At 56.3% G+C, this 57671-nt stretch carries 50 protein-coding genes, 1 tRNA gene and 1 pseudogene (2 of these 52 cut by a window edge); 25 read left to right on the plus strand and 27 right to left on the minus strand.

Annotated elements, in window-relative coordinates; genetic code table 11:
* From FNT36_RS22365 to FNT36_RS22375, 3 genes and pseudogenes are all read right to left on the minus strand, one after another.
* Window positions 1-216: pseudogene (locus FNT36_RS22365) on the minus strand (NADH-quinone oxidoreductase subunit A); its annotated part reaches 162 nt to the left of the window's first position; the annotation flags it as partial.
* 96 nt (window positions 217-312) lie between these two features.
* On the minus strand, window positions 313-963 hold the full coding sequence (locus FNT36_RS22370) for a DUF4136 domain-containing protein (protein WP_144852395.1): 651 nt from the start codon (window positions 961-963) through the stop codon (window positions 313-315).
* Window positions 964-1429: 466 nt separating this feature from the next.
* The gene (locus tag FNT36_RS22375; protein ID WP_144852397.1) at window positions 1430-3319 is read right to left on the minus strand and encodes an ABC transporter ATP-binding protein; all 1890 of its coding nucleotides are present in this window, start codon (window positions 3317-3319) and stop codon (window positions 1430-1432) included.
* Window positions 3320-3498: 179 nt separating this feature from the next.
* On the opposite strand from FNT36_RS22375, the gene FNT36_RS22380 reads away from it, so the two are divergent.
* From FNT36_RS22380 to FNT36_RS22395, 4 genes are all read left to right on the plus strand, one after another.
* Window positions 3499-4734, plus strand: coding sequence for an MFS transporter (locus FNT36_RS22380; RefSeq protein WP_144852399.1), 1236 nt, complete (start codon window positions 3499-3501; stop codon window positions 4732-4734).
* 101 nt (window positions 4735-4835) lie between these two features.
* Window positions 4836-6899 (plus strand): DUF3857 domain-containing protein, encoded by a 2064-nt coding sequence (locus FNT36_RS22385; protein WP_144852401.1) that lies wholly within the window; start codon window positions 4836-4838, stop codon window positions 6897-6899.
* A 59-nt stretch (window positions 6900-6958) separates the two neighbouring features.
* A complete protein-coding gene (locus tag FNT36_RS22390) occupies window positions 6959-9037 on the plus strand; it encodes a DUF3857 domain-containing protein (protein ID WP_144852403.1) in 2079 nt (692 codons plus the stop codon).
* Between the two features lie 35 nt (window positions 9038-9072).
* Window positions 9073-11019 (plus strand): DUF3857 domain-containing transglutaminase family protein, encoded by a 1947-nt coding sequence (locus tag FNT36_RS22395; RefSeq protein WP_144852405.1) that lies wholly within the window; start codon window positions 9073-9075, stop codon window positions 11017-11019.
* A 66-nt stretch (window positions 11020-11085) separates the two neighbouring features.
* On the opposite strand, the gene FNT36_RS22400 is transcribed toward FNT36_RS22395, so the two are convergent.
* Together FNT36_RS22400 and FNT36_RS22405 are read right to left on the minus strand one after the other, a co-directional pair.
* Window positions 11086-13245: a helix-hairpin-helix domain-containing protein gene (locus FNT36_RS22400; protein ID WP_233636157.1), complete on the minus strand. Its 2160-nt coding sequence runs from the start codon at window positions 13243-13245 to the stop codon at window positions 11086-11088.
* Window positions 13242-14087, minus strand: coding sequence for a PorV/PorQ family protein (locus FNT36_RS22405; protein ID WP_144852409.1), 846 nt, complete (start codon window positions 14085-14087; stop codon window positions 13242-13244). The genes FNT36_RS22400 and FNT36_RS22405 overlap by 4 nt, the downstream gene beginning before the upstream one ends.
* Before the next feature lie 227 nt (window positions 14088-14314).
* On the opposite strand from FNT36_RS22405, the gene yidD reads away from it, so the two are divergent.
* Both yidD and FNT36_RS22415 read left to right on the plus strand, forming a co-directional pair.
* Complete coding sequence (yidD, locus tag FNT36_RS22410) at window positions 14315-14539, plus strand: membrane protein insertion efficiency factor YidD (protein WP_144852411.1); 225 nt, start codon at window positions 14315-14317, stop codon at window positions 14537-14539.
* Window positions 14540-14585: 46 nt separating this feature from the next.
* Complete coding sequence (locus tag FNT36_RS22415) at window positions 14586-15509, plus strand: hypothetical protein (protein ID WP_144852413.1); 924 nt, start codon at window positions 14586-14588, stop codon at window positions 15507-15509.
* Between the two features lie 73 nt (window positions 15510-15582).
* On the opposite strand, the gene lgt is transcribed toward FNT36_RS22415, so the two are convergent.
* The 8 genes from lgt to FNT36_RS22455 form a co-directional block, all read right to left on the minus strand.
* A complete protein-coding gene (gene lgt, locus FNT36_RS22420; RefSeq protein ID WP_144852415.1) occupies window positions 15583-16596 on the minus strand; it encodes a prolipoprotein diacylglyceryl transferase in 1014 nt (337 codons plus the stop codon).
* Between the two features lie 140 nt (window positions 16597-16736).
* The gene (locus FNT36_RS22425) at window positions 16737-17021 is read right to left on the minus strand and encodes a hypothetical protein (protein ID WP_144852417.1); all 285 of its coding nucleotides are present in this window, start codon (window positions 17019-17021) and stop codon (window positions 16737-16739) included.
* On the minus strand, window positions 17014-17649 hold the full coding sequence (locus tag FNT36_RS22430) for an RNA polymerase sigma factor (RefSeq protein ID WP_144852419.1): 636 nt from the start codon (window positions 17647-17649) through the stop codon (window positions 17014-17016). Before FNT36_RS22430 ends, FNT36_RS22425 begins: the two co-directional genes overlap by 8 nt.
* A gap of 238 nt (window positions 17650-17887) precedes the next feature.
* Window positions 17888-19819: an NAD(+) synthase gene (gene nadE / locus FNT36_RS22435; RefSeq protein WP_144852421.1), complete on the minus strand. Its 1932-nt coding sequence runs from the start codon at window positions 19817-19819 to the stop codon at window positions 17888-17890.
* A gap of 22 nt (window positions 19820-19841) precedes the next feature.
* Window positions 19842-20459 (minus strand): hypothetical protein, encoded by a 618-nt coding sequence (locus FNT36_RS22440; protein ID WP_144852423.1) that lies wholly within the window; start codon window positions 20457-20459, stop codon window positions 19842-19844.
* Between the two features lie 25 nt (window positions 20460-20484).
* Complete coding sequence (gene rnc / locus FNT36_RS22445) at window positions 20485-21219, minus strand: ribonuclease III (RefSeq protein WP_144852425.1); 735 nt, start codon at window positions 21217-21219, stop codon at window positions 20485-20487.
* Between the two features lie 184 nt (window positions 21220-21403).
* Window positions 21404-22660 (minus strand): beta-ketoacyl-ACP synthase II, encoded by a 1257-nt coding sequence (fabF, locus tag FNT36_RS22450; protein WP_144852427.1) that lies wholly within the window; start codon window positions 22658-22660, stop codon window positions 21404-21406.
* Between the two features lie 195 nt (window positions 22661-22855).
* Window positions 22856-23092, minus strand: coding sequence for an acyl carrier protein (locus FNT36_RS22455; protein ID WP_068229068.1), 237 nt, complete (start codon window positions 23090-23092; stop codon window positions 22856-22858).
* 176 nt (window positions 23093-23268) lie between these two features.
* Here FNT36_RS22455 and FNT36_RS22460 point away from each other — a divergent pair, with 176 nt between their 5' ends.
* Both FNT36_RS22460 and pyk read left to right on the plus strand, forming a co-directional pair.
* On the plus strand, window positions 23269-23694 hold the full coding sequence (locus tag FNT36_RS22460) for an IPExxxVDY family protein (protein WP_144852429.1): 426 nt from the start codon (window positions 23269-23271) through the stop codon (window positions 23692-23694).
* Window positions 23695-23708: 14 nt separating this feature from the next.
* The gene (gene pyk, locus FNT36_RS22465; protein ID WP_144852431.1) at window positions 23709-25151 is read left to right on the plus strand and encodes a pyruvate kinase; all 1443 of its coding nucleotides are present in this window, start codon (window positions 23709-23711) and stop codon (window positions 25149-25151) included.
* Between the two features lie 189 nt (window positions 25152-25340).
* Here pyk and rpsT read toward each other — a convergent pair whose 3' ends face one another.
* On the minus strand, window positions 25341-25592 hold the full coding sequence (rpsT, locus tag FNT36_RS22470; protein WP_144852434.1) for a 30S ribosomal protein S20: 252 nt from the start codon (window positions 25590-25592) through the stop codon (window positions 25341-25343).
* Between the two features lie 203 nt (window positions 25593-25795).
* Between rpsT and FNT36_RS22475 the strand changes: the two genes are divergently transcribed.
* Window positions 25796-26779, plus strand: coding sequence for a YheT family hydrolase (locus tag FNT36_RS22475; protein WP_144852436.1), 984 nt, complete (start codon window positions 25796-25798; stop codon window positions 26777-26779).
* Between the two features lie 63 nt (window positions 26780-26842).
* Here the strand turns inward: FNT36_RS22475 and FNT36_RS22480 are convergent, their stop codons facing one another.
* A complete protein-coding gene (locus FNT36_RS22480) occupies window positions 26843-27154 on the minus strand; it encodes a cupin domain-containing protein (RefSeq protein WP_144852438.1) in 312 nt (103 codons plus the stop codon).
* Between the two features lie 219 nt (window positions 27155-27373).
* Here FNT36_RS22480 and FNT36_RS22485 point away from each other — a divergent pair, with 219 nt between their 5' ends.
* From FNT36_RS22485 to FNT36_RS22525, 9 genes are all read left to right on the plus strand, one after another.
* Window positions 27374-28216: a serine O-acetyltransferase gene (locus FNT36_RS22485; protein ID WP_144852440.1), complete on the plus strand. Its 843-nt coding sequence runs from the start codon at window positions 27374-27376 to the stop codon at window positions 28214-28216.
* Window positions 28217-28315: 99 nt separating this feature from the next.
* Window positions 28316-29242 carry a cysteine synthase A gene (cysK, locus tag FNT36_RS22490; protein ID WP_144852442.1) on the plus strand — a complete coding sequence of 309 codons (927 nt, stop codon included), beginning with the start codon at window positions 28316-28318 and terminating at the stop codon, window positions 29240-29242.
* Between the two features lie 93 nt (window positions 29243-29335).
* A complete protein-coding gene (locus tag FNT36_RS22495) occupies window positions 29336-30124 on the plus strand; it encodes a tryptophan-rich sensory protein (protein ID WP_144852444.1) in 789 nt (262 codons plus the stop codon).
* A 71-nt stretch (window positions 30125-30195) separates the two neighbouring features.
* Window positions 30196-30963 (plus strand): triose-phosphate isomerase, encoded by a 768-nt coding sequence (tpiA, locus tag FNT36_RS22500; protein ID WP_144852446.1) that lies wholly within the window; start codon window positions 30196-30198, stop codon window positions 30961-30963.
* A 113-nt stretch (window positions 30964-31076) separates the two neighbouring features.
* Window positions 31077-31430: a DUF6150 family protein gene (locus FNT36_RS22505; protein ID WP_144852448.1), complete on the plus strand. Its 354-nt coding sequence runs from the start codon at window positions 31077-31079 to the stop codon at window positions 31428-31430.
* Window positions 31431-31518: 88 nt separating this feature from the next.
* A complete protein-coding gene (gene prmA / locus FNT36_RS22510) occupies window positions 31519-32349 on the plus strand; it encodes a 50S ribosomal protein L11 methyltransferase (protein ID WP_144852451.1) in 831 nt (276 codons plus the stop codon).
* A 57-nt stretch (window positions 32350-32406) separates the two neighbouring features.
* A complete protein-coding gene (locus FNT36_RS22515; RefSeq protein WP_144852453.1) occupies window positions 32407-38088 on the plus strand; it encodes a hypothetical protein in 5682 nt (1893 codons plus the stop codon).
* A gap of 56 nt (window positions 38089-38144) precedes the next feature.
* Window positions 38145-38783 (plus strand): glycerol-3-phosphate 1-O-acyltransferase PlsY, encoded by a 639-nt coding sequence (plsY, locus tag FNT36_RS22520; protein WP_144852455.1) that lies wholly within the window; start codon window positions 38145-38147, stop codon window positions 38781-38783.
* A 299-nt stretch (window positions 38784-39082) separates the two neighbouring features.
* Window positions 39083-40456: a dipeptidase gene (locus FNT36_RS22525; RefSeq protein ID WP_394348956.1), complete on the plus strand. Its 1374-nt coding sequence runs from the start codon at window positions 39083-39085 to the stop codon at window positions 40454-40456.
* 78 nt (window positions 40457-40534) lie between these two features.
* On the opposite strand, the gene FNT36_RS22530 is transcribed toward FNT36_RS22525, so the two are convergent.
* The 3 genes from FNT36_RS22530 to FNT36_RS22540 form a co-directional block, all read right to left on the minus strand.
* Window positions 40535-41152, minus strand: coding sequence for a porin family protein (locus FNT36_RS22530; RefSeq protein ID WP_144852456.1), 618 nt, complete (start codon window positions 41150-41152; stop codon window positions 40535-40537).
* Window positions 41153-41272: 120 nt separating this feature from the next.
* Window positions 41273-41872 (minus strand): porin family protein, encoded by a 600-nt coding sequence (locus tag FNT36_RS22535; protein ID WP_144852458.1) that lies wholly within the window; start codon window positions 41870-41872, stop codon window positions 41273-41275.
* Window positions 41873-41995: 123 nt separating this feature from the next.
* Window positions 41996-42625: a porin family protein gene (locus tag FNT36_RS22540; RefSeq protein WP_144852460.1), complete on the minus strand. Its 630-nt coding sequence runs from the start codon at window positions 42623-42625 to the stop codon at window positions 41996-41998.
* A 302-nt stretch (window positions 42626-42927) separates the two neighbouring features.
* On the opposite strand from FNT36_RS22540, the gene FNT36_RS22545 reads away from it, so the two are divergent.
* Window positions 42928-44016, plus strand: a complete 1089-nt coding sequence (locus FNT36_RS22545) for an acyloxyacyl hydrolase (protein WP_233636158.1) — start codon at window positions 42928-42930, stop codon at window positions 44014-44016.
* 64 nt (window positions 44017-44080) lie between these two features.
* Here the strand turns inward: FNT36_RS22545 and FNT36_RS22550 are convergent, their stop codons facing one another.
* The 8 genes from FNT36_RS22550 to FNT36_RS22585 all read right to left on the minus strand — a co-directional run bounded on the left by FNT36_RS22550 (window position 44081) and on the right by FNT36_RS22585 (window position 52507).
* Window positions 44081-45118, minus strand: coding sequence for a quinone-dependent dihydroorotate dehydrogenase (locus tag FNT36_RS22550; RefSeq protein ID WP_144852464.1), 1038 nt, complete (start codon window positions 45116-45118; stop codon window positions 44081-44083).
* An 11-nt stretch (window positions 45119-45129) separates the two neighbouring features.
* Window positions 45130-46668 (minus strand): YifB family Mg chelatase-like AAA ATPase, encoded by a 1539-nt coding sequence (locus FNT36_RS22555; RefSeq protein WP_144852466.1) that lies wholly within the window; start codon window positions 46666-46668, stop codon window positions 45130-45132.
* A gap of 138 nt (window positions 46669-46806) precedes the next feature.
* Window positions 46807-47409 carry a D-sedoheptulose 7-phosphate isomerase gene (gene lpcA / locus FNT36_RS22560; protein WP_233636159.1) on the minus strand — a complete coding sequence of 201 codons (603 nt, stop codon included), beginning with the start codon at window positions 47407-47409 and terminating at the stop codon, window positions 46807-46809.
* Between the two features lie 9 nt (window positions 47410-47418).
* On the minus strand, window positions 47419-47829 hold the full coding sequence (locus FNT36_RS22565) for a hypothetical protein (protein ID WP_144852468.1): 411 nt from the start codon (window positions 47827-47829) through the stop codon (window positions 47419-47421).
* 78 nt (window positions 47830-47907) lie between these two features.
* Window positions 47908-48159: a hypothetical protein gene (locus FNT36_RS22570; RefSeq protein WP_144852470.1), complete on the minus strand. Its 252-nt coding sequence runs from the start codon at window positions 48157-48159 to the stop codon at window positions 47908-47910.
* Between the two features lie 45 nt (window positions 48160-48204).
* Complete coding sequence (locus FNT36_RS22575) at window positions 48205-50049, minus strand: ABC transporter ATP-binding protein (RefSeq protein ID WP_144852472.1); 1845 nt, start codon at window positions 50047-50049, stop codon at window positions 48205-48207.
* Between the two features lie 102 nt (window positions 50050-50151).
* Complete coding sequence (locus tag FNT36_RS22580; RefSeq protein WP_144852474.1) at window positions 50152-50505, minus strand: hypothetical protein; 354 nt, start codon at window positions 50503-50505, stop codon at window positions 50152-50154.
* Window positions 50506-50587: 82 nt separating this feature from the next.
* Window positions 50588-52507, minus strand: coding sequence for a capsule assembly Wzi family protein (locus tag FNT36_RS22585; protein ID WP_144852476.1), 1920 nt, complete (start codon window positions 52505-52507; stop codon window positions 50588-50590).
* A 118-nt stretch (window positions 52508-52625) separates the two neighbouring features.
* Between FNT36_RS22585 and FNT36_RS22590 the strand changes: the two genes are divergently transcribed.
* The 4 genes from FNT36_RS22590 to FNT36_RS22605 all read left to right on the plus strand — a co-directional run bounded on the left by FNT36_RS22590 (window position 52626) and on the right by FNT36_RS22605 (window position 55786).
* Window positions 52626-53570: a GNAT family N-acetyltransferase gene (locus tag FNT36_RS22590; protein WP_144852478.1), complete on the plus strand. Its 945-nt coding sequence runs from the start codon at window positions 52626-52628 to the stop codon at window positions 53568-53570.
* A complete protein-coding gene (gene upp, locus FNT36_RS22595) occupies window positions 53555-54244 on the plus strand; it encodes a uracil phosphoribosyltransferase (RefSeq protein ID WP_144852480.1) in 690 nt (229 codons plus the stop codon). Before FNT36_RS22590 ends, upp begins: the two co-directional genes overlap by 16 nt.
* A 130-nt stretch (window positions 54245-54374) precedes the next feature.
* On the plus strand, window positions 54375-54821 hold the full coding sequence (locus tag FNT36_RS22600) for a hypothetical protein (RefSeq protein WP_144852482.1): 447 nt from the start codon (window positions 54375-54377) through the stop codon (window positions 54819-54821).
* Window positions 54822-54907: 86 nt separating this feature from the next.
* Window positions 54908-55786 carry a carbohydrate kinase family protein gene (locus FNT36_RS22605; protein WP_144852484.1) on the plus strand — a complete coding sequence of 293 codons (879 nt, stop codon included), beginning with the start codon at window positions 54908-54910 and terminating at the stop codon, window positions 55784-55786.
* A gap of 24 nt (window positions 55787-55810) precedes the next feature.
* Here FNT36_RS22605 and FNT36_RS22610 read toward each other — a convergent pair whose 3' ends face one another.
* Entirely contained in the window at window positions 55811-57214 is a 1404-nt protein-coding gene (locus tag FNT36_RS22610) for a DEAD/DEAH box helicase (RefSeq protein WP_144852486.1), read from the minus strand.
* Between the two features lie 238 nt (window positions 57215-57452).
* On the opposite strand from FNT36_RS22610, the gene FNT36_RS22615 reads away from it, so the two are divergent.
* A tRNA-His gene (locus FNT36_RS22615) sits at window positions 57453-57526 on the plus strand.
* Window positions 57527-57622: 96 nt separating this feature from the next.
* Window positions 57623-57671 carry the 5' end (the start) of a PfkB family carbohydrate kinase gene (locus FNT36_RS22620; protein ID WP_144852488.1) on the plus strand. The gene runs 890 nt beyond the window's last position, so the window shows 49 of its 939 coding nt (coding positions 1-49); it begins with the start codon at window positions 57623-57625; its stop codon lies off the right edge, out of view.

Here is a 57671-nt window from a genome sequence, read left to right on the forward strand (position 1 = left end):
CGTGAGGAAGTATTTGACCGAGATGGGGGTGCGGGCGTTACCCACACTCTCGATGCCACACTCAAAAGAGGCATCTTTGACGCGGCTGTGGCGCTTGGGTCCCACTAGGTGCGACACGACCATGGCGAAGGCCACGAAGGCCACGGCCAACCCAAACTGAATGACTATCGGCAGGTAGTCGCTGGGCTGGTAAGAAGTATTAACGGCAAGAAGCATAGTAGTCAGCTGGTTAGCAAACGGGCGCACTGGCGCGGACAGGCAAAGGTACACCCGCGCCGGTTTGGGCAAAAACCCGGCCTAGGAAGCGCTGCCCTAATGGGTAGTTTCGGTGGGCTGCGGCACGCTGGGCTCGCCATTCATAGCCCCGTCAAGGTTGCCCCCGTTGAAGTAGTTTTCGGTGAAGATGCGGTAGCGGTCGAAGATGGAGCGCACCGACCGCACCAGTACGTATTCGCCCCGCACGCCTTCGGGCACCGTCACGCCAGAGGCGTAGCCGTTCCAGATAGCATTATCGGTGTGTGTGTCGATGAGCGTAACCATGAGGGTGCCGTCGAGCAGCAGCATTCGCTTAGCTAGGTAGCTATGGCGCTCCTCTTCGGGCGTTTCGTCGTTCTCAGCATCATTGTTTTTGACCCAGCGCGTGATATCCTCTTGCATGAAGCCAGGAAAGCGCATGTCACCTTCAAAAAGCTTGAAGCTTACCATAAGGTCGGGATTCTTGCGCGAGTACTTATAGCCTTGCAAGCGCATGCGCTGGCGTACAGCATCACGCAGGGTTTCATTGAGGTGCGTGCTATCGGCAGTGAGGCCAGCGCTGTTGAGAAAGCCATAAGTGCGGTAGTGCCGGAAGCGCCCGCGGTAGCTGTAGTTGGACTCGATGCGGGCCTCGCGGGAGGTTAGGCAACTGGATAGGAAACCTAGGCTTAATAGGCAGATAAGCTGGAGAGTAAGGGTAAGCTTCATGGGGAACAGGAGGGAGAGAGTAAATGACTCCCTAAGCTACGCCAGGAAATTCACTTATTGCTCATTGCCCAGCTTGTAAGCCGGTTAGCAGCAGCATGCTACCTGCCGCACGACTGTGGCTATCCTAATTCACGAGCAATTGCGAAAGCATTGAATTTTGAAGAAGCCGGGCCAGTTGTTGCCTTCCTTGTTAGCTACACGATACCTGTAAGGGGAGCTGTATTGCCTACACTTCGCCAAATAATTTAACCTAGAAGAGAAAAGCGAGGTGCCCCACAAGTTTTTTGAGGGCAATAGTTCGCGGCTTTCAAGGTTAGCATCATCCACACTAGCGGACTTCCATGCCTAAGACTAGTGCCTAAGCAAACAGTTATGCCAGTCGCTACGCATCAGCGCGGGACTTTCGTATGCTGCCGAAAACCGACTTTTATTGCCACTCAAGGCCAGTTTGAACGAGCCCGATGACTTACCGATAACCGGCTGCCTGAAGTCGAAATAGCTCTGCATAGCGTCCATTATTCGCCAGCAACTCTTCATGTGAGCCGATTTCTTGGACGCGGCCGTGCTCTACAACCAGGATGCGGTCGGCCATGCGCACAGTGCTGAAGCGGTGCGAGATAAGCACGGCTGTTTTGCCCTGCGTTAGTTCCTTGAAGCGCTCGAAGACTTCGTACTCGGCTCGGGCATCGAGGGCAGCAGTGGGCTCGTCGAGGATGAGCAGTTGCGCCTCGCGCATGTAGGCACGCCCTAGGGCGATTTTCTGCCACTCGCCGCCGCTTAAGTCTACGCCACCGTTGAAGCGGCGGCCTATCATTTGGTCGTAGCCTAGGGGCAGTTTGGCAATGACCGTATCGGCCAAGCTCTGGTGGGCGGCCTGCTCGATGCGAGGCTGGTTTTGACGCTCTGAGATGCGACCTACCGCTAGGTTTTGGCCGGCTGGCAGCTGAAAGCGCACAAAGTCTTGGAAAATGACGCCGATTTCTTGGCGCAGCTCGGCGGGGTCGTACTCGCGCAGGTCATGGCCATCAAGTAAGATGCGGCCCTCGGTGGGGTCGTAGAGGCGAGCCAGGAGCTTGACGAGTGTAGTTTTGCCAGCACCGTTTTCGCCCACTAGAGCCAGCTTTTCGCCGGCATGCAGTTCAAAGCTGAGGTGGCGCAAGGCCCATTTTTCAGCGTTCTTGTACCGAAAGCTCACATCCTCAAACGTGAAGCCTTGGCGGATGGGCCTAGGAAACGGACGCACGACTTGCTCGGTAGTAGGCCGCACAATACGCGGCGCTATTTGAAAAAAATCGAAGAAGTCCTGCAAGTACAATGCCCCATCGGCCACCTGGCTAAAGCGGCTCAAAATACCTTCGAGCAAGCCCCGCAGTCGTGCAAACGACCCCGCCAAGAACGTGAGCTGACCAATAGAAATAGTGCCGCCCACAGCCTGCTTGATGATATAGACGTAGGCCCCGTAATAGCCTGCCGCACCCACAGCTGCGAACACGGTACCCCAGCTGGCTCGGCGCAGCGCCAAAGCCTTATTCTGACGGTAAAACTGGTCGGACAGCGTTTCAAAGCGCGTAATCAAGAAATCAGACAAGCCGAAAATTTTGACTTCTTTAGCCGTTTCATCGCTGGCGCCGGTTTGGCGCAAGTAATCGAGCTCGCGGCGCTCGGGCGTCCAAGAGTGCGACAGCGAGTAGCTGCGCTCGTTAAAGTGGCTTTCGCCTAGGAAGGCGGGCACCACGGCCAACAGTAGCAGCCCTAGTAGCCAGGGCTGAAAAGCTACCAAGCCACCCGCCAGCAGCACCAAAGTCACGGCATCTTGGCCCTGGGCCAGCACCTGGCTCATGAGCACCGAGCGCGAGAGCGTTTGGCGCCGGGCCCGCTCTAGCTTGTCGTAAAAGGTGCTGTCCTCAAACTGGTCGAGGTCAAGTTCGGCCGCGTGCTGCATTAGGCGCACTGAGCTAGCATTAGCAAACAAGTCGCCGAGTAGCGAGTCGAGCAGGGCCACGGCACGACCTAGGGCATCGGCCAGTAGCACCAAGCCAAACTCTAGGGCGACTAGCCCGAGCACTGGGCTCAGCACCCGCGCCGCCGGGGCAAGCTTGCTTAGCTGCACCACATCGTCGAGGATGAGTCGAGCCACATAGAGTGTGGCCAGCGGCAGAGCGGCCCGCAGTAGCCGCAACGCAATATTGGCTAGTGTGAGCGCCGGTGAGGTATGCCAGATGAGCTTAAGGAAAGCCGGCAGGTGGCGCAGGGCCGATACACGCTCGCGCACGCTCACGGCAGGTTTTTCGGGGCCGCGTTTGTGGTTAGGATTTTTAGCGGAAATTTTCTCTAGTAGCGATGATAACCAATTCATAGGCTGCTGGTATGGCACATTTGGGGCCGGGGTAGGGGAGCGGCCGTTTTGGCAGGCGGAGGTAGCGCTTAGTAGCTAAGGTTTAATGAATGCTGTCCAATGCAAGCTTTAGCTGTGCTACTCATTTCACCTAGTAAACACTACCCGCTAAAGACTAATTACCGACCTTTGCACTACTTATGCTTGGTTCGTATTCGCGCGGCTTTTGGCTGATGTGCCTATCGTCGTTTCTGTTTTTTCTCTCCTTCAACCTGCTATTGCCTGAGCTTCCCGACCATCTAGCGCACCTAGGGGGCGGCGAGTACAAAGGCTTCATTATCGCGTTATTCACGCTCACAGCGGCTATTTCACGGCCGTTTTCGGGCAAGCTGACGGATACGGTGGGCCGCATTCCGGTCATGGTTTTTGGCTCGCTGGTGTGCTTTGTGTGCGGGTTTGTGTATCCGTGGGCGCTCACAGTCAGCAGCTTTTTGTTGCTGCGTTTGCTACATGGGTTTAGCACGGGCTTCAAGCCTACGGGCACGGCGGCATTTGTAGCCGACATCGTGCCGGCCGAAAAGCGTGGCGAGGCCATGGGCCTGCTCGGCGTGACGGGGAGCTTGGGCATGGCCGCCGGGCCAGCATTTGGCTCGTGGGTGGCCGAGCACTTTTCGTTAAATGCCATGTTCTACTGCTCTAGCGCGGCAGCTTTGCTGTCGGTGCTCGTGCAGGGTACCCTCACCGAAACGCTACCTAAGGCACAGCGGCGGCGGTTCAGCCCGGCCCTGCTCAAACTAAAGCTCGATGAGATACTCGAGCCCCGCGTGCTGGCGCCGGCCCTCACTACGTTGTTGTGCCTGTTTCCCTACGGCGCAGTGCTCACTGTAATACCCGACCAGAGCCGGCTGCTTGGGCTGACCGGGCCCACCAAAGGCTTGTTTTATATCTGCTACACGGTGGCCTCGCTAGGCGTGCGGCTAGTGGCCGGCAAGGCCAGCGATACCCACGGGCGGGTGCCAGTGCTGCGCTGGTCGGCGAGTATCCTAGCCCTAGGGCTAGCGGTGCTGGTGTGGTCGCCATCGGTGCCAGTGTTTTTGCTGGGTGCCGTCATTTTCGGCATTGGCACTGGGCTCAATTCGCCCACGCTGTATGCCTGGACCATCGACCTGAGCCACCCCGAGCGCCGTGGCCGTGGCGTGGCCACCATGTACATCGCGCTCGAAATCGGTATCGGCATTGGAGCACTATTAGCGGGCTGGATTTTCGATAACCAAGCCACCCGTTTACCCTGGGTGCACGCGCTAAGCTTGGCAAGCGTATTAGCGGCCTTAGCCTACCTACTGCTGGGCGTGCGCGCCATCCCTACTGGGGTACCTGCCGCCGAGGCTGATGTTGCTACGGCGCTTGCCGTGGGGGCGCCAGAAGAAATGGTGTAAGAATGATGAATAAAACTTGTTAAGCGCCTAGGTGACACGTATGTTTACGGGCCTTTTTAGCGCTTTATAGTTTTATTTAATTCTTACCTTTCTTTTCTGCAATGAAAACAACTCTACACATCATGGTGCGGAGTATACTGGGTGTTGCTGCCGTGTTAAGCACAGCTACTGGCCACGCACAGCAAGCCCCGGTGAAGCCGGTCGTTATCAAGTTTGGGCAGCCCGCCCCGGGAGACTTTGACGCCAAGAATTTTGTGCGTGACAGTGCCGCCGCTGCTGTGGTGCTGTACGACAATGGGGTGGCGCGCTTTCGGCTCAATGGCACCAGCTTTCAGATGGAAACGGAACGCACTACGCGCATCAAAATTCTTAAGAAAGCGGGCTATGACTACGCCACCGTGGAAGTACCGCTTTATCACCGCGATGGCGACGAGGAAAAAATAACGGCGCTAAAAGGGTTTACCTACAACCAGGCAGGTGGCAAAATCGAGAAGGTGAAGCTGGAAAGCGCCAACATGTTCAGCGAGGAACGCACCAAAAACGTGCGGGTGCGCAAGTTCACACTGCCCAATGTGCGCGAAGGAGCCGTTATCGAGTACACCTATTCGGTGACCTCTGACTTTCTTTTTAATTTCCAGCCCTGGGTTTTTCAGCGTGACATCCCAACCCGCTGGAGCGAGTTTCGGGCTACCATTCCCGAATACTTCGACTACAAAATGCTCATGCAGGGCTATCAGCCCCTAGCGTTGCAAACCCGGGAGGAAACAGGCGCCCAGTATACAGCTTCGGCGCGCGTGCAAAAGGCCGACCTAGGGGGGAGCCACTCGGCTACCGAGACCGAAACCATCCAGGCTCGTGCCACTGCCTACCACTGGGCTATGCAAGATGTGCCTGCCTTGCGCGACGAGCCCTACATGACCACGATGCGCGACTATGTAGCGCGTATTGACTTTCAACTGGCAGGCGAGCGCATGCCTGGCCAGGCTTACCAGAATGTGGCGGGTAGCTGGACAAAGATTAATAGCCTGCTGCGCACCAGCAGTGAATTTGGTGGGCTTGTAGACCGGGCGGGTTTCCTCGATGCATCGCTCAAGCCGCTAATAGCACAGTACCCCGACCCTGCTGCCCGTGCGGCGGCCGTACGCGACTTAGTAGTGAAGGCCGTGAAATATGACGGCACCAACAATTACTGGGCTACCGGCCCACTCAAGCGTAGCTACGAGCTGCATCGCGGCACTGCCGCCGATGTGAACCTGTTGTTTATTGCGGCCCTGCGCCAGGCTGGCCTGCCCGCCGAGCCCGTGCTGCTGAGCACCCGCAGCCATGGCCGCGTAAATGAGCAGTTTCCAATGCTAGACCAATTCAACTACGTAATTGGGGTGCTGCCGCTGGCCGATAACAAAGAGCTGCTACTCGACGCTACTGAGCCACTGCTGCCGTGCGGCATACTGCCCGAGCGCTGCCTCAATCAGATTGGCCGCCTCATTCCGACCAAAGAGGTGGAAGGCCGCTGGGTGAGCCTGGTGCCCAACCAGCGCCACAGCCACTTCCAAAATATCAGCCTAGCTGTGGATGCCCAGGGTAACCTCAGCGGCCAGGTACGCGAGGAACACGGCGGCTACGCCGGGGCCGCCGTGCGCGAAAAGATTCAGCAGGTAGGCGAAAAAAAGTACGTAACTGAGTTAGTAGGCCGGCACACCAACTGGGAGGTGCCAACCTATAAATTCAACGCCGTAGAACTGCTCAACCAGTCGGTAGCGCTGAGCTACGAGCTGCGCCAGTCGGCCAGCACGCCCGGCACGGCCCAAGAGATATACCTGACGCCACTGGCCATTTTTGGGGGTACACAAAACCCTTTCCAGCATGAGCACCGCACTTATCCCGTCGATTTTGGTGCCCTCACCCAAGACGTGATAGTGATTACCCTCACGCTGCCGGCTGGCTACACTGCCGAGCTGCCCAAGCCCACTACCATTGCGCTACCCGACAATGGTGGCCGCTACCTCTACTCGGTTACCAACCCGGTTCCTGGCACCGTGCAACTGGTGAGCCGCCTCACCTTCGACAAGCCCGTGTATAGTGCCGATGAGTACGAGAACCTCCGTGAGTTTTATCGGCGCGTGCTGGCCAAGCAATCAGAAGCTCTGGTGCTTAGAAAGATATAGTTGTTGCAGGCAGGCCAATTCCTAGGTTCAGCTAGGGGGCTCAACTTCTACCTACCAGTATGTTATTCGATATTTTTACCCGGCCTTGGCGGGTGGTGCCGGTAGTGCTGCTAGCCTTGGCGCTGCCCCGCGCTGCGGCTGCCCAGACCAATGCATCAGCCAAGGCCGCGCTGCCCATCAAGTTTGGCCAGCCCGACCTAAGTGACTTCGAGGCCAAAAACTTTGTGGCCGACAGCGGAGCCGCAGCCGTAATGCTCTGCGATTACGGCAACTCGCAGTTCAGCAGCTCGGCTGGTAACCTCGTCATCACCACCGAGCGCACTACGCGCATCAAGATTCTCAAAAAAGCGGGCTACGACTACGCCACCGTGGAAGTACCGCTTTACCACCGCGAAGAGCGAGCCGAAAAGCTAGGCAACCTGCGCGGCTTTACCTACCTGCGCGGGGCCGATGGCAAAATCACCAAAACCAAGCTCGAAGCCAGCAATATTTTTGACGAAAAGCGCACTAGTAACTTGCTAGTGCGCAAGTTCACCTTGCCCAACGTGCAGGAAGGTGCCGTGATTGAATACAGCTACGTGGTAACGTCGACGTTCTTCGACAACTACCAGGACTGGACGTTTCAGCACAGCATTCCGACCCGTTGGAGCGAGTACCGCACCAGCATTCCGCAGGTATATCATTATAAGATACTGTACCGGGGCTACTTACCGCTCGCTACCAACGAGGCTAGCGTGGGCTCAGTAAGTCTACTGCTGTCCAACCGGCTCGGTGACGGCGCCGGGGCCGGAGTAGGTATGGAAGTCGGTACCTCAGGCTTGACTATGAGCACCGAGCAGCACCGCTGGGTGGTGCGTAATGCACCAGCCTTCCGGGAAGAGCCCTATAGCACTACGCCCAATGATTACCTGGCGCGCATGACGTTTGAGTTGGCGGGCATCCAAATGCCGAATGAAGAATATCGCGACCTCACCGATAGCTGGGTTAAGAAAAATAAGCTGCTACTAGAAAGCGAAGAGTTTGGCAAGGCCTTTACGAACAGTAAGTTTCTGGCCGCTGAAGTGCAGCCTTTGGTAGCGCGTTATCCAGAGCTGGCACCTAGGGCCGCGGCCGTGCGAGAGCTAGTCTTGAAAGCTGTGAAGTACGATGGTACAGACCGGTACTGGGCCACCGGCTCGCTCAAGCGTAGCTACGAGCAGCACCGCGGCACGGCCGCTGATGTGAACCTGCTACTCATTGCGGCCCTGCGCGAAGCGGGCCTGAAGGTGGAGCCCGTGCTACTAAGCACCCGCAGCCACGGCGCCGTTAGTAAAGAGTTTCCGTTGCTTGAGCAGTTCAACTATGTAGTGGCCCTGGTAACCCTGCCCGACCAAAAGGAACTGCTGCTCGATGCTACCGAGCCGCTGCTGCCCGCGGGTACCCTGCCCACGCGCTGCCTCAGCCAGGCTGGCCACACGGTGCCCGCCACTGGCGAAGGCCGCTGGGTGAGCCTAGTGCCCGCCCAGCGCTATAGCCACTACCAAGAAGCTACGCTGACTGTAGACGCCCAAGGCAACCTAAGCGGCCAGGTGCGCGAAGAGCATGGCGGCTACGCGGGCCTCGAAGTGCGCGAGAAATTGCAGCAGCTAGGGGAGAAAAAGTACGTGACCGAGCTAGCAGCCCGCCACCCCGGCTGGGAAGTGGCCAAGTACGTGTTTGCCAAGCAAAGCACGGTAGAGCAGTCTCTGGGTCTGACCTACGATTGGCGCCAGCCAGCGGCTACGAACAGCACCGCCGCCGAGCTTTACCTAACCCCCCTAGACTACTTTGGGGAGCGGCGCAATCCGTTTCAGCACGAAGACCGCAGCTATCCCGTCGACCTAGGGATGCTGCAGCAGGATATTATTCGGGTTACGTTGACTTTGCCGCCGGGCTACGTAGCCGAGCTGCCCAAAGCAGTAAGCCTGGTACTACCCAATAATGGGGGGCGCTATCTGTACTCGGCCACCAGCCCCACGCCTGGTACCGTGCAGTTTATAAGCCGCCTCACTCTCGACAAGCCCGTGTACACCGCAGTAGAGTACGGCGCTCTGCGCGAGCTCTATCGCATGCTGCTGGCTAAGCAAGCTGAGGCGCTAGTTATCAAGAAAGCGGGCTGAAAATTGGTTATTGAAAACACAAATATCTTATAATTATGCTGTTAACCTTTATAGCTGCGGTGCTGGCTGGGCCACCCGCGCCCAAGTATCCGGCCGATGCCATTGCCCCAGCCCTGCGCGAGAATGCCCACGCTGTAGTGCGTGCCTACGACGAGGTAGTGACGGTAAAATCACCTAGCCAACTCGTTAAGTCGGTTCATAAAGTGATTACCATCCTCGACCCCGCAGGCAGTGATGCCTATGGCGAACAGGTAGTGAGCTACGATGCCCTAAACCGTATCAATTATCTACGTGGGGCCGTGTACGATGCCCAAGGTCGCCTGTTGCATCAGTTGCGCCCTGCCGAAGTGCACGACCAAGGCCTAGGGAATGCGGGCGGCAGCTTCATGACCGACCTGCGCGTGCGCTATGCCGACCTGCGCCAGCCCGCCACGCCTTATACCGTGGAGTTTGACTACGAAATAGCGTCGGACAATACCCTGTTCTACCCCAACTGGCAGCCTCAAAGCGCGGAAAACGTGTCGCTCGAAGGTGCTACGCTACAAGTAATGACGCCCACCGCCCTGCCCCTGCGCTTCGAGGAGCAACTGCTGCCCAGCGGCGCTGCCAGCGCACCGGTAGTAGCCGGCAGTCAAACCACTTACCGTTGGCGCTTGTCTGCGCAGCCCGCTGTAGAAGAAGAGCCGCTATCGCCGCCTATCGATGAGCTGCTGCCTGCTGTGCACTTGGCACCGGCCACATTCGAGGTGCAAGGCTACGCGGGGTCGCTGGCCTCGTGGCAAAGCCTAGGGCTATGGACTTATCAGCTTGGCAAAGGCCGCGATGTGCTTCCGCCCGCCCTCACCGCCAAGATGGCACAACTCATGGTGTCGGACCCCGACCCGAGGGCTCGGGCGCGCAAAGTGTACGAGTTTGTGCAAAGCTCGACGCGCTACGTGTCGGTGCAGCTAGGCCTAGGTGGCTGGCAAACTGCGCCCGCCACGGCCGTGGCTACCGGCGGCTATGGCGACTGCAAAGCCCTGAGCAATTACACCTGCGCGCTGCTAAAAGCTGCTGGGCTGCCCGCCTATGTGGCCCTAGTAGGGGCGGGTGCCGACGAAGCCGACGTGCGCGCCAACTTTCCTAGCAGCCAGTTCAATCACGCTATTTTGTGCATGCCGCTGGCGGCGCGCGGCACTACGCCAGCTGATACGGTTTGGCTAGAATGCACCAGCCAGACGGAAGCCTTTGGTTACATGGGCACCTTCACTGGCAACCGCCACGCTTTGCTGCTTACGCCTGAAGGTGGCCGCCTTGTAGCTACGCCCCGCTACGGCGCCCAGGCTAACCGCCAGCAGCGCCGCACCGACCTGTGGCTTGATGCTGCCGGCAGTGCTAAGGCTACCGTACGCACGCAGCGCGTGGGCCTGGCCCAAGACCGGTACGCCCAACTGCTGCACGAAGCGGACCCCGAAGAGCAAAAAAAGTACGTGGCCAATCGGTTGCGCCTAGGTCATTTCACTATCACGAATCTGCGCCTAGCGGCGGCCCCCGTCACCAAGCCGCAGGCGCTACCCGGGGTGGTCGAACTGATGGGGCTTGAGCTACCCGGCGTGGCTACGCCGGCTGGCCGCCGCCTCTTGCTAGAGCCTAATGTGCTCGGGCGCTTGGCTGCCCTGCCCGCCCAGGTAGGCCCCCGCCAAATGCCGCTGGCCCTGCCACTGGCTAGCCTCAGCCAAGACACTGTACGGCTCCATTTGCCAGTAGGCTTCAAGGCCGAAAATCTACCCCCATCTGTGCAGCTTACCTCGGCCTATGGCACCTACACCAGCACCTGCACCGCCCTGCCCGATGGCACTCTGCAATACGTGCGGCAGTTTGAGACCCGCCGCCCAGCTGGCACCACGCTGCCAGCTGCTAAGTACGCAGAATATCAGGATTTTCGCCGTAAAATCAGTCAGGCCGACCACGCGCAAGTAGTGCTTGTTAAGACAGAGGCCTAGGACTGCTTCACTGCATCTCTCCTAGGTTAGTAATCGGCTATAAAGGCAGGCTCTAAAAGCCTGCCTTTATAGTTTGTAGCGCACCTGCATTTTGATTTCAGAGCGCACGTTGCCCTGAATTTCCTCCAACCCGCTGCCTACTGTGGTCTGGTGGCGGTAGTGAGTATTGGCGTAGCGTAGCCAAAGCGTGAGATGCTTACTGAAGGACACTTGTGCGATGGCATACGTTCGGATGCCTTGCCCATACAGCGCCGGTATCGACACCACGTACAGCACATCCTGCTCAAATAAATACTGACGCGTATCGTAGTCGTCGGCGTCAAACACGGCGTAGCGCGCTGTTAATTGCACCCGCCGAGCCACCTGCACGCTGGCATCCTGACTAAGGGCGTAGCCACTGCGCCAGGGTAGGTGGTCATCGTCGCGCAAGCGGCTGGCTTGCAGGCGTGTGCGCAGGCCTAGCCTAAGGGTAGGCTGCGTGTCGTAATACACCAAAATCGAGTGGCGCAGCTGCTGGCCGGGTAGCGGTACTGGCCGCCCAAGACTGCTGCTAAGGTCGCGCGGCTTGAGGCGCACCCGGTACTGGGCGTAGAGCAAGCTGGTTTTGGTGGGCGTGAAGGCAAGGCGCAGCAGCGCATCGTCGCCACGGCTGGGCGCCCCCACTCGATAGCGCAGCCACGGAAACCAGAATTGGTCGAAATACGCTGAAAGCTCCCAGCGTGTCACGGGGCGCACTTTGAGCCCTAGGTACAAGCCGCTCTCGTTGATGTTGCGGCTGTTCTCACTCAGCGCGTTGCCATAAATAGTGTGAAAATCAACGTCGTAATGACGTATCAGCACTGCTGCATCTATTCGCGGGCCAAGGCTGGCTAGCAAGCCATTGAGGGTGCCCAGGCCGCCGCCCGAGGTACGGCCTACCTCCCCAAACAGCAGCAGATTGCGCCACACGTAGCTGTAATGCGCACCTAGGGCCAGGTTGTTCTGTCCACTAAACTCATAGCGGTTATAGGGCTCTGCGCGCTTGAGCAGGGGAGTGCCGTAGTGCGTGCCCACCGCTGTAAAGCCCAGTGCCAGGGCACCGTCGTGGCTGAGGTAGCCAAGGTTGCCGCCTGCCACTGTCTCTTGCAAAGCGTGGCGGTCGGCCAACTCAGCGGCGGTACGGTGAAAGCCTGTGTATTGTAGACTGCTGCCAAACTCATCGTACTGGGTTAGCGAGTCAGCGCGTTGTTGCAAGTTGGCATCTATGCTTTTGTGCGAAGCAAAAGCCGTTGCTTCCCAGCGGGGTGCAAGCTGATAAGTAGCCGCCGCGCCGCGGAAAAACGTGTTTTCGAGCAGCGCCGAGTAGGGCCGCACTCCCACCGACGAGCGCCGCAGTGTAGTTATCGTTTCGGCACCCTTGCCCACCGCCAGCCCCGATGATAGCAAAAGACCCTGCCCAAATTGCAGTTGGTAGTCGCCTACCGCCAAGGCTTTTAGCCGGCCGCGCTCTTGCAAAAAGAAGTGTGCCGACAGAAAGTCGGGGCCATACTGCCCTTGCTTAGGCTGCCAGGCAAGCGCCTCGCCTGCATCCTTTTCGGCTGAGAAGCCTAGGCTAAAATCATGCGCGTGGCTGACGCGGTAGCGCACCAGCAGCTTATCGGGCGAGCCTAGGTAGCGCGAAGTAAGCCTGCCCTGAAACGTGTCGGCCGCGGCGTAGCCTTTGCGCGGCTGCAATACACGCTCGTAGCGCACGAATAATGCGTTGTTTTCTTCGTTTTTAATGCGTTGCCACAGCGGGCCGCGGGCCCGGTTGGGGTCGTCGGCCTGCACTGTCACGAAGGGCAGCACTCGATAAATAGTGCGCAGGTCCCAGCCCAGCACAGCTTGCAGCTCGTAAAGACTCAGTAGCGGACCGCTGGCCTCGCGATGTGTTAATAAATTGCTAATCTGGGTTTCGGAAAGTAAAAGCAATGCTCGCAGCTCCTCACGGCTAGCCGCGTTTAGGTTTACGGGCGTTTGGTAGTATTGTAGCAGCGTTTCGTACAGGTCCTCGTAGGGCACTTGGTCCGACTGAATCTCGGCGAACAACTCCTGTGTGAGCCGGTCGAGGTCAGGGGCACGCCGCGGCAGCTCTTGGGCGCGAGCTGGGTGTGCCAGCCCACCTAGGCAAAGTAGAAGCGAGGCCCAACCTACCCAATTGGGCCAGCGCCATTGGCCCACCGCTCGGCAGTCAGCTACTTGGCTCACGGCTTGCGCTCCCATTGCCAATTCACGCTCACAAACTGACTCAGACCCAGTACGCTGTGCCAGCCAGCCGCATAGTCAAACTGAAAACTGGTGGCCTTCACGCCCACACCCGCCGTAGTTTGCTGGCTGAGGCTGGCATACCCAGCGCGCAATGCTACGGCCGGGGCCGGCAGATACTCTAGCCCCGCCTTAAAGCCAGCTGCGTGTTCAATATCCTTTTCGCTTTCAATTAGCACAAGTACTTGCTTGCTAGCTCGATAAGCTAGGCCGGCGCGTGCCACTGTTGGTACGCGCTCGTCTTGGTAGTCAGCTAGTTTAGCTTGGTTGAGATTGTAGAGATACACGCCAAACGTGAGGTGTTCGGGTACTATGTCGGCCTGCCCGCCTAACGAGCCTACTAGCGCCCGCCGGCTGCCTAGGTCCCGAAAGCTGACTTGCAGCATGTCAAGCCGCCCGCCGATGTTCACCACCCCTAGGCGATAGCCGTAGGCTGCCCCCACGCGCACTTCACTATAGAGGGCGCCACCAAAGCGCTGGGCCTCAAACCCTACTACGCCTCGCTCAGCGCGAGCGGGCTGGCTGGTAGCGGCTGGCGCCACTATTCCTAGGGGCAGTGCCACTGCTACCGCCGATACATTGAGACTGGTAATAAGGTAGCGGTTTTCGAAATACGCGCCCGCCGTAGAGTGGGTGAGGGTACCGAGGCCGGCCGCATTATTAGCCACAGCCCATACCTCATTAGCAAGTGTAGCGGCTGTGCCGCCTAAGGCTGCGGCCCGTGCGCCGTGCTCGGCTGGTCCATTACCTTGAGCATATAGCTGGGTAATGCTTGATGGCAGCAAGCTTAAAAGAAATAATTTAAATAATCTTAGAGGCATAGACAATAGCTGATAATAGAAGTTGAAAGATACAGCTGCATAGTTATTTAAGCGATTATTGCCGCAGTCTAATACTTGGATAATTTAAAGATTTATTCGATGTGGCTATGTTGGCTATTCAATTAGCTAATCGCAGTTTCGTCGGTGGTAAGTGCGGCAGTACCGCAGCTTCGCTGTTGTATCTTTAAGCGATGTTTTATTCACTGGTCCGCGCCTTTTTTCTAAGGTGCATCTGGTTCTACCGTCGTTTTATTTCGCCCCTCACGCCGCCTAGCTGCCGCTACACGCCCACATGCTCAGCATATGCTACCCAGGCCATCACGAAGTATGGTCCGTGGCGGGGCGGGCGGCTAGCCTTGCGGCGCATAGCCAGTTGCCACCCTTGGGGTGGCCAGGGCTACGACCCAGTGCCCTAGCCGTAAGCGTGACCTTCGGTGCTGCTTTTCGCGTAAGAGCACTTCTATGCTCTGTTTCTCTCTCTTCATTCGCTCTTTGCTCGGGGCCACGCTCCTCACTTCAGCCTGCTCGCCAGCCGATGGCGATAAGGCTAGTACCGACCAACCCCAGGCCACTGCGCAAGCCCCGGGTGGCAAAAAGGGTAAAAAAGGCGGCCACAAAAAAGGCAAGAGCACTGACTTGCCAGCCGGTCTGCGCAAAGTAGGCCGCCTTACCGATGGCATCTTAGAAAGCTCGGGCCTGTGCGCTGCTCCTGAGGCAGGTACCTACTTTACCTTCGGCGATGATGGCCAGCAGCCCATTGTGTACCAAGTGGATGCGACCGGCCAGCAAGTAGGCCAGTTTACCCTAGGTGCCCCCAACCACGACTGGGAAAGCCTAAGCCGCGACAACCGCGGCAACTACTTCATGGGTGACTGCGGCAACAATAACAGCGACCGCCGCAACCTAGCTATCCTGCGCTTTCGCCCCGAGCAGCCTACCAAGGTCAGTAAAATCAATTTTTCCTACCCCGACCAAACCGAATTTCCGCCAAACAAAAGCGAGCGCAACTTTGACTGCGAGGCTAGCCTCTGGCACGATGGCCAGGTTTACCTTTTCACCAAAGACCGAGCGCAGTCCTCTACCTGCAAAGTGTACACGGTGCCCGAAACACCCGGTACTTATAAGGCCAAGCTGGTTACCAAGCTAGCCATTCCGGGCCAGGTAACCGACGCGACCCTCGCGCCCAGCGGCCGCCGCTTAGTGCTGTTGGCCCGCCAAGAACTGTTTATTCTCGACGGTAATTCTTGGGATGCTATTCTGAAAGCAACGCCCCGCCACATTAGTCTGAAAGGTGCGGGCCAAACAGAAGGCGCAGCCTTTAAAAATGAAAATACGCTCTTGCTCACCACCGAGCAGGGAGCAGTTTACGAGCTAGACGTTCAGTAGCACCGTTGATTGGACCTAAAAAAGGGGCCGCTTACACTGTGCAAGCGGCCCCTTTTCTTAGGTGTTCTTTACCCTATGCTTTCGCCGCGGCAGCTTGGGCTGCCTCCTCTTCGGCTAGGTCGCGTGGAGCAAAGCCGTGGGGGTTCTTGGGATTTTTGCCGGCGCGCAGCAGTACCCACAACCCAATCAAAATAAAAGGGATACTTAGCAGCTGGCCAATATTGAGCCCGTACTCGGCAATAATGCCACTCTCCTTAGTGACTTGATTTTCTTTGAAGTACTCCACAAAAATGCGGAATGAGAATAGCAGCACTACGAACAAGCCAAATAGCAAACCGCGGGGCGTGTTTTCCTTGTACTTGTTCCAGAGCCCATATAGTAGCGCCACCAAGAACAGGCAGAATAGCGACTCATAAATCTGGGTAGGGTGGCGCGGCACGGCCACTTCGGCTGATGGGCTAACGACACCGCTCACGGGCGTAACCGTGAATTCGGGCTCTTCTTTACCCTCTACGCGGGTGCGCTGCACCGCCACGGCCCCAGCCGGCACGGGCTGGTCGGGCCGGAACTGCTGCAAGTGCTCAACATCGCGCGGGAACACAAAGCCCCAGGGCTCGGTGGTTGGCTTGCCCACAATCTCGGAGTTCATGAGGTTGCCTAGGCGGATGCACGCCCCGCCAATAGCCACCACAATCACGATGCGGTCGAGCACCCAGAGGTAATCAAACTTATTGCGCATGCTGAAAATGAACAGCGCCAGCAAGATGCCAATGGTAGCGCCGTGCGAGGCCAGCCCGCCGTGCCAGATTTTAAGAATCTCCCACGGCTTGTCTTTGTACTGGTCCCAGTCGTAGAAAAAAACGTGCCCTAGGCGAGCACCAAGCACCGTGCCTACTACCATGTAGAAGGTGATAACATCGACCCAGTAGGGCCGTACACCCTCGCTCTTATAGATGTGCGTGAGCACAAATGAGCCGATAACGAAGCCAAGGGCAAACAGCACGCCGTACCAGCGCAGGAGCAGCGGGCCAATTTCGGCAATAATGGGTGAGACGTTCCAGGGAACGTAGGCGAGAGGAGCGGTCATGCGCAACAAAAAGTAAGAGTGTTCAAAGGTACTGACTACCCTGGGCTCGCCATTTCTTCAGCGGCCAGCTAGAAAAGTAGGCGGAGATTACTATTAGCCGGCGGCGAGTTACTAGGCGCCCACGTCGGGCCCGCCAAATGCTAGTGTGGCGATGAGGAAGCCGGCTGATTTGTAGCCATTGCTGGGCGCAAGGCAGCGCCATCGCCGCTCACGGCTAGTATCAGCATGCCTAGCAGCGCCACGTAGGCTGGGCGGCGTGCCCAGTCGGGCAGCCACCAGCCCCTAGGTGGCTGCTGAGCAGTAAGCCGAGCCTGAACCCGGGCGTAAAAAAAAGGTCGTGGCTGCGCCCTATGCTGCTTGCGAAGCTGCTGCAGCAATGCTTCCCATTCCTGGTCGGCGTCGGGCTTACTACCTGAATTAGACATGGCGAAAGGAGCCTTTAAGGTGCTGGCGCAAGGTGTGCCGTGCCCGGAATAACAAGGATTCGACTGCCGAGACGGTGGTATCAAGCACTGCTGCTATTTCCTCATAGCTCAGCTCTTGCTCGTGGCGCAACGTAAAAGCCACTTGCTGCTGGCTAGGTAGGCGGCCAATATGACTCAGCAAAAGCTGTAGCTGCTGCGAGCCTTCTAGCAGCGCCAGCGGATGTACATGGTCGGGCGGTTCGTGCAGCACTTGGTTGCGTAGCCCTAGTAAGCTAGTGAAATAAGCGAAACGCTTCTTCGCAGCAGCACGCCGGCGGTGCTGTAGCGCCCGTGACGTAGCCAGCCGGTATAGCCAGGTGCTTAAAGTAGTCTCATTTCGAAAGCGGTCCACCGTTTGGTAAACCTCGACGAAGACCTCTTGGGCTACATCCTCGGCTTCCTCTGCCGAGCGCAGCAGCGAGAAAGCCGTGCTATACACGCGTTGCTGATAACGTTCTACCAAGGTGCGAAAGGCAATCTCGCTCCCCTGCTGAAGCTGCATTACCAATTCAGCATCGGCCCCTACAGTGCCTAGGTCAACAGTGTGCACCGGCTCGAAGCAAAGAGGTAGTGAAAGGCTGTAAGCCATAGAAACCAGCGCAGCGTGGCTGAATAAGGATAGGCGTAGACTAGCAAGTAGGAAGCTAGCAGGGATAATCCTTAGGTGCCAACGCGAGAAAATACTTGCGCAAGCTTATTACTTTTTCAAGCAAGCTGTTAATTATCAGCACCATTATTTTGAAAAAAAGTGCTTTAATCGTGGGGACTGCCCGTAACGCGGCAGCCCCCACGATTAAAGCACTCATCTCTGCCCGCTAAAAAGCAGACTAGAGCCCAGCCAACTCCTCGCCAAAACCACCGCTCAGAATGGGGAAGCGCAGCCACGAGCGTGGGTCTACGTTGTAGTCGTCGAGGTGGAAAGAAGGTGCGTAGCGCTCACGCTTCCACTGGTTGCGGCTCCAGAGCTGATAAAAACGCTTCACGTAGGTGCGTAGCTGGTCAAGCTCATACGTTGGCTCCTCGGCCACGAGCTGGGCCAGCACAGCCGCCGGCGATAGGCGGTCGTAGAAGGCCAGCCGCTCGATGCGATTGAGCAGCACATACGGCATGAGGTCACGCTCATCGGTTTGCTTGTCGGCCAAGGGGCGTAGCTCGGCGGTGGGTTGCAGGGCATTCACATGGCGCAAGCCTTCGTAGCCGAGGGCCGTTTGGGCCCAGCGCAGCCACTTTTTAACAAAGTCTTTGTCGACGCCTGCGATGGGGGAGATGCTACCCGCCGTGTCGCCATCCATGGTGCAGTAGCCTACGCTGGCCTCTGAGCGGTTGCTAGTCGTGATAAGCAGGCAGTTCTGCACGTTTGCTAGCAGCCAGATGCCGGGGGCCCGCACCCGCGCCTGAATATTTTGCAGCGCTAAGTCGTCGGTTTGCCAGGTAAGCTCGCGGCCCAGCGCGTGTTGAATCTTACCCACGTAGCCGGTCACCTCGTCGTCGATGGTCCAGTCAAAAAACCGAGCACCTAGGCTATCGGCTAGCTCTTTTGCCGAGTTTAGTGTGTCTTCCGAAGAATTGACGGTGCCTTGGTAGGCGCAGGTCAGCAGGTGGTTGACAAGCTGTTGGTTACTAGTCTCTGGTTTTTGGTTTTGCGCTTCGGCCGGGTTGTCTACATCGGTGGCCTGTTGGTGCGCCGCGCCACCGGCGCCCGGCTGTACTACTTCGGTTTTCGCTGTATCAAAGGCGCCACTACGGCGCTTAAATTCTTCCTCACCTAGCTCGGCGACACCTAAGCGCACCATTTCGGCCACTGCCACAGCGCAAAAGCACGAGTCGGCGCCGCCGCTCAAACTCAGTACAAAGCCTCGACTACGCGCTTTGCGCAGATAGTCAAACAGCCCTAGGCTGATGGCTTGATTGAGCTCGCGGTACTCATCGGGCTCGGGCAGCTGCACAATGGACTCAACCACCTCCAGCGGCTCGTCAAAGTCCACATCTACCCATTCTAGGTCTACTTCTTTAAAGCTTAGCAGCTGGTTGCGCTTGAGCAGGTGCCCATTGCGCGCTACCAATATCTCCCCGTCGTAGATGGTGCGGCCAGCTTCGTTACCCAGCAAGTTGGCGTAGAGATACGTACAGGCAAAATTGCGCGACGAGTTAAGAACCAGCTTGTAGCGCACATCGGTTTTACTCATAGCAAAGTGGCTGGCTGAGGGGTTCACTATCAAGTCAACCTTGCCGCGCAGGCGGCAAGCGGGCCGCACGTCGTCGGGCCGCCAGGCGTCTTCACAAATCTCAAAGCCGAACCGCACGCCGTGGTGCTCAAATGTGAGGTCGCCTAAAGGCCAGCTTTCACCCTCGTGCTCCACAGTCGTTGTTTGCCCAGCCGGCCACGACACAAAAAAGCGCGTCTCGTAGTGCACTCCGTCATTGGCCAGAAATTGCTTGGCCACGAAACCTAGGATTTCGCCATCGCGCAGCACAGCAGCTGTGTTATAAGTGTAGTGGTGCAGGCGCACCGGCAGCCCCACCACTACGCAAATGCCATGCGTGAGTGGCCGAATTTTTTGCAAGTGCGTCATGGCCGCTGCGGGCAGCCAGTCACTCAAAAACAAGTCCTCGCAGTTGTAGCCCGTCAGGCACAGCTCGGGCAAGCATAGCAACTCCACACCATCGGCCTTAGCCTGCTCGATAGCGGTGCTAATGTTTTGAATATTATGATTCCAATCAAACGGAATCTGGTTGAGGGCAGCACCAGCAAGACGCATAAGGGTAAAGGCTAATTCTGAATTAAACAAAGCGGACGCTTCCCTTACGAGTAGAGGTTCGGCGTTTGCTTTCCTGTATTACGTCATTCGCAAGGGTGCAGGCCGCTTTATAAGCTAGTGGAGCCCTAGATGAGGACTGCAATTCTTTGATAATATCGTCAGCTACCGTAAGCAATTCTTCCGGCTCGGGTGGCCAACTGGCGTAATAAAAAGTAGCATCAACGTACACCGGCGCACACAGCAAACGGAATGGCCTGAAGAAGCTTGTTGCAAACTTCCAGTGTTTAGCCTGATGCTGCTGGGCCCGCCAAGCCTGCATAAGCAACTCATAATCGTAACTAGGAGGCTCAAAAAATACTCGAACCATGAGGTATCTTTCGTCATGCCAGCCAAATGATATTTCTACGGCATAGTCTTGTATTGTCCCTATCATAGCCACTGGCATTGTGGCGGCTCCTCCTGTTAGCTTGGCTGCGAATGCTTGGTGGGTGGGCTTGAATCCCCAACGAGCTAGGTTAACTAACGGGGCCTTCGTTAAAGCTTCTAGCTTGCGCCTAGGTAGCCAGCGGTTTTCCTGTATCCAAAAAAGCCAGCGAATACCTCCGAGTATTGCCAAGGCTATAAGGATACCAAGGAGCATCGCTATTGGCTACCAGTAAGCTATACTACACCCCTAGGGCCGCTAGTGCCCGCTCGGCCGCTAGTTGCTCCGCCTGCTTTTTATTGAGGCCCATGCCAGTGGCTACTACCTCGTCGTTGAGTAGCACAGTGGCCGTAAACTCCATCACGCCACCCGGGCGGGGCTCGCCGCTGATTTCGTAGCGCACGTTTTTACCATTGCGCTGCGCCCACTCAATAAGCTTGCTCTTGTAGTTAGAGGTCGTAGTGGTCAGAGTGTTAACATCTACAAATGGCTTGATGAGACCTTTTAGCACGAACTTACGGGCTGCTTTATACCCTAGGTCCAGGTACACAGCGCCAACCAAAGCTTCGAGCGCATTGCCGTTTACTGAGCGCGAGCGGGCGGCTCGCGCTTGGGTGCTATCGAGCTGCACTAGTTTGTCGAGGCCCAGCTTTAACGCAATGGCATTCAAGCTCTCCCGGTTGACGATGCGCGAGCGGGTTTCGGTGAGAAAGCCTTCTTGTTCATAGGGAAACTTGCGAAATAGGTACTCAGCCACTACGGTGCCTAGTACCGCATCGCCCAAAAATTCCAGCCGCTCATTGCTCTGGTGGCGGCCTGCACCGGGCTCGGCCCGCACTACCGACGAGTGTGTAAACGCTAGCTGATACAACCGCGCATTTTGCGGGTCTTGGCCAATGACCGTAGCTACGGCCTGCCGAAACTGCTTGTCGCTGCCCAGCAGCCGCCGAAACAGGCCGAAGAGGGGAAGGGGCATACCGATGAGGTAAAAATTTACGCTATTAAAACGAAAATGTCATGCTGAGCAAGTGCAGCGGCATCGAAGCATCTCGCGTGGAGTACTAACATTTACGTTAGAAATTTACGGCTCCAGATGAGATGCTTCGATACCGCTGCGCTGCGCTCAGCATGACAGATTAAGGGGGTATATACCGGCCCGGCTACTCAGCCAAGCGGCGGAATACTACCGTCGTGTTGTGGCCGCCAAACCCGAAGGTGTTGCTAACGGCCACGTTTACCTCGCGCGCTTGCGCCACGTTGGGCGTAAAGTTCAGCGCTTGGTTGATTTCTGGGTCGGGCGTGTGCAGGTTGATAGTAGGAGGTACCAAGCCGTGCTGGATAGCCAAAATGGAAGCTACCGCCTCAATGCCGCCCGCGCCACCTAGTAAGTGGCCAGTCATGCTTTTGGTTGAGGAGATATTGAGTTTAGGCGCGTGCTCCCCAAAAACGGTTTCAATGGCCTTAATCTCAGCACCATCACCTAGGGGTGTGCTCGTGCCGTGGGTGTTGATGTAGTCAACCTCCTCGGGCCGGATACCAGCATCGCGCAAGGCATTTTGCATTACTAGTACTACGCCCGAGCCGCTGGGGTCGGGGGCCGTGATGTGGTACGCATCCGACGACATGCCACCGCCGATGAGCTCGGCGTAAATCTTAGCGCCGCGTGCCTTAGCGTGCTCATACTCTTCGAGCACCAGTGCGCCCGAGCCTTCACCCAGCACAAAGCCGTCGCGCTCCTTATCGTAGGGACGCGATGCCGAGGCGGGGTCATCGTTGCGCTCGCTCATGGCTTTCAGGGCATTGAAACCACCCACACCCGATTCGGTGATGGCAGCTTCGGAGCCGCCCGTAACGATAACATCGGCCAGACCTAGGCGCAGGTTATTGAAGGCCGCGATGATAGCGTCGTTCGACGAGGCGCAGGCCGAAGTCGTCACATAATTAGGCCCGCGGAAACCGTTTTTGATGGAAATATTGCCCGACGACGAGTCGGCAATCATGCGCGGAATAAAGAACGGTGAGTAGCGGGGGGTACCGTCGCCGCGCTCAAACTGGAAGCATTCTTCCTGCAGCGATTTAAGCCCGCCAATGCCCGAGCCCCAGATTACGCCCACCCGGTCCTTATCGACGCCGCTCGTGAGCAAGCCCGCATCGGCGATAGCCTCGTCCGAAGCAATGACGGCGAACTGCGTAAACAAGTCCATTTTCGGGCCTTGCTTGCGCTCGAAGTAATCGAGAGGATTATAGTTCTTTACCTCGCAGGCAAAGCGCGTTTTGAATTTGGTAGCGTCGAAGCGCGTGATGGGGGCAGCCCCGCTTACGCCATTTTTTAGCCCCTCCCAGTATGCGGGAGCAGTGCTGCCCAGGGGTGTAATGGCCCCGATACCGGTTACAACGACGCGGCGAATTGACGACATAAAGCAGACGCCGGTGGGCGGCGTAATTTAGTTGGGTTAGCTGATGGGCCGGTAGCTACCGGCTACCAGCTTCTTAGGCTTGGATAAGCTGCTAGCTAACAGCTAGCGCAGTAAACAGCAAAACCGGCCGGCGGCGTGCCGGCCGGTTCAGGCAATTTCTTAGACAATACGCTCTGACGAGCGCAGGGTAGAAACTTACTTAGCGTGCTCTTCGAGGTAGCTAACGGCTTGACCCACAGTCTGAATGTTCTCAGCCTGGTCGTCGGGAATGCTAACGTTGAATTCTTTCTCGAACTCCATGATTAGCTCCACGGTGTCGAGCGAGTCGGCACCTAGGTCGTTGGTGAAGCTGGCTTCCGGAGTTACTTCCGAGGCTTCAACGCCCAGCTTGTCGATAATGATGGCTTTTACTTTTTCGGCGATTTCAGACATTGCAGTCGTGGGTTAAGAGGAAACTTGACTGCAAAGTAACGTCACTTTTTTTATCCGCCCCGCGAAAGTGCTTTTTGCAGCACGTACAAGATTTTGGCTCCTACCTTTTCGGGAGTCCTTGCCGGGCCGGCAAAATCCGTAGCTTTGCAGCTTGCCGCCGCCTACCGCTCCCCCTGATGACCCTGACCCTGGACGCTGAGTATGACTGCGATTTTGCGCTTTTTGGCCTCGTGTCCAGCACCCACGATTATACGCTGGCCTGGGCCTTCAACCGCTTTCTCCGCTTGCGCCTAGTGCGGCAACCCGACTTTGTGCTAAACCTGGTGCAGCAGGGGCCATTGGCCTTTAGCTACTACCTCTACGCCAAGGAGGCCCTTACTTTGCGGCTGTTTCGCAACCGGGCCCTGCCGCCTTCTACTTTAGCCAAGCCTTTTTTAGCGCCTGATATTCGCGAGTACGACTATCTGCTGCAAGTGCAGGGCGGGGCCGACGAACTGGCCGGTACCGAACTGCTCGACCGCCTCACCGCAGTGCCGGCTGTACGGTACGCCAGCGAATTAGACCCCTACGAACTCAAATACAAGGAAAACCTGATTTTTTAACGTCTCTCTCCCGCATGGACCCCATTTCCACTTCGTTCAATAAAACAAAAATTGTGGCCACCGTTGGCCCCGCGTCCAACACCTATGAGCGGCTGGGCATGCTCATTCGCGAGGGAGTTGATGTGTTCCGACTCAATTTTTCGCACGGCGCCCACGATGAGCATCTCTCAGTTATCAATACCGTGCGCCGCCTCAATAAAGACCTACGTACCAACGTAGGCCTGCTGCAGGACTTGCAGGGCCCCAAGATTCGCCTAGGTGAGGTAGAAGGAGGCCAGGTGGAGATTAAGCCTGGTGATAAAATCACGATTGTGGCTGGCGAAAAAGAAGTCAGCACGGCCACGCGCCTGGCGACTATCTACCTAGGCCTGCCCCGCGATGTGAAACCCGGCGACAGCATCTTGCTCGATGACGGCAAACTAGAGCTACGCGTGCTTGCTACCGACCGCGAAAAAGAAGTGGAGTGCGAAGTCATCTACGGAGGCATTGTGAAGCCGCGTAAGGGCATCAACCTGCCCGACTCGGAGGTATCGGCCCCGAGCATGACGGAAAAGGACATCGAGGACTTGAAGTTTGGCCTTGAGAACGACGTAGACTGGGTAGCCCTGAGCTTCGCTCGCCGCGCCGATGACATCCGCTTTATCAAGAACATTATTGCTGAATCGGGCAAAACGACGCGTGTAGTCGCCAAGATTGAGACGCCCGACGGCCTGCGTAACATCGACGAGATTATTGCCCTCACCGACGCCGTAATGGTGGCCCGCGGCGACCTAGGCGTGGAAGTGAAGATGGAAGAGGTGCCGATGGCACAGAAGATGATAATCGAGAAGTGCAACAAAGCCGGTAAACCCGTCATTGTGGCCACGCAAATGATGGAGTCGATGATAACGGCCCCGCGCCCCACGCGTGCCGAAACCAGCGACGTTGCCAACGCCGTTATCGACGGTGCTGATGCTGTAATGCTCTCGGCCGAAACCGCCGTAGGCCAATACCCAGCCGAAGTTATCCGCTCGATGGTAGCCACCATCAAGAGCGTGGAAAGCCGCAGCCCCAAGCTGTTTAATAAGTGGTGGCCTGTTGATGCTACGTCACCTAGCTTCATGGCCGATAGTGTGTTGTCGGCAGCTTGCCACTTAGCCAAGAACACCGGTGCCAAAGTGATTACTGGCATGACTCATCGTGGCTACACGGCTTTCCAGATTTCGAAGTATCGCCCCAAAGCCGATATTTTCATCTTCACCGACGACCGCGCTCTACTCACCGTGCTGAGCTTGGTGTGGGGTGTGCGCTCGTTCTACTACGACCGCTTTAATAGCACCGACAGCACAATTGCTGACATTCGCTACGTGCTCACTACCACCGGCCACCTGCAAAAAGGTGACGTGTTCATCAATACCGCCACGTTGCCGATTACCGATAAAGGCCGCGCCAACATGGTAAAAGTAAGCGTGGCATAAGGTCTAGTTTATTAGCTGCAAAAAGGCCGCCCAAACAGGGCGGCCTTTTTAGTGGCTAAGCATGGATAATGCAGCTTCAGTAAGCTTAAACGCAGTAAGCCCCGCCGGTAGGGGCGGGGCTTACTGATAAGAGGCGCGGGACCAAACGGTGGGGCGGCAGAGTTTGGCCCCGCTAGAACCCGTCTCGCGCTAAAGCGCGTTAACGAGTTTTGTCAGCTTGCTCTTGTTGTTAGCAGCCTTGTTCTTGTGGATGATGTTTTTCTTGGCCAGGCGGTCCAACATCGACGTTACTTTTTTCAGCAGCTCTTGAGCAGCCGTTTTATCGGTAGTGCCACGCAGCTTCTTGATAGCGGTGCGGGTAGACTTGTGCTGGTAGCGGTTCAGTACACGCTTCGCTTCGTTGCTGCGGATGCGCTTAATAGCCGACTTGTGGTTTGCCATGACAAAAAAAGAATTCTATAGAGGAACAGCAGATTAGCTGTGGTTTTCACGTTTGGGAGGGCAAAGGTAAGAAGAATACTTAGCTTATCCTAGCGCTGACTCAAAATGACGCACTGGAAGCAAGCAAAAAATGCTGCCACGGAAGCTAGTGCTACCGCGCGGGCCTATCGCAAACTAGCCTAGGTCTTAAATTAGCGGAGGTTATGCCGTTAGTTACCGCTTCTGCTTATCGTCCGTCCCCGTTGCTATTCAACGGCCATCTCCAAACCATCGTGCCCAGCACGCTACGGCGGGTGCCGGAAGTAGCCTACCAGCGCGAGCGACTAGAACTTCCAGATGGCGATTTTCTTGACCTAGATTGGTCGCTGGCCCAGCCAGTGCGGGCCCGTAGGCTAGGCATCATCTCGCACGGACTAGAGGGCGATAGCAACCGGCCCTATGTGCGGGGTATGGCCCGCGCGCTCAACCAAGCCGGATTCGACGCCCTAGGTTGGAATTACCGGGGTTGCAGTGGCGAAACCAACCGCCTGCTGCGCTCTTACCACTTGGGCGATACGGGCGACCTAGCCGCCGTGGTCCGCTACGCTATCGAAGTGCAAGGCTATGCAGAAGTAGTGCTTACTGGCTTTTCGGCGGGGGGCAACGTTACATTGAAGTACCTAGGCGAGCACCCTGCCCAAGTGCCGCTACAGGTGCGCCGGGCGGCGGTGTTCTCAGTTCCTACCGACTTGAAGGCAAGCTCGCTGCACATCAGCCGGTGGCAAAACCATATTTATCTGCGCCGCTTTATGGCGTCGCTCCGCAATAAGATGCGCGAAAAAGCAGCGTATCTACCTGGGCAACTCGACCTGGCAGAGTTGGACACGCTACGCGATTTTCCGCAGTTCGATGAGCGCTATACGGCACCGCTGCACGGCTTCGCGTCGGCCGACGACTACTATGCGCACGCTGCCTCGGGGCAATACTTGGCCAATATTCAAATTCCGACGCTGCTAGTCAATGCGTTGAACGACCCTTTTTTGCCGGCTTCGTGCTACCCTAGAGATGTTGCGGCGGCCAGCGACTACTTTTTTCTGGAAACGCCTTTGGCGGGTGGGCATGTGGGGTTCGCCGAAGGGGCACCTAGTGGCAGATACTATTCGGAGCGCCGAGCAGTTGATTTCTTTACCCGGCCCGTACCTGGGTAGCAAAAAGCCCGGATAAGCAACCTAGTGGCTGCCTATCCGGGCTCAGTGCTTGGGTGCCAATATTTATTCGGCGGGCGGCGACGTGGCTTCCACGGCCGAGAAGGTTTCTAGAATCTTATAGGTATGGGAGGCACCCTGGGGCACGAGGTACGACGAGCCGGGCTCTAGCGTTGTCACATTGCCTTCGAGGTGTAGTTCGGCGCGGCCTTTGAGCACGTAGCCTACCGTTTCGTAGGGGCGATTGCTGAGGGGCTTGGGCTCGCCGGGTTGCTCATCTTCCCAGAGGCGCAGGGCCACGTGGTGGCCAGCGGCTAGTTTCTTTTCACCTTGGTCGCCAGCGGGCGCATCGGTAGCGTTGATGTTGGTGGTAGACATAAGAAGCGGTAAACGGAGCAGTACTCCGTAGTATAAGGAAAAGGAAAGCGGAGAGCCGCTCCGCACGGTAACGGCTTGGCTAACGCAGGGGGTGGGGCTACGGTTGTGGCAACTAGCGGTAAACCTTCGGGTAGGCTACTGGTTGAAATGCCAACTGGTAACGGCGCGTGGTGTATACTTGCCACCGGGTTACCTAGTCTCCTCACTCATGATTCTGCCGTGTCCACTGCCGTCGCCGAACGATTTGCTGCGCAATTGGCACAGGCCCATGCGGCCGTGCCTACTGCCCTGCCCGGCCCGGCCTTTTGCGCCCTTGCCGAGCAAGTATTAGCCCTCCTCTTTCCGGAGCGCGCTACCCGGCCGCTGGCTAGTGCCGATGCTATTGCCGCCACTTTTTACCAGCTACAAGCCGACCTAACCGAACTGCTGGCTCTAATGCCCGAGCTACCGGCGGCCCCGGCTGAGCTGGCTAGCACTTTGTTTTCACAGCTGCCGCTGCTACGCGAAGCATTGCTGCGCGATGCCGCCGCTACTTTGGCTGCTGACCCCGCTGCCCAGGGCATGGCTGAGGTGATAAGCTCTTACCCTGGGTTTTATGCTACGGCCATGCACCGGCTGGCACACGCGCTGCACTTGCGCGGCGTGCCCCGCTTGCCCCGCATGCTGAGCGAATATGCGCACCGCCAAACGGGTATTGATATCCACCCTGGCGCACGCATTGGCACTGCTTTTTGCATCGACCACGGTACGGGCATCGTCATTGGCGAAACGGCCCAAATCGGGGCGCACGTGCAGATATACCAGGGCGTGACCCTAGGGGCACTTAGTGTGACCAAAAACCAGCAAGGCCTTAAGCGTCACCCCACCATCGAGGACCACGTGGTGATTTATGCCAACGCGACTATCCTAGGGGGCAGCACCGTGATTGGTACGCGCAGCATCATCGGTGGCAACGTGTGGCTGACCGAGAGCGTGCCATCGCACTCACGCGTGTACCATCGGGCACAGCTACACATGGCACGCCAGGATGACCCCGCCGGCGAGCTGATGTTTGTTATTTAGTTTACTAGCTATTAGCTCCTAGCTGTTAGCTAATAGCCTCTTTTTATTCCACCCAAAAAAAGCTGACAGCTAATAGCTAGTAGCCGCCAGCCCAGACCAATGAAAGCCAATTCCATCCTCGACGTTATCGGCAACACGCCGCTGGTCAAACTCAATAAGCTTTTTGCCGCCGAGCGGCCCGACGTAGAAGTGTGGGTGAAGCTAGAGCGCCAAAATCCCGGCGGCTCTATTAAGGACCGCATTGCGCTGAGCATGATTGAGCAGGCCGAGAAAGATGGCATCTTGACCAAAGACAGCACCATTGTAGAGCCTACCTCAGGTAACACAGGCGTGGGCTTGGCCTTGGTAGCTGCTGTGAAGGGCTATAAAATCACGTTAGTGATGCCCGAAAGCATGAGCATCGAGCGCCGCCGCCTGATGTCGGCTTACGGCGCTAACCTAGAGCTGACTCCCCGCGAGCAGGGCATGAAAGGTGCCATCGCCAAAGCCCAAGAGCTGGTAGATACCACGCCCGGCGCTTGGATGCCCATGCAGTTTTCGAACGAGGCCAACATCAAAATCCACGTTGAAACGACGGCCCAGGAGATTTTGCGCGACTCGCCAGAAGGTGGCTTCGACTTTCACATTACGGGTGTGGGCACGGGCGGCCACCTCACAGGCGTGACGCAGGTGCTAAAGCCGCTGTTTCCGAACATGAAAACCTACGCCGTAGAGCCCGAGCTGTCGCCCGTTATCAGCGGCGGCGCCCCGGGGCCGCACCCCATCCAGGGCATCGGCGCCGGTTTCATTCCCGATAACTTACATCGCGATTTGCTGGATGGTACCATTCAGGTGAGCCGTGACGAGGCCTTCGAAATGGCTCGCCGCGCCGCCACTGAAGAAGGCATTTTGTGCGGTATCTCGTCGGGCGCTTCGCTGGCCGCCGTAGCTAAAAAGCTGTCTGAAGTGCCCCAGGGCGGCAAGGTGCTCACCTTCTGCTACGATACGGGCGAGCGCTACCTGTCGGTAGAAGGCTTGTTTGTATAGCACCTAGGGCGCCTCTTGGCATGGCGCCAGCACTAGTTAGTGAAAAGCGGGATTGGCAACAGTCCCGCTTTTTCTTTTTTCGTAAGTGTGCGCATGGAAACTTCTGCTCCCGCCGGGCGCCTTTGGCGCTGGCTGCTGCCGCTAGCCGTCGTGGCTTGCTTGTACGTCAATTACCTATATAATGCCCATCCGCCTGCTGGGGCCTTCAGCAACGGCCAGATGTCGGCTCGCCATCCCACCTGCCTAACGCCTGCTGGGTATGCGTTCAGCATCTGGGGCATTATTTTCAGCGGGTTAGTTATTTATACCATTTGGCAGCTACGGCCGCAGGCGCAGCGCTCACTGCTGCCCGCCCGTCTTACGCCGGTGTTGACATTAGCCGTGCTAGCCACTACGGCCTGGACCTTGGTATTTAGCTACGAGCTTATCGGCTTGAGCCTAGGGGTGATGCTGACACTGCTAGTACTGCTAGCCGTGGCCTACGCGCGGGCCCGCAAGCTGGTGCTGGCAGGCGCCGCTCCTGCTTGGCCCACGTGGTTTCTGAGTCTATACCTAGGCTGGATACTGCTAGCCACCGTGCTAAATATAATTTTTGGCTTGCGCGACGCCTTCGGCTGGCAATGGTCGGATAGTGCTACGGTTGAAGGCTGCGTGCAGCTAGCCAAAGTAGCGGGCCTGATAGCGCTGATACTGGCCGTGCGAGCACGAGACCTGCTATTACCGCTACCAGTAGCCTGGGGGCTCGTGGGTACTTGGGTAGCTCAACGCGAAACTATACCGCCAGTAGCAGCGGTAGCCCTGACCACGGCTGTGCTACTACTATTGCTGGCGCCCCTAGGGGTGTGGATGTGGAAGAAGCGCCGCCCCAAGCAAGCTGCGTAAGGCAGGAGCGTGCCCGTGTGGCAGCCCGCCGTACTTTTGCCCCTCTTGGTACTACTTAACCGCTCCACGCAATGCGTCAAAAATTTGTTGCCGGCAACTGGAAAATGAATCTTACCCTACCCGAGGCGCAGGCCCTGACCTCTGAAATCGTGCAAATGCTGCACGACGAGCAGCTCGGTGCCGACAAGCCGCAGGTGGTTATCTGCCCGTCGTTTCCGCTATTGTCCATTGTGGGTCGCCTACTAGGTGAAGGTGGTAATGTGGCCCTAGGTGCCCAAAACTGTCACCAGAAAGAAAGCGGTGCCTACACCGGCGAAGTATCGGCTAAGTTGCTACAATCAGTAGGTTGCCAATATGTTATTCTAGGTCACTCGGAGCGTCGCCAGTACTTCCACGAAGACGACGAGCTGCTGAGCCAGAAGCTGAAAGCCGCCCTAGGTGCTGGCTTGCGGCCCATCTTCTGCGTGGGCGAAAGCCTAGAAACCCGCGAAGCAGAAGATACTTTTGACTTCATCGCTAAGCAATTGAAAGACGGCCTATTCCACCTCAGCAACGAGGAGTTCGATAAGGTGGTGATTGCCTATGAGCCCATCTGGGCCATTGGCACCGGCAAAACCGCCACTACTCAGCAGGCCCAGGAAGTGCACGCCTTCATTCGGGAGCAAATAGCCGGCGCCTATGACGCCGAAGCCGCCAACAACACGGCTATCCTCTACGGCGGCTCGTGCAATGCCCAGAACGCCCGCGAGCTTTTCAGCCAGCCCGACGTGGACGGCGGCCTCATCGGCGGTGCGTCGCTGAAATCGCGCGATTTCGTGACGATTGTGCAATCGTTCTAAGCTTAGTTGCGTTCGGCGCCCGCGCATAAGAAAAGCGTGGTGCCGAACGCAACATAGGCCTAGCATGTATTTTGCTAAGCCACTGCTTTTGGGCTATTAAGCACATTACCACTATGTTTTTCTCCTTCCTGCTTACGGCGTTGCTTGCCCTGCGCCCTGCCTCGCCGGCGCCGGCCACGAGCATTGAGCCCTGCAAAGTTTACGGGTCCGTGTATCTCGAAACCGACCCGCGCCTGCGTAGCAACTGCTTTGCCACGGTGTATATCGAGCCCGAAGAAGCCTTTGCGGATGTGCTCGTGTATCAGGAGAATAACAAGCTATTTGCCGACAAAGCTGGCCTGTGGTACCCCGCTGAAAATCGTCAGTTTGCTGACTACAACCTGTTTGTGACTTCTGACCGCAACCTGGCCGAGTTTTCCATTCACTACATCAAGGTGCGGTCGTTTGCTGGGTGCAAAACAAACTGAGGAGCCACGAGCGACCCTAGGTACTGATGTGAAGCAAGACAGGAATCTAGGGTTAAAGAGTTGTACATTTCCTATAGATTAACTAAGTATGGATTATATTGAATTGCGGGTGCAAGCCCCGCGCGAGTTGGCCGATATCCTGGTGGCTGAGCTAGGCGAAGTAGGATTTGATACGTTTGAGGACAACGACGAAGGCTTTTGCGGCTACACGGGCGAAGGAGAATTTGATGCCGATGCAGTAGCCGAAATCATGAGCCGCTATGAGGGCATGGGCGAGCTTAGCTATTCGCACCGGGTCATCACCCGCCAGAACTGGAATGCCGAGTGGGAGAAGAACTTTCAGCCACTCATTATTGCCGACCGGGTGTCGGTGCGGGCGCCATTCCACCCCAAGCCCGAGGGAGTAGAGTACGACCTAGAAATCATGCCTCGCATGTCGTTTGGCACCGGCCACCACGAAACGACGGCCCTCATGATTGAAAATCAGTTGGATATCGACCACCATGGTAAGCGCGTGCTGGACATGGGCTGCGGCACAGGCATTCTGGCCATCATGGCCGAGATGCTGGGCGCCCGCCAGGTGCTGGCTGTAGATGTGGAGCCGTGGACCGTAGAAAACGCCCGCGACAACGCGGCTGAGAACAACTGCCGCACCATCGAGTGCCGCCTAGGTGGGGTAGAAGTGCTGGCGGGCGAAGCACCCTTTGACATCATTTTGGCCAACATTAACCGCAATGTTTTGCTGGAAGACATGCACGCGTATGCGGCGCTACTGCCCAGTGGGAAACCAATTTTATTCAGCGGGTTTTATGAGGAAGATTTAGCGAAGATTACGGCCGAGGCCACCCGGCAGGGGCTGCGCTACGAGCGTCATCGTGAGCTGCGTAATTGGATTTCTGCTATTTTTACAAAATTGTAGGGCGTCGGGCAATTAGGCCAGGCATCCTACTTGCTGCCAGTGCCTTTGCCCGACCTTATGAAGCGACTTTTCACCGCCGCCTTCTTCACTACTTTTCTGCATTTGCTGCCGGCCGCGGCGCAAACCACTAAGCCGGTTCCTGCTCCACCAGCCGCCAAGCCTGCCGCCCCTACCGATGGGCGCACGCCTGGCGCTGCGCGGCCTGCCCAAGTAACGGTAGCGCAGCGCTACAACGGCCACCTAGCCCCTGACCCAGCGCAGTTTATCGTGGACGTGCGCACGATGCTGCTGGCTACCAATAATGCAGCAGCGCAGGCCGTAGGAGAAAAGTTGCGCCAGCTATGGGGCACCAACCAACTGACCAGCAGCCAGCAAAGCCGCATTGCGGAGCTGTCGCAAAAGATGCTGGATAAGAAGTTTCGGCCGCTGCCTCACCTCACCACCTTCTACAGCGCCTTGGTGGGTGGTAAAAACCTGGCAAAGCTTAGCGACGGGCAAGTAGACCAGTTGCTGGATGTGCTGAGCCAGTCGCTAGACCGCGACTCCAACACTGATACCGAGAAGTTTCTAACTTCAACTACGCGGCTGCTCAATGGCGGCTACCTCTACCGCTCGGGCTTCAATTCGCTGCGTGTAGTGGGCGGGCAGCTCTCGTTTGCGCACAAAGGTGCTGCCACGGAGCCCAGCCCCACAGCTAGCTTCGAAGCAACCCCGGCCGCCCCGGCGGCCCCTGTAGCCAAGCCTGCCACGCCCAAGCCAGCCCCGGCAAAGCCTGTGGTAAAAGCCAAGCCCAAGCCAAAAAAACGCGCTAGCGATGGCTGGGATACGGCCGATATGTGGTCATCGACTTCAAGCAGTAAGAAAAACGATGGGTGGGGCTCGGCTAATGACGGCTGGGGCACGCCCGTGAAAAAATCAGCCGCCAATGATGGGTGGGGTTCGGCTAACGATGGCTGGGGTACTCCTGTCAAGAAGAAAGCCCCTGCTAAAACTGTAGCCAAAGCCACACCAGCTAAGGCGCCCGCTGCAAAGCCAGCACCCGCGGCGCCCGTAGCGAAAAACTCTGATTTTGACGAGCCGACGCTGCCCTTTACGCCCTCGGCTAGTGCTGCCTATGAGGCCTATTACCCACCCGCGGTGAGCGGTCCGGTGATTGAAATCAAGGATGCCGACTTCGTAATGGGTACGGCGGGCGACTCCATTGTGCTGCGCAAGGTGAGCGGCACAGCTGCCCCGCTTAGCTCGCGCCTGGTGGCCACGGGCGGCCAAGTGGCTTGGACTATCAAGAACAACCCCGTTACGGCCGACCTAGGGCCGTTTGATTTTGACTTAAGCAAGGCGGAATTCACGGCCCAGCCTGTCACGCTCACCTATCCCTACTTACTCGAAGCACCCGTTAAAGGCGCGTTGAGCTACAAGAGCTTACGCCGCAAGCCCGCTACGGGCGATACCGGCTATCCTAGGTTTATTTCGCTCACCAACGATGCTCGCCTTAAGAATATGGGCGAAGGCATTAAGTATCAAGGCGGGGTGTCTATTTCGGGAGCGCGGCTGCTATCGGCCGCGCTCGACGGCTCGCTGGCCAACATCCGAGTAAGCCAAGATGGGAAGCTGCGCTTTCGGGCTGCTTCGCGCAGCTATGTGCTCGGCGATTCTATTATCACGGCCAGCCGGGCCGCGGTGGCCATGTATGAGAGCGACCACGACTCAATTACGCACCCCGGCGTGGAGCTGAAGTACCTCAAGGGCAAGCAGAAGCTACAGCTGCTGCAAGAGCAGGGCACCTACCGCAAAACGCCCTACTCGGACTCATATCACCAAGTAGATGTGCGGGCCGAAATGTTGGTTTGGAACCTGCGCGAGCCTAAGATTGACTTTAGCATCTTCACCTCGCCCAAGCAGGTATCGGCCGATTTTGAGAGCAAGAACTTCTTCTCCAACACGCGCTACCAGCAACTCAAGAGCATCAACCACCTGCACCCGCTTCAGATGCTGCTGGGCTACAGCCAGAACCACGGCAAAACAATGACTATGTCGGTGCGCGAAGTGGCAGAAGAGGTTAAGATACCGGAAGCTAACCTGCGCTCGGCTGTGGTGGGGCTGGCCCGCGATGGCTACGTAGATGTGCAGCCTCAAAATGGAGTAGTTACCATCTTGCCCAAAGGCCGCCACTACGTAGGAGCCGCACGTGAGAAAAAGGATTACGACCATATCGCGATTAAATCTTTGACGGGCTCGGGGCGCTCAGCCACACTCAACCTGGCTTCGGACCAGCTGCTGGTGCGGGGCGTTGAGCAATTCAGCTTTTCTGATGATTCGGCGGCTGTAGTAGTTCGCCCCGACAGCGGGGTAGTGCGCCTAGGTCGCAACCGGACCATCAAGTTTAATGGACGCGTGATAGCCTCGGCCTACCGGTTTAAAGGCCGTGATTTTCAGTTTGATTACGACGGGTATTATATCGACATGCCCCACATCGATTCGCTGACGATTCGCAGCAAATCGACCAAAAAAGCAACCGGCAATGAGCGCCGGCCTAGCGATTTTACACTGACTAACAAAGGCAACTCGCAAAGCGGACGCTTATTCCTAAACGACCCTAAGAACCGCTCGGGCCGCAAGAAGCTGGGTAACTTTCCGTCGTTCAACTCAACGTCGGGTGCCTATGTATACTTCAATAAGCCCGATGTCCTAGGTGGCGCTTATGATTCCACCACGTACTTCGACGTGCCGCCCTTCAAATTTGACTCGATGGGCACCAGCAAGTCGCGGGCAGGCTTTGTGGGAATGTTCCACAGCAAGGCTCTGCCGCCCATCAAGACGGCGCTGACCACGCAAGAGGATGGTTCGCTGGGCTTTGTGCACACTGTGCCAGCCGGCGGCTACGCGCTTTATAAAGGCAAGGGGCGCCTGTCGGGCGGAGCTAAGGTGCACCTCAATGCCCAGGGCTTGCAGTCGAACGGTACCGTGACCTACCTGGGCGCCACCATGCAAAGCGACCGATTTGTGATGTACGGCGACTCGCTTACCGGTGAGGGCAAGGCGGGCGCCATTGCGGCCGGTCCCAACTTCCCGAAGGTGACAATGCCGCCCGGCTACTTCATCAGTTGGAACGCTAAGTCGGACTCGCTGCACCTGCTGACACCCAAAGAAGGTGCGCCGGTAAAGATGTATGCCGACCACACCTTCAAAGGCTCGATGCTGCTGACGCCGAAGGGCCTAGGTGGAGCGGGCCGCCTCGATGGCCCGCAGAGCTACGTGCGTTCGGGCGACCTGACTTTTAAAAACGACTCGTACTCAGGTAAGAAAGCCGTGCTCAGCGTGAAGTCAGCCCAAGCGGGCAAGCCTGCGCTCACGGCCAACGATGTAGCGTTTACCTACGATTTGAAAAACAGCTATGCTGAATTCACGCGTGAGGAGAACAGTAAGGCCAGTATCGACTTGCCCTATTCAAGCTTCCGCACCAGTTTGAGTAGCGGGCGCTGGGACTTTAAGAAGAAGCGCGTATCATTGAAGTCGACTGCTACTGCGGCTAATAGCTCTTATTTTGTTTCTACCAAGCCCGAGCAGCACGGTCTGAAATTTAAGTCTACCTCGGCTTCGTATGACCTGACCAAATATCAGCTTGAAGCCAAAGGCGTGCCCTACGTGGCCGCCGCCGACGCTTGGATTATCCCCGATTCGGGCCGGGTGGCTGTGGCGGGTGGGGGCAAGCTGCAGACCCTGCGCCGCGCTACGGTGCTGCTCGACTCCCTAGGTAAGTTTCACAAGCTGACGGGGGGCAACATCACAGTAGCCTCGCGCGATGCCTTCAGTGGTGATGCCAAGTATAACTTCCGCACGGTGACTGGCGACTCGCTGGCATTAAAGTTTACCAACTTCCAGTCCGATTCCTCGTCTCTGGTAGCTGGCCCGAGCAAGAAGCGCTTCAGCCTGCGTAAGCGCGCTACTACCGACGAAGCTGCTGGGCCACCTAGCTTGGCTACTACGGCCACCGCTAGTGTGGAAGCCAACCAGAAGTTTCAGTTGGCACCTAGCATTGGCTACCGCGGCAGCATCAACCTAAACTCGCAGAAGCGTGGTCTCATCTTCGACGGGCAAGTGCAGCTGCAATTCAGCAAGCTTAAAAATTCGGCCGAATGGTTTGCGGTGCAGGATAGCATCGACCCCAAGAACGTAGCGCTAACTCTCACCAAGCCCAAGGCAGAGGATGGTACCGAACTGGTGACGGGTCTGTTCCTATCAGACGCTGACAACCGCGTATATCCGCTCTACGCCGCTCCTAAGGTGACGCCTGCCGACGTGTCAATCCTTGAGGTAGATGGCAAACTGCACTATGATGCCAAGGCCGGCGAGTACACCATCTCGAAGAACGACCTTGCTGATGCCAACCAATACGAAGGCGCCGTGCTGGTGTACAAGGAAACAACCAACCGCATCAGTTTCCGCGGCCCGATGAACTTCATCACTAACAACAAGAACTATAGCATCACAGCCAGTGGGGTAGGGGGCGCGAATACTGATAGCGCTCGCTACCAAATTAATACGTTGCTAGGTGTCAACATTAACATGCCTAGCAAAGCCATTGAAACGATGGCCGCTAACCTAGGTCAGGTGACTAAGAATTCGCCTGAAGCGCTCGATGGCTCTACTGATGAGGTGTATAAAATAGCGCAGTTTGCTGGCAACAAAGGCGCTGAATTGTATGCCAACCGCAAGCCGGGTGCTGCGGCAGCGCCGCTGGCATCTATCTCGCCCAAGCTAGTTCACACCTTGGTACTGAGCAAGGTAGACCTGCGCTGGAACCCCAAGCAAAAAGCCTGGTACTCGGTAGGTAAGATTGGCTTGGCTGGAGTAGGCAAGCAGGCTATGAACGCACTGGTAGACGGTTATGTAGAAATCAAGCGCGATAACTCGACAGACCTTGTAGAAATATACCTAGAGGCTGAACCCCAGACGTGGTATTACCTGCGCTACGCCAATAACATTGTACTGGCCAAGTCGTCGAACGAAAGCTTCGATGGTGAAATCGGCGGTAAGGCCAAAGGTGACTCGAATACTGCTACGGAATACGGCGTTTTCTTAGGTGACTTCAGCGATGTAGACCAATTCCGCTCGCACTTTGAGCGCGACTACCTAGGTAAGTCGGGCAAACTCGCTGCTCGCCCGGCCGCACCGGCAAGTAGCTTCGAAGAGGAGGGCGTAGATAAGAGCAAAAAGAAAAAGAAGAAAGCCAACGACCCCTTCAGCGACGGCGAAATCACGCCTGCTGCCGACCCCGTTGCTGACCCTGGCAAGAAGTCGAAGAAGAAAAAGGCAGATGACCCCTTCAGCGAAGGTGAGGTAACCGCCGCTCCCGCCGCCGAGCCCACCAAAAAGAAGAAAGGCAAGGAAGGGGCCGCCGCCAGCGAAACCACCACAACTGAGCCCGCGCCCGAGCCTGCCAAGAAGAAAAAGAAGGCCAAGGACAACGACCCCTTCGGTGAAGGCGAGATAACCCCACCCCCAGCCGCCGAGCCAGCGAAGGAGCCTAAGAAGAAAGAGAAAGAGGTGGCTCCGGCTGCTGACCCCACCGATGCGCCCACCGAGGAGCCGGCGAAGAAGAAAAAGGAAAAGAAGAAAGAGCAGGAGGCCGCACCTGCTGACCCGGCCGCCGACCCTAGTGCCGAGCCGACGGTAGACCCCGGTAAAAAGTCGAAGAAAAAGAAGAAAGCCGAAGAAGACCCCTTTGGCGATTCGTAATCTCAGTACCCCGAAGGCCACCTTCGGGGTACTTTTGTTTTCACACTGTTCTTCCGATGCTGTATATCATTAGTGCGCTGCTGGCCGCCTACCTCCTAGGGTCTATTCCAACCGCTTTGTGGGTGGGGCGATGGTTTTTCCAGCTAGCCGATATTCGGGAGCATGGCTCTGGCAATGCAGGGGCTACCAATACCTTCCGGGTGCTAGGTAAGAAAGCGGGCACCTTCGTGCTGCTTTTTGATGCTTTTAAAGGCTTTGCAGCAGCTTACTTTCTGCCCAACTGGCTACTGAGCCAGCAAGCCATCGCGACGGACAACCTATTCTATTTTCGGCTGGCCTGCGGGATACTAGCTGTGGTAGGGCACATTTATCCTGTGCTGGCCCAGTTTCGGGGCGGCAAGGGCGTGGCCACCATCCTAGGGATGATGCTGGCCATCGCGCCTCCTACGGTAGGGGTGGCGTTGCTCGTGTTTCTGGCCGTGCTAGGTACTACGCGCTACGTATCGCTCTCCTCCATGTCGGCCGGCGTAGCTTTTGCGTTTTTGCAACTGTTGCCTGCTTTTCGACCCGCCAACTCCTTACAAATCTGGTTTGGCTTTCTGCTAGCGGCTATGCTTGTCTATACCCATCGCGCCAATATCGGTCGGTTGCGGGCTGGTACTGAAAGCCGCGTGCCGCTTTGGGGCAAGCGTTAAAGAACTATTCAACCTAGCCTTTTCAGTGCTTAAAAGCAGTTGATGAGGCTGTGTGGCACTAGCGTGTAGGTAATTACCTAGGTTTATTGAGTATCATACATTCTCACCATTATGGCCAGAAGGGAATGAGAATAGTCATTTGCAAAAATGAGTTTGTACCACAACTACGGCTGTTGGGCGAGTATTATGGTTTATTCGTGGGCATAATAGCATTATGGTAAGTCGAAAGGCAATAACCTAAGGCAAGGCTAGCCCTTGGGTACTTACTTTTGCCCTAGCAATTATTTCTTGTATTAAGCATGGCTATACCCGCTTACCTCGCACAGCATCAAAATCGATTTCTAGAAGAGCTTATTGAATGGCTCCGCATTCCGTCGGTTTCGGCCGACCCAAAGTTTCACGGTGATGTGCTCCGCGCCGCCGACTTTATTAAAGAAAGACTGCTAGAAGCGGGCGCTACGTTGGTAGAGATATGCCCTACCGCGGGCAACCCCATTGTGTATGGCGAGTACATGGCGGGCCCCGACCGGCCCACCGTACTGGTGTATGGCCACTACGATGTGCAACCCGCTGACCCCTACGAACTGTGGACTTCGCCGCCGTTTGAGCCGGTTATTAAAGACGAAAAAATATACGCTCGTGGCGCCTGCGACGATAAAGGCCAAGTGTATATGCATGTGAAGGCCCTCGAAATGATGCTGCGCGACGGTGGCCTAGGTGCCCCCTGCAACATCAAGTTTATGTTTGAGGGTGAAGAGGAAATTGGCTCCGACAACCTGGGCATCTTTGTCAAAGCCAATAAGGAAAAGCTAAAAGCTGATGTAATCCTTATTTCCGATACGGGCATTCTGGCCAACGATGTGCCTAGCATCGAGGTAGGCTTGCGCGGCCTCAGCTACCATGAGGTAGAAGTGACGGGCCCCAATCGTGACCTGCACTCAGGCCTCTACGGTGGCGCAGTGATGAACCCCATCAATGCGCTTTGCGATATGATAAGCAGCCTGCACGATGAAAACCGGCACATCACCATCCCAGGCTTCTACGACAACGTAGCCGAGCTAAGCGCAGCCGAGCGCGCTGAACTGGCGCAGGCGCCTTTCTCGGAAGAAGAGTTTGAGCAAAGCATCGGCTTGCCCACAGCCGCGGGCGAAGCAGGCTACACCACTCCCGAGCGCACAAGCATCCGGCCAACACTCGATGTCAACGGCATTTGGGGGGGCTATACCGGCGAAGGTGCCAAAACAGTGATAGCCAGCAAGGCCTACGCCAAAATCTCGATGCGCCTAGTACCTCACCAAACGAGCGATGAGATTACGGCTTTATTTCAGAAGCACTTCGAAAGCATTGCCCCGGCCGGCGTAACCGTAAAAGTGACGCCTCACCACGGCGGTGAGCCCGTCGTGACGCCTACCGACTCGGTGGCTTACCGCGCCGCAGCTAAAGCGCTCGAAATCACCTTTGGTAAGAAGCCAGTACCTACGCGCGGTGGCGGCTCTATTCCCATTGTGGCTATGTTCAAGACCGAGCTAGGTCTCGACTCGGTGCTGCTTGGGTTTGGCCTCGATTCGGATGCTATCCATTCGCCAAACGAGCATTTCGGCGTATTTAACTTCCTGAAAGGTATCGAAACCATTCCGGAGTTTTATCGTGAGTATGCAGCGGCCAGCAACTAATCAGCTTGTGTGACGCAACATAAAAAGGCCCTGGTTTCTAGCTAGAAACCAGGGCCTTTTTAAATGACACATGGTCAATTAACGGCCATTGACCGAGTAAGTCAGATACAGCTGAAAAGCCCCATTGCGCTGGCGGCTCTGGAAAGTTGTGTTACCGAATGTGTTTGCTTGAGGCACATTGGTGAACCCACCATTATAGCGTAGGCCTACACCTAGGCCGTGCTTAAGCTGATAGCCGAGCCCGAACAGGTAGCCAAAGTCAACGGTATTTAAACCATTCTTTATGTCGGTCGAGACACTACCTGCCTGATACTTAGCAGATATTAAGAATCCTACCTGTGGGCCAGCTTCAAAGAATAAGCCACCGGTATTCACATGAAAAGCCAGTGGCACATCAATGTAGTGTAGGCGCCAGGAGACATCGGTAGTGTTCCTATAATAACCGCCCTTTTGCGAGTATAATAACTCGGGCTGAAAGGCAAAAAGCGACGTAAGGCCGATATTAGCAAATACGCCCCCATGAAAACCGAAGCGATAATCATTGGCATTAGCATCGGGCCCTGTGAGGTTCGTCAGCGAAGCGCCGGCTTTGAGGCCGAGTGATACGTCGCTGCCACCGCGGCCCCGCCGCTGCGCCTGCGCCACCGTACTGAAGCCTAGCACTAAAGCAAGCAATACAAAGATGGGTTTTTTCATCAAAAGAGTAGTAGGTGAACTAATAGATGCCGCAAAGCTACGGGTGCCAGCCAGTAGAGTAGTCACAAAAAAGCCGACTCACTGGCGTGAGTCGGCTTTACTATCAGCTTACTAGGTGGCTTACTTGCCGCCAAATGAGTAAGTTAAGTATAGCTGAAAGGCACTGTTGCGGACAGCGGCTGAGCTTGATGGGCTTTTTGTATCAATAAAGCCGCCATTATAGCGTAGGCCAATACCAGGACCATTGCTAAGCTGGTAGCCAAGGCCCGCCGCATAGCCAAAATCAATTGTCCGGACGCGGTTTTTTAAATCATCTTCGAAAGTTCCAGCGCTTTGTCCACCAGAGATTTCCTGCTTCTGCTTGGCCGCTACCAAGAATCCTATTTGCGGCCCAAGCTCGAAAAATAAGCCACCTGCATTAACACGCGCTAGCACCGGCACATCAATGTAATGCAGCCGAGAGGTGAGCTCACCAGAATAGCCACCAAGAGGACCTTCGCTCTTAGTACCCTTCATCGAATAAAGCACTTCAGGCTGAATCGAGAAAGCATCGTTAAGGGCAAAATTTGCGAATAACCCTCCATGAAAGCCAAACAGGTTCTTTACATTGCTGCCAACGCCATCACCGGTTACATTAGTAAGAGAAGCCCCCGCTTTAATACCGAAGCTAGTTGTTTGGGCTTGTGCTAATGATACTGAACCAGTAAGTAGGCTTAGCAGTAGTAGGCTCTGTAGTTAATGGCTTCAATACTTAAAAAAACAAATGCCTAAGTGGCTATAAACGCAAAACCCGGTTCCTAATAGAAACCGGGTTTTGCGTTTATAACTTAAAGAGCGCTAATACTACTTACCACCGAAGAGGTAACCAGCTTGGAACTGGAACACCGAGTTGTGAACGTTCGGGGTAGCATTCTTATATACTTGCGAGAAGTCGCCGGTGTAGCGCAGGCCAAGCTGCAGGCCGCTCGTGATTTGGTAACCTAGGCCACCTACGTAGCCGATTACTACTTTATTCAGTGCATCGGTGCTGGTGTAGCGCGAGCCCGAGATTTCTTTACCGCTGCCGTCTTCGTTGAAAGTACGCTGGTGCAGTACGAAGCTACCCTGCGGGCCAAGCTCTACGAAGAAGCCTTTGCCATCTTCGCCAATGTTATAGCGGAACATGATAGGCACATCCAGATAGCCGAGCGTATTCTTCAGCGTGCTGTTGGTAGTGCCGTAGGCTACGTTATCAACCGAAGAGCCTTTCTGCGAATATAGAAGTTCAGGCTGGATAGAGAAGTTATCCGAAACACCGAAGTTTACATACGGACCAGCAGCGAATCCAGCTTTGTATTCCGAACCCTTCGATGCAGAGCCCGAGAAAGTCGAAAGATTAAAGCCGCCCTTCAGACCTACTTTGATACCAGTTTGAGCATTAGCAGCGCCGGCAACACCAGCGATAAGAGCGAGAGAGAGGATGGTTTTTTTCATGGCTGAAAAAATGGTGAGATAAGCCCGGCCGCTTAGATAGCTAAAGTAAATAAGGATGTGAACTAGACCGGAAATGCGCCTTATACTAAGCCAGGATGGGATAGGGTTACAGTTTGAAATAAATTTAGTTTCTTTCTGAATAGACTGCTTCAGTAGCAGCAGCGATGTACTTTTGGAACTGGTTTGCTGCCAGCTTTATGCCTCTTGTCGGGTCGAGACTAGGTTCTGGGAAATATTTATTAGGTGCTGTCGGCATTTTTGCCGGTAGCTGTAGCGTAGCGCAGCTAGCAGCGGCCCAAGCAGTGCACCCCGTTACGCAGGCTATGTACGACTCGGCCGCGATGCAAGCCGCCCGGCCGCCGCTAGTAGTGGGCGCCTATGCGCAAGGCAGTTTCATTCTAAAGCATACGGCCGCTGTTAATCATTTAGCTGCTTCGCATCCTACTGGCTTTGAGCTAAATGTGCAGCGCCAAACAACGGGTGCCGCCGCTTGGCATGGCTGGTATAAGTATCCGAAAGCAGGGCTGGCACTGGTGTACTACGATTACCACAACCCTGCATTAGGCCAGAGCTATGCCGCGACAGTGTACTTAAGTAAATCGTTTTTGCGCACGCAACGGCAGGACCTAAGCTTCCGGCTAGGTACGGGGCTAGCATGGTTTACTAGTCCCTTCGACTTACAAACAAACCGCAAAAACGTCATCGTTAGCTCGTCGCTAAATGCGACGCTGCAGCTACGGCTTGAGTATGATTATGCCCTGACGCCGCACCTAGGGCTGCTACTGGGCGTGGCGCTCAACCACTACTCCAATGGCGCCACCACCAAGCCTAATTTTGGAATAAATCTGCCATCGGTGGTGCTGGGACTAAATTACCACCAGCAGCGCCCAGCATCTACGCTACCCTATCTGGCGCCGGCTCCTGCTGATGTGAAAACTAACTTCTTGCTAGTCAGTACTAGCCTAGGATATAAGCAACGGGAGCTAGGCATATACGAAAAGTATTTGGTAAACTCCTTGACCATAGCTGCCGGCCGGCGTGTGAACCGCAAAAGCAACTTGTTAGTAGGCCTAGAGGGTTTCTACGACCGTTCACTGCTAGCCGCGCAAAAAGACACTGCGCGCAACCAGGCGCAGCTGGTAGATGTAAAGAAAGCGGGGATTTTTCTAGGGCACGAGCTGCTATTTGGTCGTCTCGCCTTTGTGTCGCACCTAGGTTTTTACGTGTATAATCCCTACAAGTCAAACGGATTTTATTACGAGCGACTGGGATTACGGTATCAGTTTACAAACGTCGTATTCGGCGCAGTAGACTTAAAAATACACCGTGGTACGGCCGATGTTATCGAGTTTAAAGTAGGGGCTAAGCTGGCGCGCCGACCAACGATTTAAATCAAATTGCTGGCACTATTGCAACACATGCTAGCAATTACACCGGCGCGATGGCAGCAGGCAGCTACGACGACACTAGTGCCCGATTTATTTGCTTTATCAATCCTGGTCCTTCATAAATAAAGCCTGTGTAAAGCTGCACTAGCGTAGCCCCAGCTGCTAATTTTTCCAGCGCATCCTGCGCCGAGTGAATGCCACCCGCCCCAATGATAGGCAATGAGCCCTGGCTACGCCGATGCAAGTAGCGAATAACTTCGGTAGCCCGCTCCCGCAAGGGCCGCCCGCTAAGGCCCCCGGCGCCGTAGCTGGCCACGGTGGTAGCGGCTGTGCGCAGCGTTTCGGGTCGGGCAATAGTGGTGTTGGTGGCGACCAAGCCGCTAAGCTGCGTTTCGCGAGCTATGTCGAGAATATCATCGAGCTGAGCATCGGTGAGGTCGGGGGCGATTTTAAGCAGGAGCGGGCGCGGCTTTGGGCGTGCTTGGTTACGAGCCTGCACTTGCTGCAAAAGCTTGATAAGCGGCTCTTTATCCTGAAGCTCGCGTAGGCCAGGCGTATTAGGTGAACTCACATTCACCACGAAGTAGTCAACTACTTCGGCCAGCGCTTCGAAGGCAGCAACGTAGTCATCACCAGCCTGCTCGTTAGGTGTGTCTTTGTTCTTGCCAATGTTGCCGCCAATAATAAGCTGGCGGTTGTGGCGGCGGCGTAGGCGCTTGGCAGCAGCGGCAGCGCCCTCATTATTAAAGCCCATGCGGTTGAGAAGGGCTTCATCTTGTGGCAGCCGAAACAGGCGCGGTGTGGGGTTGCCGGGTTGCGGCCTAGGTGTCACAGTACCAATCTCGATGAAGCCAAAACCCATCGTGGCTAGCTCATCGGTAAGCAGGGCGTTTTTATCGAAACCAGCTGCCAAGCCTACTGGATTTGGAAATTTCAGACCAAATACTTCGCGCTCTAGGCTAGGGTGGCGATAGTCGTAAAGGGCGCGTAGCAAGGCCGTAGTGCCCGGCACGTGACCTAGGCGCTTCACATTATCAAAAATGAAATGGTGGGCGCGCTCGGCGTCGAGCTTAAAGAGCAGAGGCTTGGCAAATTGCTTATACACAATACTATAATTTAACCCGCCCAGCCTTCGCGGTCCAGCGAGCGGTACTGAATAGCTTCAGCCAAATGCTGAATCTGAATATCGTCGGTGCCCGCAAGGTCGGCAATAGTGCGGGCCACTTTCAGGATGCGGTCGTAGGCACGGGCGCTCAAGCCGAGGCGCTCCATTGCCGTTTTGAGCAGCAATCGGCCTGCGTCGCTAATCTGGCAGATATCTTTTACCATCTGCGAGGGCATCATGGCGTTAGAATGCACCTCGCTATAGGCCGCGAAGCGTTGCGACTGCACCTCGCGCGCTTTCTCCACGCGCTGCTGAATGTCGTGGCTGGTTTCGGCGCGGCGCGTTTCTGTCATCTGGTCGAAGGTAACGGGCGTCACCTCCACGTGCAGGTCAATGCGGTCGAGCAACGGCCCCGATACTTTATTTAAATACTTTTGTACCACGCCAGGGCCACACACACATTCCTTGTCCGGGTGATTATAATAGCCACAGGGACAAGGGTTCATGCTCGCAATGAGCATAAAATTAGCCGGGAAATCAATGCTGACTTTGGCCCTCGAAATCGTGACGCGGCGCTCTTCCAGCGGTTGGCGCATCACCTCTAGCACGGTGCGCTTAAACTCAGGCAACTCGTCTAGGAAAAGCACGCCATTGTGCGAAAGGGAAATCTCACCGGGCTGCGGATTGCCGCCGCCACCTACCAGCGCTACATCCGAAATAGTGTGGTGCGGTGCACGGAAGGGGCGTTGGTTCAACAAACCCTGGCCGGTGCCGAGCTTGCCCGCTACCGAATGAATCTTAGTAGTCTCGAGCGCCTCTAGCATATTCAGGGGCGGCAAAATGGTAGGCAGGCGCTTGGCCAACATGGTTTTGCCGGCGCCGGGCGGGCCTATCATGATGACGTTGTGGCCGCCCGCGGCAGCTATTTCAAGCGCCCGTTTGATATTTTCCTGACCTTGCACGTCAGCAAAGTCAGCGGCGTACTGATTGGCCGTGTGCTGAAAAATGTCGCGTGTGTCAATGCGAACGGGCTCTATGACTTCGCGGCCTTCAAAGAAGTCGATGGCCTGCTGCATAGTACCCACCGGAATCACATCGAGATTATTGACGATGGCTGCTTCCTGAGCATTTTCCTTGGGCAGAATAATGCCTTTGAAGCCCTCCTTGCGCGCCTGAATGGCAATGGGCAGCACACCTTTGATGGGCCGTAGCATGCCATCGAGGGCCATTTCGCCCATGATAACATAGTCGCCGAGCTGCTCGGTGTGTAACTGCTGCGACGCGTGCAGGATACCTAGGGCAATGGGCAAGTCATATGCCGCACCTTCCTTTCGAATATCGGCCGGCGCCATGTTCACGACCACTTTGGTGCGCGGCATGCGGTAGCCCCGTAGTTTCAGCGCCGACTCGATGCGCTGCTGGCTTTCCTTGATAGCATTATCGGGCAGGCCTACTACATAGAAGTTCGTCCCGGCCGATACTAATACTTCGATGGTGATAGTGTAGGCATTGACGCCCTGCACCGCCGAGCCGAAAACCTTAGTTAACATAGAACACAAATAATGAAGATTCTAGCCTATATCGCGGATAAGCTTGCGGCGCAAGCTGTCTAGCGTCGGTATCTGCTGAGAAGCTGTTTATAGAATAGATTGATAAATAGAATAAGCAAAGAAGTCGTTACCGCTTGGCTAAGCAAACATGAGCTTCTCTATCAGTAGTATCATAATATGAATGGCCTTGATATGCACCTCTTGGATGCGGTCGGCAAAGCCGAAGTGCGGAACTCGGATTTCAACATCGCTGAGGTCGGCTAGCTTGCCACCATTCTTGCCGGTGAGGCTTACTACTTGCATGCCAGCAGCTTTGGCCGCTTCCACCGCGTTGAGCACGTTGGGCGAGTTGCCGCTGGTGCTAATGGCAAGTAGCACATCGCCGGGCCGACCTAGGGCCTGCACAAAGCGGCTGAACACAAATTCGAACCCGTAGTCGTTGGCCACGCAGGTCATGTGCGAAGCTTCGGTGAGGGCGATGGCTGCCAGCGCGGGGCGGTCTTGGCGGTAGCGGCCGCTGAGCTCTTCGGCAAAATGCTGGGCATCGCAGAGGCTGCCCCCATTGCCACAAGTTAGGATTTTGCCGCCGTTGCGCAAGCTGTTCACCATTAGCTTAGCCGCCTGCGTAATGCACGCTAGGTTAGCTTCATTGGTCAAAAACTGGTCGAGAACGGTGCGGGCTTCGCTCAATTCGGCCCGAACGAGGCTAGTGAGCAGGGTAGGGGTAGTGACGTCGGACACGAATAAAAATTAGTATGTAGGCGGGGTAGTGGTAGACCCCTGAGGAGCAGTTTGGTCGCGCTCGGCCGCCGAGGCCGCCGTGGGGTAAGACACCGCCGGAGCGGCAGGAATAGAGGATTGAGTGGTAGGCTGGTGTACGTCGTATAACTTAGCTTTCAGCTCATTGATTTTGCTGTCTTGCTGGGCCACCGTGCGGCGCAGCACGCTGCTGTCGATATTCTCGGCTATCAGTTGCAGGGCTAGTACGACGACACCAATGAAAGAAAGCACGTAGAAAAAGTTGCGCTCATTTTCGGTGGGCGACACGCCAGAGCCTAGCTCGGCTACGTTGGTGCGCACGGCTGGCAGCAGCAAAAAGAGCAGCGCTAGTAGCAAATACACCATCACAGCGACGGTAACGATACGTTTGAGAGCGAGCATAAATCGGGGAGAAAAAGAGTGGAAGGTAATGCGTCAGCACGACCTTCTACGGATTAGCTGCACAGTTTGCTACGTTACCTAATTTACCGATGCCGTATCGGTAGCGGCCACTGTAGAATCGGCCAAAATTACGGGGGTGCCCGCCGCGCGCTGCTTTTCTTGGTCGGCTTTAATGGCCTCCACGAGGGCTTTGCTACGGGCTTGCGCGTTTGCCATGTGCTCTTCAGCGGCAGAAGGCTGCTGGCTGCGGTAATATTTATACCCAATGCGCAAGCCTAGCATCAGCAAGATAAGAAAACCGAACCAGCGGGAGGTTTTGGAGCTAAACATACGAGTGGAAATGAGCAGGAGAAGAAGCGCTATGGCCTGCCAAAGCTACACCAGCGCCGCGTTGGTTTGCAGTTGGCTGAGGCGCTGATAGAGGCCACCCGCGTGGCGTAGCAGTTCGTCGTGGGTGCCGCGCTCTACAATGCGGCCGTGCTGCAGCACTACTATTTCGTCGGCGTGGCGCACCGTGCTGAGGCGGTGGGCAATAACCAGCGACGTGCGCGAGGCCATGAGGCGCGTCAGAGCTTCTTGCACTAGCTTCTCACTTTCGGTGTCCAGCGCCGACGTGGCTTCGTCGAGAATGAGAATAGGAGGATTGCGCAAGATGGCGCGCGCAATGCTCAGGCGCTGCCGCTGGCCACCGCTTAACCGCCCGCCGCGGTCACCTATCATGGTCTGGTAGCCATCGGTGCTCTGCATAATGAAGTCGTGGGCATTAGCTGTTTTGGCTGCTGCTATTACTTCTTCCTCCGTGGCTTCGGTGTTAAACTTGATGTTGTTGTAAATCGTGTCGTTAAATAGAATGCTTTCCTGCGTCACGATGCCCATTTGGGCGCGCACCGAATGCAGCGTGCAGTCGCGGATATCGTAGCCATCGATGAGCACCTGGCCCGCCGAAGGGTCATAAAAGCGAGGTAGCAGGTCGGCCAGCGTGCTTTTGCCGCCGCCACTGGGGCCTACGAGGGCTATCGTCTGGCCTTTCTTAATAGTGAGGTTGAGGTCGTAGAGCACTGGCTTTTCACCGTAGGTGAAGGTCACGTCACGTAGCTCTATTTGCCTTTCAAAATTGGGTAGTACCTCGGCATCGGGCCGGTCGCGAATGGCTGGCTCGGTATCAATGACACGCAGCACGCGCTCCCCAGCTACTAGCCCTCGTTGAATATTGCTGAATGCTCCAGAAAGGGCTTTCGCCGGTGTCAGAATCTGCGAAAACAGAATGATGTAGGTGATAAACGCTGATGCTGATAAGCCTGCTTGCCCACTCAATACTAGCGAGCCACCATAGTACAATAGCCCTGCTACCACAGCCACGCCCGCAAACTCGGAGAAAGGCGAAGCCAAATCACGAGTATTATCGATGCTCTGCGTGGTTTGGGCATACTGGTCGTTCTGCGCCCTAAACTTGTCCAGGATGTAAGCGCGCGCATTGAATCCTTTGATAACCCGAATGCTACCTAGGGTTTCGTCAATGACGGAAAGCATAGAGCCTAGGGTGCTCTGGCTCAGAGCAGCTTGTCGCCGCAGTCGCTTTGCCACACTGGCAATGATGCCACCCGAAATAGGAAGTAATACCAGGGTGAACACGGTGAGCCGGGCCGACATACTGAAGAGCAGCACGAAAAACCCAATGATGGTGAGCGGCTCTTTGAACACGGCTGTAAGAGTATTCACCACCGAAATTTCGACCTCGTGCACATCGTTGGTGAGGCGCGACATCAAGTCGCCCTTGCGTTCGTTGGAGAAGTAGCCTAGCTCTAGGTCGAGAATGCGGTCGTAGAGGGCGCCACGCAGGTTTTGCACCACACGAGCGCGCACTTTGGTTAGCAGCTTGCCACCTAGGTAGCGAAATACGTTGCTGAAAAATACGGAGGCAATGATAACGCCGCACACGTAGGCTAGCGCCCCTCGCTTCCCCTTAACTGCCAGTACTTGAGAGAAATAGTAATTGAAAACGTCCTTGATATACTCAATATTCAAGGCGAAATGTGGCAATACAGTTGGCGCAGTGGCTGTGTGCGTATCGGTGGTGCCAAAGAGCACGTTGAGCAGCGGAATGACCAGCGTAAAGTTGGCGATACCAAAAAAGATGCCCAGCACCATGTATACCAAGTACAGCGGCAAGAAGTCGCTGTAGGGCTGGGCAAACTGCAACAGGCGCAAATAAACTTTCATAAACCGCAGATTTTAACGGATTTGTCGGATGTTGCAGAGCAAATACGCTTGCGGCGCAAGCTTACTAGCCGAGGTAGGTCCGCTTTCTGTATAGTGCTGATTTTACTGCTGGCGCTTAAATGTCGCCGTTACTTCAATCAGTCCCTGAATGTGTTGGTTAAACTCCCCTAGCTGCTCGGCTGGCACCCACAGCTCGTCGTGATGCCGGTCGCCTACATTTTGCACCGAAAACTGACCTAGATAGGGCGTGTCGACTGCAAAGCGCACCACGTAGCCCACCCCATAGTAAGGAACGTTCCAATCACGGCTTATCTGAATGGCATAATCCTCGTTCAGCACCGGATAAAAAATGGGCTGTTCGGGCAACCTAGGCGGGAAACTGTGCCACCCACTAGCCTCAATCAAGTCGAGCTCAGCCTGATTTACAGGTCGGTATAAATAGGTAGTATCAAGCATAAGCGTAGCGTAAAGCAGCAACCTTGCTAGCGGTCAGGCTGCCAAAGGCAGGTATATCTATAAAATCCGTGATAATCTGCGATTAAAATTCGTGTAGGCGCTGCGCAATATTCCAACGCACTGCTACAGATGCGTAAACTTCATTGCCACTCACTGTGCCGTAATAAGTAGGCTGGGCCACGGTTTGGTGGCGGGCGATGAGCGTGGCATCCAAAAACAGATTCAGACGCGGCTGGTAGGTAGCCGTAAAATCGGCGTGCAGCAGGCGGTTTTTGTCGCCGGTGCCTATGCGGTAGCCATACTCCATCGGCCGCGTGTTGTAGGAGAGCAGCACATTGCTACCGTAGTTGCTAGTAGCACTAGGTGCTTGTGCATCTAGACCTTGCACCGAGTAAAAAGCCTTGGCCACTAGGTTGAGGCGCGGCAGCGGCTGGTAGCTCACAATGCCAAGCACCTCGCTGACGTTGGCGCCCATGGGGTGGGCGAGGGGCTGCTGGTAGTGCTGATAGTTGGTGTACTGCGACTCGTGCTGATAAGTAAACGGCCGGATGTAATTGAACTCCAACTGCAAGTCGAGGTTGCGCACGCCGGCTATATCGAGCAGCTTGCCTCCGAGCTGGAAGGCCTGCTTATTTGCCCACCAGCCATTACCCGCCCTGATTTCACTGAGCTTAAACTCGTCGAATACTAGCTGACCGTAGAGTTGCGCCCGGTGCTTGATATTCCACTTAAAATCGAGACCTAGGAGGGCGTTATCAGTCGAGCCCACTTGCTGCTCGATGGCTCGGTAAAAAATAACCGGGTTTAGGTATTGCAGCTCTAGGCCACGGCCCGGACCCCCCGATACTTCCGACTCAAACACGCCGATGTTAAAGTTATCGGTGATGTCGAGGCTAAGGTGGTGCAGCGCTAAGTACTTTTTAGGAAAGAGCGAGTCGGTGGGGCTGCCCGCATCGTTGTACGTGCGGCCGGCCGTCAGCTCGGCAAAGATGTTTTGATAATTAAACTTCCAGACGCGGGTGTTCAGCTTCAGAAAGAAGTACGGCGAGCTGTAATCCGATAAAATCAGCGAACGGTAGCCATTGCCGATAAAATTGCGGTCATGAGCAAGCTGCACATTAATGTGCTTGGTAGCAGCATAAGTGATGCCGCCCCGCGCCGTAAAGAAGTCGTAGGCGCTGCCCCCCACAGTTTTAAAGTCCTTCCAGTAGCCCTCGTGCGGCACAATGCGGTCGCGGCGAGTGCGCTGCTGCACCCAGCCCGGCACCGCCTGCTGGTTATCGGTGAGGAAGCCATAGAAGCCTAGGCGCTGGTCGATGGTGCCTTCGAAGGCAATACCACGCGTGTTCACGTAGCGCAGGCCGTCGATGCTGCTGGTGCCATTGTCCTTGCCGCCTTGTAGTAGCAGCACGGGGTTGACGCGAAGCGAAAAATCTTTGGTCTGAACGTGATAAAGGTCGGTCTGGTCGCGGTAAAAATAGGTTAGCACCGGCCGTTGGCTCTCGTTCAGGCTGTCGCCTAGCGCCGAGTACATCCAGTTGTCTTTCAGTAGGTACTGCGCATTGAACCGGTCAGCCCGCGACAGCGTACCCTGGCTATAAGTGAGGCTATCGCCGCCAAGTATGCGCTCGCCTAGGTGGGCCGCCGCCGCGCGGGTGTAAGGCCGCACACTAGTGTGCGGGTCGCGCAGCGAGTCGGAACCATACTTGATGGCATAGCGGTCGAGCAAACGATAGGTATTGGGGTCGAGCGGCACGTAGAGTGCACCCTGATAGTCGGCGCTAGGTGCAGCGGCCCGCCGGACGCGGCGCGGTGCGGGCGCGGTGGCCGGCTGATTGGCTTTAGTAGTAACCTTAGCCGCTTCGCTTTCGGGCAGAGGTTGATTGAAAATATACCAATTGGCCGAGCCGGGACCTGTAGCGGGCGGTGCCGAAGTAGGCGTCGTCTGGGCCGCGAGCGGGCCCGCCAGCACCAATAAAAGAGGTAACAGGTAGTGTTTCATCAAATAAGAATACTACCCAGAACGGGGCAGGAATTACAAAATTACGTCGGCCACCGCCGAGCCGGTTTCCGGCCCCGACCTTTGGCCGTGTTCCCGCTTGGTGCGGGGCCTTCTTGTCGTGCTGCGCCTACTTCATTTCTCTGCCCTCGACCTAGACCGCTGGCAGGCCTGCGTGGCCGCTAGCCCCGGCGCGCTGCCCTACGTGCAGGCGTGGTGGCTGGCGGCCACGGCTGGCCGCTGGGCTGCCGTAGTAGAGCTCGGGCCTGGTGGGCAGTACTATTCGCTGCTGCCGCTGCCGCTAAAATGGCGGCCGTGGGGCCGCGTGGCGTACCAGCCCTTATTCACACAGCAGCTCGGGCTAGTGCTGACGGCCCAGAGCCGCTACACCCAGGTAGCCGATTATTTGGCGCTGGCGCAGAAAAGCTGTGTGGCCTTTTATCAGCAGTGGCCTCCAGCCATGCAGGTACCATCGCTACCAGTAGGGTTCACGCTGGCTGAGCGCCTAACTTATCACCTCGACCTAGGGGCGCCCTACGCCACCATCTACCGGAATTACCTGACGGGCTGCCGCCGCCGCCTGCGCAATAACCAAGCGCTAGCGCAGCCCCTGCTGGTAGAAGAAAGTGAAGACCTAGATGCGCTGATTGCGTTGTTTCTCACCTACCGAGGAGCGACGCACACGGGGCTGCGGCCGCGCCACTACGCTGCGCTGCGTCGGCTATATGCCGCCCTGCGCGCCCACGGGTTGGCTGAATTGCGCCAGGTGCACCACCCAGCTACCGGCGAGCTACTGGCCGGTGCACTGTTTGTGCGCCATGCGGGCGGAGTTATTTATCTTTTTGCTGCCACTTCGCCAGCGGGCAAAGCGGCCAGCGCTCCTATTCTTCTCTTAGACGATGCCTTGCGGCGCCATGCCGGGCAGCCAGGGCAGCTCTTCGATTTTGAGGGGGGCAGCTTGCCTGGCATTGGGCGCTTTTTCACCAATTTTGGGGCGCGGCCCGTACTCTATCCGACCGTTACTTTCACCCAACGCCCTAGGTTTCTCTCATGGATGCGCCCCTAACTTCGCCTGCCGCCGCTACGCAGGCTATTGAACGCCTGCACGTTGTCTGTGCCGAGCCAAGCATTGCCAACCATTTTCTGGCCGAGCTGCGCGATGTTGATGTTCAGAAGGATAGCCTCCGCTTTCGCCGCAATCTTCAGCGCCTGGGGGAGATTATTGCCACGCGCATCAGCGCCCAGCTTAGTTACACGCCCCAAGTTATAAAGACCCCCCTAGGTGAAGCGCCCAGTCAACTTCTACGCGATTTTCCGGTGCTAGCGACGGTGCTGCGGGCGGGTCTGCCCTTTCACCAAGGCTTTCTGAATTACTTTGACCAGAGCCCCAGCGCTTTCGCGGCAGCCTACCGCATCGAGGGCACAGCGCAGGTGCAAGTGCAGCTTGACTACCTCACGGCCCCGCGCCTCGACGAGCGTGTGCTCATACTGGCCGACCCTATGCTAGCCAGTGGCAAAAGCCTCGTGCAAACCTACCGGGCTATGCTGCGCTTTGGCACGCCGCGCCAGGTGCACATTGCGGCTGTTATTGCCTCGCCCGAGGGTGTGGCCTACGTAGCCCGCGAAATTCCGGAGGCTACACTATGGGTGGCGGCCGTAGATGAAAAGCTTAATGAGCAAGCCTACATCATTCCGGGCCTGGGCGACGCCGGCGATTTGGCCTTCGGCAGCAAATTATAATTGCAACCCGTATGCACGGAGTTTGCTCAGCTACCGTTAATGAAAGCGAATGGCGGCAAGCCCTGGGTACGGTATTTTTGCCCGCTTGTCGTTTAGCTCTATTCCTTCCGAATTACTTAGTTTTTTGCTAGTGCTCCCTTGCGCCGCTAAATGGGTTTCTGTCTTCCTGCTCAGCACGGTTAAGTTTCTGGGCGGCCCCTTGGCTGGCAGCAGCCTAGGGCTGGGCTTTTGGCAAACCCTAGGCCTTACCGTGGCGGGCATGATGACCAGCGTATTCGTGTTTTCGGGCATTGGGCGGGCCTGGGTGCGCCACCGCCAGCAGCAGCGCCGCCTGCGCAGAGCACCAGTATTTTCCAAGCGCTCGCGCAATATCATCAAGGTGTTCAAGAAGTTCGGTATGGGGGGAATCGCTTTCCTCACACCTATTCTGCTCTCACCCATTGGGGGTACCGTTATTGCCACGCTCCTAGGGGTGCCGCGGCAGCGTATCTTGCTGCACATGTTCTGGAGTGCCGTGCTGTGGGGTGGGGTGCTCACCCTGGCTAGCTCGCGCATTAGCCACTTGCTGCACCACTGAGCCACTCATCAGGGACTGGCAATAGAATACCTTAGCAACTCAGGGGGTATACACTCCTGCTTTCGTTTTACCTCGCCTTTACCCTTATGTCAGCACCTATTGTTTGCTTTGGAGAAACTTTGTGGGATGTGCTGCCTACCGGCCGCCAGCCCGGCGGAGCCCCTTTCAATGTAGCTGTGCACCTGCACCAGTTTGGGCAGCCTGTGCAGCTGATTAGCCGCGTAGGACAAGATGAGCTAGGTACCGAGCTGCTAACTTTTTTGCAGGGTAAAGGTGTAGACACGGCCCTTGTGCAGCGCAGCCAAACGCACCTAACCGGCGTGGTGAAAGCTAACCTTGACAACAGCCACGAGGTAACGTACAAAATCGTGGAGCCCGTAGCCTGGGACTATGTGCAGTACGCTCCCGAGCTGCGCGATGCTGTGGCCAATGCCGCCATGCTGGTGTACGGCTCGCTGGCTACGCGCCGCCCCGATACCCGCGAAACCCTTTACCAATTGCTGCCAAGTGCCCGCTACCGGGTGTTCGATGTTAACCTGCGCCAGCCGCACTACACGCGGGCAGTAGTCGAAACCCTGCTGCGCCAAGCCGATATGGCCAAACTCAACGAGCACGAGCTAGCCGAAATCACAGAGTGGCTAGGGCTGCCCGGCGACGAAACAACCGCCCTACCTTGGCTAGCCGAGCACTACGGTTTGCAAGCCGTCTGCCTCACAAAGGGTGCCGACGGTGCTGCATTGTGGGTGGCTAATCAGCTCTTTACGCACCCTAGCTTCCCCATCGAGGTGCAGGATACCATTGGTAGCGGCGACGCTTTTCTAGCAGCTTTGCTAGCTGGCTGGCAAGCTAAGCTGGCGCCTGCCGAATGCCTGCGCCGGGCCTGCGCCGCTGGCGCCTTGGTGGCTACGCACCAGGGTGCCACGCCCACCCTCACGGCCGCCGACGTGGATGCCATGCTTGAGTAGCCCTAACTAGTGGCGGCCTAGGTTTTACTGGCCGCGCCGCCGCAGCGCCTTGCTGGCCGGTGCCGATTTACCTTTCTTGCCAGGGTTTTTCTTGCTGCCTTTCTGGCTCTTTTTACGGCCTTCCTCAAATGGTTTGCCGGTGCGCTTATCAATGGTAACGCCCGGCTTGACCCACTCTTTCTTTTCGTGGAAGGCACCCTTAAAAGTCGGGTCCTCGCGGCGGCGCTGCTCGTCGAGCACGCGAGCGTGTGTTTGTCCTTCGGTAAAGGGCGTTGCAGTTACCTCTACTTCCTCCGGAATGGGTAGCAGCGGAATCGTCTGCTTGATAAGTGCTTCGATACGCTCGATGTGTTGGCGCTCGGCTGGGTTAGCAAACGTAATGGCTGCTCCTGTGTGCCGCGCCCGCCCCGTGCGCCCAATGCGGTGCACGTAGTCGTCATAAATAAGCGGCACGTCGAAGTTGATAACGTGGCTCACCTGCGGCACATCAATACCGCGGGCTGCTACATCGGTCGCCACTAGGTAGCGAACATTACCTTCTTTAAAGGCATCCATGCTGTTGAGGCGCGCATTTTGGCCTTTGTTGCCGTGTATCACGCGCACCTCACCTAGGGGGGCTTTGCGGTTGAGGAACGCCGCCACCTGGTCGGCATTTTCCTTGGTGCGGGTAAAGAGCAGCACCCGCGTCATGTCGGCCGCGTCGCGGTGCAGCAGGTGGTCGAGCAAGTTGATTTTGGTAGCCAGGTTGGGTACCTCATACAGGCTTTGCGTGATAGTCTGAGCCGGTTGGGCCGGCGGCGTCACCTCTACGCGCACCGGAAACTCCAAGAACTCTTCGCTAAGCTGCGTCACGCGCTCGGGCATAGTGGCCGAAAACAGCACGTTCTGGCGCTTGCGCGGAATAATTTCCAGAATGCGTCGAATCTGGGGCATAAAGCCCATATCCATCATCTTATCGGCCTCATCGAGCACTAGCGTCTTCAGCTCTTTCATCACTAGGTCGCCCTTGAGGTAGATTTCCATGAGGCGGCCCGGCGTGGCAATCAGAATATCCAAGCCCTGCTTAATAGTCTCAATCTGCGTTTTAGGCCCTAGGCCGCCATAAATGGCGAAAATGCGGATATCGGTGTGCGTAGCCAGCGCCTTCAGGTGCTTCTCAAGCTGAATGGCCAGCTCGCGGGTAGGAGCCAGTACCAGTGCCCTAGGGTGCTCGCCCTGCGCGTATTTCACCTTCATAAGCAGTGGCAGGCCAAAGGCCGCCGTTTTGCCAGTGCCCGTTTGGGCGATGCCTAGTACATCGTGCCCAGCTAGTAGTAACGGGATGGTTTGGAGCTGCACCGGCGTAGGCTCAGTGAAGCCGGCATCGGCTACGGCCGTGAGTAGCTGCTTGTTAAGTTTGAAATCGGCGAAGGTGGCAAGGGTATCCATTTTGCAAAGGTCGGGATAGTTTGCTGCGCGGGCAGGTAAAGCAGCTTGCATTACCTGTGCATTTGTCGTGCTGGGTGTACCGGAGCATCTTGCTTGCACTAGCGTAATTGTTAACTAATTACTGCGCCACACAAGTTGCGTCGGTGCGTACTGTGTAGCGAGCGCCGACATTTTTTCTTTGAAAAATCTTGCATAAAACCATCCTGCCCGTATCTTTGCAGTCCCAAACCACCACACGGTAGATATAGCTCAGCTGGTTAGAGCGTCGGATTGTGATTCCGAAGGTCGTGGGTTCGAGCCCCATTATTTACCCTCGCGAAAGTCCCCGGATGCGAATCCGGGGACTTTTTTTGTTATTTGTACGGTTGAGCGCAAGTTCACCTTTTATTAACCTCTCATTCTTCACAAATGAGCCTTCTCGTAATCGGCTCCGTGGCTTTCGACGCCTTGGAAACTC

The organism is Hymenobacter setariae, from assembly GCF_007713685.1.
Taxonomy (GTDB): Bacteria; Bacteroidota; Bacteroidia; order Cytophagales; family Hymenobacteraceae; genus Hymenobacter; species Hymenobacter setariae.

Bases quoted from the DNA above. Each gene is read 5' to 3' on its own strand.
- FNT36_RS22370 (WP_144852395.1), bottom strand. From the start codon at position 963: ATGAAGCTTACCCTTACTCTCCAGCTTATCTGCCTATTAAGCCTAGGT.
- FNT36_RS22375 (WP_144852397.1), bottom strand. From the start codon at position 3,319: ATGAATTGGTTATCATCGCTACTAGAGAAAATTTCCGCTAAAAATCCT.
- FNT36_RS22380 (WP_144852399.1), top strand. From the start codon at position 3,499: ATGCTTGGTTCGTATTCGCGCGGCTTTTGGCTGATGTGCCTATCGTCG.
- FNT36_RS22385 (WP_144852401.1), top strand. From the start codon at position 4,836: ATGAAAACAACTCTACACATCATGGTGCGGAGTATACTGGGTGTTGCT.
- FNT36_RS22390 (WP_144852403.1), top strand. From the start codon at position 6,959: ATGTTATTCGATATTTTTACCCGGCCTTGGCGGGTGGTGCCGGTAGTG.
- FNT36_RS22395 (WP_144852405.1), top strand. From the start codon at position 9,073: ATGCTGTTAACCTTTATAGCTGCGGTGCTGGCTGGGCCACCCGCGCCC.
- yidD (WP_144852411.1), top strand. From the start codon at position 14,315: ATGTTTTATTCACTGGTCCGCGCCTTTTTTCTAAGGTGCATCTGGTTC.
- FNT36_RS22415 (WP_144852413.1), top strand. From the start codon at position 14,586: ATGCTCTGTTTCTCTCTCTTCATTCGCTCTTTGCTCGGGGCCACGCTC.
- lgt (WP_144852415.1), bottom strand. From the start codon at position 16,596: ATGACCGCTCCTCTCGCCTACGTTCCCTGGAACGTCTCACCCATTATT.
- FNT36_RS22425 (WP_144852417.1), bottom strand. From the start codon at position 17,021: ATGTCTAATTCAGGTAGTAAGCCCGACGCCGACCAGGAATGGGAAGCA.
- FNT36_RS22430 (WP_144852419.1), bottom strand. From the start codon at position 17,649: ATGGCTTACAGCCTTTCACTACCTCTTTGCTTCGAGCCGGTGCACACT.
- nadE (WP_144852421.1), bottom strand. From the start codon at position 19,819: ATGCGTCTTGCTGGTGCTGCCCTCAACCAGATTCCGTTTGATTGGAAT.
- FNT36_RS22440 (WP_144852423.1), bottom strand. From the start codon at position 20,459: ATGCTCCTTGGTATCCTTATAGCCTTGGCAATACTCGGAGGTATTCGC.
- rnc (WP_144852425.1), bottom strand. From the start codon at position 21,219: ATGCCCCTTCCCCTCTTCGGCCTGTTTCGGCGGCTGCTGGGCAGCGAC.
- fabF (WP_144852427.1), bottom strand. From the start codon at position 22,660: ATGTCGTCAATTCGCCGCGTCGTTGTAACCGGTATCGGGGCCATTACA.
- FNT36_RS22455 (WP_068229068.1), bottom strand. From the start codon at position 23,092: ATGTCTGAAATCGCCGAAAAAGTAAAAGCCATCATTATCGACAAGCTG.
- FNT36_RS22460 (WP_144852429.1), top strand. From the start codon at position 23,269: ATGACCCTGACCCTGGACGCTGAGTATGACTGCGATTTTGCGCTTTTT.
- pyk (WP_144852431.1), top strand. From the start codon at position 23,709: ATGGACCCCATTTCCACTTCGTTCAATAAAACAAAAATTGTGGCCACC.
- rpsT (WP_144852434.1), bottom strand. From the start codon at position 25,592: ATGGCAAACCACAAGTCGGCTATTAAGCGCATCCGCAGCAACGAAGCG.
- FNT36_RS22475 (WP_144852436.1), top strand. From the start codon at position 25,796: ATGCCGTTAGTTACCGCTTCTGCTTATCGTCCGTCCCCGTTGCTATTC.
- FNT36_RS22480 (WP_144852438.1), bottom strand. From the start codon at position 27,154: ATGTCTACCACCAACATCAACGCTACCGATGCGCCCGCTGGCGACCAA.
- cysK (WP_144852442.1), top strand. From the start codon at position 28,316: ATGAAAGCCAATTCCATCCTCGACGTTATCGGCAACACGCCGCTGGTC.
- FNT36_RS22495 (WP_144852444.1), top strand. From the start codon at position 29,336: ATGGAAACTTCTGCTCCCGCCGGGCGCCTTTGGCGCTGGCTGCTGCCG.
- tpiA (WP_144852446.1), top strand. From the start codon at position 30,196: ATGCGTCAAAAATTTGTTGCCGGCAACTGGAAAATGAATCTTACCCTA.
- FNT36_RS22505 (WP_144852448.1), top strand. From the start codon at position 31,077: ATGTTTTTCTCCTTCCTGCTTACGGCGTTGCTTGCCCTGCGCCCTGCC.
- prmA (WP_144852451.1), top strand. From the start codon at position 31,519: ATGGATTATATTGAATTGCGGGTGCAAGCCCCGCGCGAGTTGGCCGAT.
- FNT36_RS22515 (WP_144852453.1), top strand. From the start codon at position 32,407: ATGAAGCGACTTTTCACCGCCGCCTTCTTCACTACTTTTCTGCATTTG.
- plsY (WP_144852455.1), top strand. From the start codon at position 38,145: ATGCTGTATATCATTAGTGCGCTGCTGGCCGCCTACCTCCTAGGGTCT.
- FNT36_RS22525 (WP_394348956.1), top strand. From the start codon at position 39,083: ATGGCTATACCCGCTTACCTCGCACAGCATCAAAATCGATTTCTAGAA.
- FNT36_RS22530 (WP_144852456.1), bottom strand. From the start codon at position 41,152: ATGAAAAAACCCATCTTTGTATTGCTTGCTTTAGTGCTAGGCTTCAGT.
- FNT36_RS22540 (WP_144852460.1), bottom strand. From the start codon at position 42,625: ATGAAAAAAACCATCCTCTCTCTCGCTCTTATCGCTGGTGTTGCCGGC.
- FNT36_RS22555 (WP_144852466.1), bottom strand. From the start codon at position 46,668: ATGTTAACTAAGGTTTTCGGCTCGGCGGTGCAGGGCGTCAATGCCTAC.
- FNT36_RS22565 (WP_144852468.1), bottom strand. From the start codon at position 47,829: ATGCTCGCTCTCAAACGTATCGTTACCGTCGCTGTGATGGTGTATTTG.
- FNT36_RS22570 (WP_144852470.1), bottom strand. From the start codon at position 48,159: ATGTTTAGCTCCAAAACCTCCCGCTGGTTCGGTTTTCTTATCTTGCTG.
- FNT36_RS22575 (WP_144852472.1), bottom strand. From the start codon at position 50,049: ATGAAAGTTTATTTGCGCCTGTTGCAGTTTGCCCAGCCCTACAGCGAC.
- FNT36_RS22580 (WP_144852474.1), bottom strand. From the start codon at position 50,505: ATGCTTGATACTACCTATTTATACCGACCTGTAAATCAGGCTGAGCTC.
- FNT36_RS22585 (WP_144852476.1), bottom strand. From the start codon at position 52,507: ATGAAACACTACCTGTTACCTCTTTTATTGGTGCTGGCGGGCCCGCTC.
- upp (WP_144852480.1), top strand. From the start codon at position 53,555: ATGGATGCGCCCCTAACTTCGCCTGCCGCCGCTACGCAGGCTATTGAA.
- FNT36_RS22605 (WP_144852484.1), top strand. From the start codon at position 54,908: ATGTCAGCACCTATTGTTTGCTTTGGAGAAACTTTGTGGGATGTGCTG.
- FNT36_RS22610 (WP_144852486.1), bottom strand. From the start codon at position 57,214: ATGGATACCCTTGCCACCTTCGCCGATTTCAAACTTAACAAGCAGCTA.